This window comes from Lactobacillus selangorensis (assembly GCF_001437205.1).
Lineage (GTDB): Bacteria > Bacillota > Bacilli > Lactobacillales > Lactobacillaceae > Paralactobacillus > Paralactobacillus selangorensis.
Genome location: NZ_JQAZ01000005.1, coordinates 1 through 56,886 on the forward strand (window position 1 = coordinate 1; position 56,886 = coordinate 56,886).

61 protein-coding genes and 1 riboswitch (1 of these 62 only partly in view) are annotated in these 56,886 nt (G+C 46.6%); of the genes, 25 read left to right on the top strand and 36 right to left on the bottom strand.

Going from position 1 to position 56,886, the window contains the following annotated elements; genetic code table 11:
* Positions 1-275: 275 nt before the first annotated feature.
* Together serS and IV40_RS07080 are read right to left on the bottom strand one after the other, a co-directional pair.
* Positions 276-1,562: a serine--tRNA ligase gene (gene serS / locus IV40_RS07075; RefSeq protein ID WP_057769971.1), complete on the bottom strand. Its 1,287-nt coding sequence runs from the start codon at positions 1,560-1,562 to the stop codon at positions 276-278.
* A gap of 273 nt (positions 1,563-1,835) precedes the next feature.
* Positions 1,836-2,504: a Crp/Fnr family transcriptional regulator gene (locus IV40_RS07080; protein WP_057769974.1), complete on the bottom strand. Its 669-nt coding sequence runs from the start codon at positions 2,502-2,504 to the stop codon at positions 1,836-1,838.
* Positions 2,505-2,605: 101 nt separating this feature from the next.
* Between IV40_RS07080 and IV40_RS07085 the strand changes: the two genes are divergently transcribed.
* Positions 2,606-4,093: a helix-turn-helix domain-containing protein gene (locus IV40_RS07085; RefSeq protein ID WP_057769976.1), complete on the top strand. Its 1,488-nt coding sequence runs from the start codon at positions 2,606-2,608 to the stop codon at positions 4,091-4,093.
* Between the two features lie 138 nt (positions 4,094-4,231).
* On the opposite strand, the gene IV40_RS07090 is transcribed toward IV40_RS07085, so the two are convergent.
* The 4 genes from IV40_RS07090 to IV40_RS07105 form a co-directional block, all read right to left on the bottom strand.
* Positions 4,232-5,023 carry a hypothetical protein gene (locus IV40_RS07090; RefSeq protein ID WP_057769979.1) on the bottom strand — a complete coding sequence of 264 codons (792 nt, stop codon included), beginning with the start codon at positions 5,021-5,023 and terminating at the stop codon, positions 4,232-4,234.
* A gap of 86 nt (positions 5,024-5,109) precedes the next feature.
* Positions 5,110-5,637, bottom strand: a complete 528-nt coding sequence (locus tag IV40_RS07095; RefSeq protein WP_057769981.1) for an Rrf2 family transcriptional regulator — start codon at positions 5,635-5,637, stop codon at positions 5,110-5,112.
* 116 nt (positions 5,638-5,753) lie between these two features.
* The gene (locus tag IV40_RS07100) at positions 5,754-6,308 is read right to left on the bottom strand and encodes a hypothetical protein (RefSeq protein ID WP_057769983.1); all 555 of its coding nucleotides are present in this window, start codon (positions 6,306-6,308) and stop codon (positions 5,754-5,756) included.
* Between the two features lie 95 nt (positions 6,309-6,403).
* Positions 6,404-6,907 (bottom strand): GNAT family N-acetyltransferase, encoded by a 504-nt coding sequence (locus IV40_RS07105; RefSeq protein ID WP_057769985.1) that lies wholly within the window; start codon positions 6,905-6,907, stop codon positions 6,404-6,406.
* A 95-nt stretch (positions 6,908-7,002) separates the two neighbouring features.
* On the opposite strand from IV40_RS07105, the gene IV40_RS07110 reads away from it, so the two are divergent.
* Positions 7,003-7,830, top strand: a complete 828-nt coding sequence (locus IV40_RS07110) for a lp_1002 family arylesterase (protein WP_057769987.1) — start codon at positions 7,003-7,005, stop codon at positions 7,828-7,830.
* Positions 7,831-7,873: 43 nt separating this feature from the next.
* Here the strand turns inward: IV40_RS07110 and IV40_RS07115 are convergent, their stop codons facing one another.
* Positions 7,874-8,467 carry a TVP38/TMEM64 family protein gene (locus tag IV40_RS07115; RefSeq protein WP_057769989.1) on the bottom strand — a complete coding sequence of 198 codons (594 nt, stop codon included), beginning with the start codon at positions 8,465-8,467 and terminating at the stop codon, positions 7,874-7,876.
* A 173-nt stretch (positions 8,468-8,640) separates the two neighbouring features.
* Here IV40_RS07115 and IV40_RS07120 point away from each other — a divergent pair, with 173 nt between their 5' ends.
* The 3 genes from IV40_RS07120 to codA all read left to right on the top strand — a co-directional run bounded on the left by IV40_RS07120 (position 8,641) and on the right by codA (position 12,610).
* Positions 8,641-9,822, top strand: coding sequence for an MFS transporter (locus IV40_RS07120; RefSeq protein WP_057769991.1), 1,182 nt, complete (start codon positions 8,641-8,643; stop codon positions 9,820-9,822).
* Positions 9,823-10,008: 186 nt separating this feature from the next.
* A complete protein-coding gene (locus tag IV40_RS07125) occupies positions 10,009-11,373 on the top strand; it encodes a cytosine permease (RefSeq protein ID WP_057769993.1) in 1,365 nt (454 codons plus the stop codon).
* Position 11,374: 1 nt separating this feature from the next.
* Complete coding sequence (gene codA / locus IV40_RS07130; protein WP_057769996.1) at positions 11,375-12,610, top strand: cytosine deaminase; 1,236 nt, start codon at positions 11,375-11,377, stop codon at positions 12,608-12,610.
* Positions 12,611-12,661: 51 nt separating this feature from the next.
* On the opposite strand, the gene trhA is transcribed toward codA, so the two are convergent.
* Complete coding sequence (trhA, locus tag IV40_RS07135; RefSeq protein WP_057769998.1) at positions 12,662-13,318, bottom strand: PAQR family membrane homeostasis protein TrhA; 657 nt, start codon at positions 13,316-13,318, stop codon at positions 12,662-12,664.
* 142 nt (positions 13,319-13,460) lie between these two features.
* Here trhA and IV40_RS07140 point away from each other — a divergent pair, with 142 nt between their 5' ends.
* Both IV40_RS07140 and IV40_RS07145 read left to right on the top strand, forming a co-directional pair.
* Positions 13,461-13,958, top strand: a complete 498-nt coding sequence (locus tag IV40_RS07140) for a DUF1836 domain-containing protein (protein WP_057770000.1) — start codon at positions 13,461-13,463, stop codon at positions 13,956-13,958.
* Between the two features lie 54 nt (positions 13,959-14,012).
* On the top strand, positions 14,013-14,639 hold the full coding sequence (locus tag IV40_RS07145; protein ID WP_057770002.1) for a TetR/AcrR family transcriptional regulator: 627 nt from the start codon (positions 14,013-14,015) through the stop codon (positions 14,637-14,639).
* A gap of 30 nt (positions 14,640-14,669) precedes the next feature.
* On the opposite strand, the gene IV40_RS07150 is transcribed toward IV40_RS07145, so the two are convergent.
* Together IV40_RS07150 and IV40_RS07155 are read right to left on the bottom strand one after the other, a co-directional pair.
* Positions 14,670-15,416, bottom strand: a complete 747-nt coding sequence (locus IV40_RS07150; protein WP_057770003.1) for an SDR family oxidoreductase — start codon at positions 15,414-15,416, stop codon at positions 14,670-14,672.
* Between the two features lie 80 nt (positions 15,417-15,496).
* Positions 15,497-16,039 (bottom strand): PadR family transcriptional regulator, encoded by a 543-nt coding sequence (locus IV40_RS07155; RefSeq protein WP_057770005.1) that lies wholly within the window; start codon positions 16,037-16,039, stop codon positions 15,497-15,499.
* A 127-nt stretch (positions 16,040-16,166) separates the two neighbouring features.
* Here IV40_RS07155 and IV40_RS07160 point away from each other — a divergent pair, with 127 nt between their 5' ends.
* The gene (locus IV40_RS07160) at positions 16,167-16,703 is read left to right on the top strand and encodes a phenolic acid decarboxylase (protein ID WP_057770306.1); all 537 of its coding nucleotides are present in this window, start codon (positions 16,167-16,169) and stop codon (positions 16,701-16,703) included.
* A 225-nt stretch (positions 16,704-16,928) separates the two neighbouring features.
* Here the strand turns inward: IV40_RS07160 and IV40_RS07165 are convergent, their stop codons facing one another.
* Entirely contained in the window at positions 16,929-17,399 is a 471-nt protein-coding gene (locus IV40_RS07165; RefSeq protein WP_156404253.1) for a glutathione peroxidase, read from the bottom strand.
* Positions 17,400-17,471: 72 nt separating this feature from the next.
* Positions 17,472-18,215: a DUF3114 domain-containing protein gene (locus IV40_RS07170; RefSeq protein ID WP_057770013.1), complete on the bottom strand. Its 744-nt coding sequence runs from the start codon at positions 18,213-18,215 to the stop codon at positions 17,472-17,474.
* Between the two features lie 473 nt (positions 18,216-18,688).
* Between IV40_RS07170 and IV40_RS07175 the strand changes: the two genes are divergently transcribed.
* The 6 genes from IV40_RS07175 to IV40_RS07200 all read left to right on the top strand — a co-directional run bounded on the left by IV40_RS07175 (position 18,689) and on the right by IV40_RS07200 (position 22,940).
* Positions 18,689-18,952, top strand: coding sequence for a Mor transcription activator family protein (locus IV40_RS07175; RefSeq protein WP_057770015.1), 264 nt, complete (start codon positions 18,689-18,691; stop codon positions 18,950-18,952).
* Entirely contained in the window at positions 18,942-19,190 is a 249-nt protein-coding gene (locus IV40_RS07180; RefSeq protein WP_057770017.1) for a hypothetical protein, read from the top strand. Before IV40_RS07175 ends, IV40_RS07180 begins: the two co-directional genes overlap by 11 nt.
* Before the next feature lie 137 nt (positions 19,191-19,327).
* On the top strand, positions 19,328-19,897 hold the full coding sequence (locus tag IV40_RS07185) for a hypothetical protein (RefSeq protein ID WP_057770019.1): 570 nt from the start codon (positions 19,328-19,330) through the stop codon (positions 19,895-19,897).
* Between the two features lie 19 nt (positions 19,898-19,916).
* Positions 19,917-20,951, top strand: a complete 1,035-nt coding sequence (locus IV40_RS07190; protein ID WP_057770021.1) for a hypothetical protein — start codon at positions 19,917-19,919, stop codon at positions 20,949-20,951.
* 21 nt (positions 20,952-20,972) lie between these two features.
* Positions 20,973-21,845 (top strand): hypothetical protein, encoded by an 873-nt coding sequence (locus IV40_RS07195; RefSeq protein ID WP_057770023.1) that lies wholly within the window; start codon positions 20,973-20,975, stop codon positions 21,843-21,845.
* A gap of 18 nt (positions 21,846-21,863) precedes the next feature.
* The gene (locus IV40_RS07200) at positions 21,864-22,940 is read left to right on the top strand and encodes a DUF4767 domain-containing protein (RefSeq protein WP_057770025.1); all 1,077 of its coding nucleotides are present in this window, start codon (positions 21,864-21,866) and stop codon (positions 22,938-22,940) included.
* Positions 22,941-22,979: 39 nt separating this feature from the next.
* On the opposite strand, the gene IV40_RS07205 is transcribed toward IV40_RS07200, so the two are convergent.
* Positions 22,980-23,540, bottom strand: coding sequence for a TMEM175 family protein (locus IV40_RS07205; protein WP_057770026.1), 561 nt, complete (start codon positions 23,538-23,540; stop codon positions 22,980-22,982).
* A gap of 16 nt (positions 23,541-23,556) precedes the next feature.
* Positions 23,557-24,147: a histidine phosphatase family protein gene (locus IV40_RS07210; protein ID WP_057770028.1), complete on the bottom strand. Its 591-nt coding sequence runs from the start codon at positions 24,145-24,147 to the stop codon at positions 23,557-23,559.
* Between the two features lie 131 nt (positions 24,148-24,278).
* Between IV40_RS07210 and IV40_RS07215 the strand changes: the two genes are divergently transcribed.
* On the top strand, positions 24,279-24,485 hold the full coding sequence (locus tag IV40_RS07215; RefSeq protein ID WP_057770029.1) for a hypothetical protein: 207 nt from the start codon (positions 24,279-24,281) through the stop codon (positions 24,483-24,485).
* Between the two features lie 60 nt (positions 24,486-24,545).
* On the opposite strand, the gene IV40_RS07220 is transcribed toward IV40_RS07215, so the two are convergent.
* The 4 genes from IV40_RS07220 to IV40_RS07235 all read right to left on the bottom strand — a co-directional run bounded on the left by IV40_RS07220 (position 24,546) and on the right by IV40_RS07235 (position 29,218).
* A complete protein-coding gene (locus IV40_RS07220; protein ID WP_057770031.1) occupies positions 24,546-24,893 on the bottom strand; it encodes a hypothetical protein in 348 nt (115 codons plus the stop codon).
* The gene (locus IV40_RS07225) at positions 24,856-25,677 is read right to left on the bottom strand and encodes a DUF4767 domain-containing protein (protein ID WP_057770033.1); all 822 of its coding nucleotides are present in this window, start codon (positions 25,675-25,677) and stop codon (positions 24,856-24,858) included. The genes IV40_RS07220 and IV40_RS07225 overlap by 38 nt, the downstream gene beginning before the upstream one ends.
* A 99-nt stretch (positions 25,678-25,776) precedes the next feature.
* Positions 25,777-28,311, bottom strand: coding sequence for a M1 family metallopeptidase (locus tag IV40_RS07230; RefSeq protein ID WP_057770035.1), 2,535 nt, complete (start codon positions 28,309-28,311; stop codon positions 25,777-25,779).
* A gap of 103 nt (positions 28,312-28,414) precedes the next feature.
* Positions 28,415-29,218, bottom strand: coding sequence for a TraX family protein (locus IV40_RS07235; protein ID WP_057770037.1), 804 nt, complete (start codon positions 29,216-29,218; stop codon positions 28,415-28,417).
* A gap of 156 nt (positions 29,219-29,374) precedes the next feature.
* Here IV40_RS07235 and IV40_RS07240 point away from each other — a divergent pair, with 156 nt between their 5' ends.
* Entirely contained in the window at positions 29,375-30,064 is a 690-nt protein-coding gene (locus IV40_RS07240) for a TVP38/TMEM64 family protein (protein WP_057770039.1), read from the top strand.
* A gap of 115 nt (positions 30,065-30,179) precedes the next feature.
* Here the strand turns inward: IV40_RS07240 and IV40_RS07245 are convergent, their stop codons facing one another.
* The 3 genes from IV40_RS07245 to IV40_RS07255 form a co-directional block, all read right to left on the bottom strand.
* On the bottom strand, positions 30,180-31,034 hold the full coding sequence (locus IV40_RS07245) for a polysaccharide deacetylase family protein (RefSeq protein ID WP_057770041.1): 855 nt from the start codon (positions 31,032-31,034) through the stop codon (positions 30,180-30,182).
* A gap of 111 nt (positions 31,035-31,145) precedes the next feature.
* A complete protein-coding gene (locus IV40_RS07250; RefSeq protein ID WP_057770043.1) occupies positions 31,146-31,664 on the bottom strand; it encodes a hypothetical protein in 519 nt (172 codons plus the stop codon).
* Positions 31,665-31,771: 107 nt separating this feature from the next.
* Positions 31,772-33,397 (bottom strand): ABC-F family ATP-binding cassette domain-containing protein, encoded by a 1,626-nt coding sequence (locus tag IV40_RS07255; protein ID WP_057770045.1) that lies wholly within the window; start codon positions 33,395-33,397, stop codon positions 31,772-31,774.
* Between the two features lie 377 nt (positions 33,398-33,774).
* Here IV40_RS07255 and IV40_RS07260 point away from each other — a divergent pair, with 377 nt between their 5' ends.
* Entirely contained in the window at positions 33,775-34,680 is a 906-nt protein-coding gene (locus IV40_RS07260; protein ID WP_082617944.1) for an agmatine deiminase family protein, read from the top strand.
* 50 nt (positions 34,681-34,730) lie between these two features.
* Here the strand turns inward: IV40_RS07260 and IV40_RS07265 are convergent, their stop codons facing one another.
* From IV40_RS07265 to IV40_RS10745, 8 genes are all read right to left on the bottom strand, one after another.
* On the bottom strand, positions 34,731-35,120 hold the full coding sequence (locus IV40_RS07265; protein WP_057770047.1) for a hypothetical protein: 390 nt from the start codon (positions 35,118-35,120) through the stop codon (positions 34,731-34,733).
* A gap of 145 nt (positions 35,121-35,265) precedes the next feature.
* Positions 35,266-36,804 (bottom strand): glutamine-hydrolyzing GMP synthase, encoded by a 1,539-nt coding sequence (gene guaA / locus IV40_RS07270; protein WP_057770311.1) that lies wholly within the window; start codon positions 36,802-36,804, stop codon positions 35,266-35,268.
* A gap of 91 nt (positions 36,805-36,895) precedes the next feature.
* Positions 36,896-37,819 (bottom strand): type I pantothenate kinase, encoded by a 924-nt coding sequence (coaA, locus tag IV40_RS07275; RefSeq protein ID WP_057770314.1) that lies wholly within the window; start codon positions 37,817-37,819, stop codon positions 36,896-36,898.
* Between the two features lie 3 nt (positions 37,820-37,822).
* Positions 37,823-40,123: an RNA polymerase recycling motor HelD gene (gene helD, locus IV40_RS07280; RefSeq protein ID WP_057770049.1), complete on the bottom strand. Its 2,301-nt coding sequence runs from the start codon at positions 40,121-40,123 to the stop codon at positions 37,823-37,825.
* A 51-nt stretch (positions 40,124-40,174) separates the two neighbouring features.
* A complete protein-coding gene (gene crcB / locus IV40_RS07285; protein ID WP_057770051.1) occupies positions 40,175-40,531 on the bottom strand; it encodes a fluoride efflux transporter CrcB in 357 nt (118 codons plus the stop codon).
* Positions 40,528-40,911, bottom strand: a complete 384-nt coding sequence (locus IV40_RS07290) for a fluoride efflux transporter FluC (RefSeq protein WP_057770052.1) — start codon at positions 40,909-40,911, stop codon at positions 40,528-40,530. The genes crcB and IV40_RS07290 overlap by 4 nt, the downstream gene beginning before the upstream one ends.
* Positions 40,904-41,572: a DUF190 domain-containing protein gene (locus tag IV40_RS07295; RefSeq protein ID WP_057770053.1), complete on the bottom strand. Its 669-nt coding sequence runs from the start codon at positions 41,570-41,572 to the stop codon at positions 40,904-40,906. The genes IV40_RS07290 and IV40_RS07295 overlap by 8 nt, the downstream gene beginning before the upstream one ends.
* An 18-nt stretch (positions 41,573-41,590) precedes the next feature.
* A riboswitch (Fluoride riboswitch) is annotated at positions 41,591-41,654 on the bottom strand.
* The gene (locus IV40_RS10745) at positions 41,645-41,785 is read right to left on the bottom strand and encodes a hypothetical protein (protein WP_156404254.1); all 141 of its coding nucleotides are present in this window, start codon (positions 41,783-41,785) and stop codon (positions 41,645-41,647) included. (Overlaps the previous riboswitch by 10 nt.)
* A gap of 89 nt (positions 41,786-41,874) precedes the next feature.
* Between IV40_RS10745 and IV40_RS07300 the strand changes: the two genes are divergently transcribed.
* A complete protein-coding gene (locus IV40_RS07300) occupies positions 41,875-43,707 on the top strand; it encodes a monovalent cation:proton antiporter family protein (RefSeq protein WP_057770055.1) in 1,833 nt (610 codons plus the stop codon).
* Positions 43,708-43,786: 79 nt separating this feature from the next.
* Complete coding sequence (locus tag IV40_RS07305) at positions 43,787-44,713, top strand: proline-specific peptidase family protein (protein WP_057770056.1); 927 nt, start codon at positions 43,787-43,789, stop codon at positions 44,711-44,713.
* A gap of 69 nt (positions 44,714-44,782) precedes the next feature.
* Here the strand turns inward: IV40_RS07305 and IV40_RS07310 are convergent, their stop codons facing one another.
* Genes IV40_RS07310 through IV40_RS07320 form a run of 3 tightly spaced genes read right to left on the bottom strand, consistent with a single transcriptional unit; the run spans position 44,783 to position 48,061 of the window.
* Positions 44,783-45,436, bottom strand: a complete 654-nt coding sequence (locus tag IV40_RS07310; RefSeq protein ID WP_057770058.1) for a histidine phosphatase family protein — start codon at positions 45,434-45,436, stop codon at positions 44,783-44,785.
* A gap of 54 nt (positions 45,437-45,490) precedes the next feature.
* Positions 45,491-47,290: an FtsX-like permease family protein gene (locus IV40_RS07315; RefSeq protein WP_057770060.1), complete on the bottom strand. Its 1,800-nt coding sequence runs from the start codon at positions 47,288-47,290 to the stop codon at positions 45,491-45,493.
* A gap of 12 nt (positions 47,291-47,302) precedes the next feature.
* The gene (locus IV40_RS07320) at positions 47,303-48,061 is read right to left on the bottom strand and encodes an ABC transporter ATP-binding protein (RefSeq protein ID WP_057770061.1); all 759 of its coding nucleotides are present in this window, start codon (positions 48,059-48,061) and stop codon (positions 47,303-47,305) included.
* A 376-nt stretch (positions 48,062-48,437) separates the two neighbouring features.
* Here IV40_RS07320 and IV40_RS07325 point away from each other — a divergent pair, with 376 nt between their 5' ends.
* From IV40_RS07325 to hflX, 6 genes are all read left to right on the top strand, one after another.
* A complete protein-coding gene (locus IV40_RS07325) occupies positions 48,438-50,081 on the top strand; it encodes an APC family permease (RefSeq protein ID WP_057770062.1) in 1,644 nt (547 codons plus the stop codon).
* A 111-nt stretch (positions 50,082-50,192) separates the two neighbouring features.
* Positions 50,193-50,471 (top strand): plasmid mobilization protein, encoded by a 279-nt coding sequence (locus IV40_RS07330; RefSeq protein ID WP_057770063.1) that lies wholly within the window; start codon positions 50,193-50,195, stop codon positions 50,469-50,471.
* A 34-nt stretch (positions 50,472-50,505) separates the two neighbouring features.
* Positions 50,506-50,763, top strand: a complete 258-nt coding sequence (locus tag IV40_RS07335) for a type II toxin-antitoxin system mRNA interferase toxin, RelE/StbE family (protein WP_236698036.1) — start codon at positions 50,506-50,508, stop codon at positions 50,761-50,763.
* Positions 50,764-50,861: 98 nt separating this feature from the next.
* A complete protein-coding gene (locus tag IV40_RS07340; protein WP_057770066.1) occupies positions 50,862-51,770 on the top strand; it encodes a diacylglycerol/lipid kinase family protein in 909 nt (302 codons plus the stop codon).
* Positions 51,771-51,836: 66 nt separating this feature from the next.
* Positions 51,837-53,231: an FAD-binding oxidoreductase gene (locus IV40_RS07345; RefSeq protein ID WP_057770068.1), complete on the top strand. Its 1,395-nt coding sequence runs from the start codon at positions 51,837-51,839 to the stop codon at positions 53,229-53,231.
* Positions 53,232-53,341: 110 nt separating this feature from the next.
* Complete coding sequence (gene hflX / locus IV40_RS07350) at positions 53,342-54,616, top strand: GTPase HflX (RefSeq protein ID WP_057770069.1); 1,275 nt, start codon at positions 53,342-53,344, stop codon at positions 54,614-54,616.
* A gap of 44 nt (positions 54,617-54,660) precedes the next feature.
* Here hflX and IV40_RS07355 read toward each other — a convergent pair whose 3' ends face one another.
* The 4 genes in view from IV40_RS07355 to IV40_RS07370 are tightly spaced (at most 18 nt apart) and all read right to left on the bottom strand, a layout consistent with a single transcriptional unit that may run on beyond the window.
* Positions 54,661-55,317 carry an amino acid ABC transporter permease gene (locus IV40_RS07355; protein ID WP_057770071.1) on the bottom strand — a complete coding sequence of 219 codons (657 nt, stop codon included), beginning with the start codon at positions 55,315-55,317 and terminating at the stop codon, positions 54,661-54,663.
* Positions 55,318-55,328: 11 nt separating this feature from the next.
* The gene (locus IV40_RS07360) at positions 55,329-56,006 is read right to left on the bottom strand and encodes an amino acid ABC transporter permease (protein ID WP_057770073.1); all 678 of its coding nucleotides are present in this window, start codon (positions 56,004-56,006) and stop codon (positions 55,329-55,331) included.
* Between the two features lie 2 nt (positions 56,007-56,008).
* Complete coding sequence (locus IV40_RS07365; RefSeq protein WP_057770075.1) at positions 56,009-56,845, bottom strand: transporter substrate-binding domain-containing protein; 837 nt, start codon at positions 56,843-56,845, stop codon at positions 56,009-56,011.
* Positions 56,846-56,863: 18 nt separating this feature from the next.
* Positions 56,864-56,886: the final stretch of an amino acid ABC transporter ATP-binding protein gene (locus IV40_RS07370; protein WP_057770077.1), read on the bottom strand. It continues 712 nt past the right edge of the window; the window shows 23 of its 735 coding nt (coding positions 713-735); its start codon lies off the right edge, out of view; it ends in the stop codon at positions 56,864-56,866.

The window sequence follows — 56,886 nt, forward strand, 5'->3', positions numbered from 1 at the left end:
GATTTAAAAATTGTCAACCACTATTTTGAAATGAATAAATATTCACTTTCTAGCAGGTCGGTTTTAACCGGCGACAACTTTATTAGTTTACTTGCTCATCACATATTTGTCAACTGCTTTTTCAAAAGTTTGTTGATGCCCTGTGCGACAACATTTAATATCATAGCAAGGAACTAAATATTCGTCAAGAACAATTTTAAAATTTTGAGCAAAAAAAGAATGCCTTTGAGAAATGCATAAATACCAACATTTCTCAAAAACATTCATTTTAGTGATTACTTTTCGCCAGTAATCTTGGTAACGCCACCCATGTATGGAACTAATACTTCTGGAATTGTGACAGAACCATCGGCATTTTGATAGTTTTCCAAAATAGCGGCCACGGTCCGACCGACTGCTAAGCCAGAACCATTTAAGGTGTGGACATAATGAAGTTTGCCATCTGCATCACGGTAACGAATCTTCGCACGACGCGCCTGGAAATCAGTGCAGTTTGAACAGCTGGAGATTTCACGATAGGTCTTCTGCTCTGGCATCCAGACTTCAAGGTCATAGGTCTTCGCAGAAGTAAAACTAGCATCGCCACTGGATAAGGTAATGACATGATATGGCAGCTTGAGCTTTTGCAGGATTTCTTCGGCATCGGCCGTCAGTTTTTCTAATTCATCCCATGACGTTTCCGGCTTGACGTACTTCACCATTTCGACTTTATTGAATTGATGCATCCGAATCAAGCCACGTGTATCACGGCCGGCGCTTCCCGCTTCAGAACGGAAACAAGGTGTCAAGGCTGTAAAGTAAACTGGCAATTGTGATTCATCTAAGATGTCATCCCGATAATAGTTGGTTAACGGCACTTCTGCCGTCGGAATCAAAGTCAATGGATTCTCTTCATCCAGAACAGTGTACGTATCATCGGTAAACTTAGGAAATTGGCCGGTCCCAAACATTGAATCATTATTGACTAAATATGGCGGCAGAATTTCTTCGTAGCCTTCCTTTTGATGTTCGTCAAGCATGAAGTTATAGATGGCCCGTTCCAGACGTGCGCCTAACCCCTTGTAATAGACAAACCGGCTGCCGGAAACTTTGGCGGCACGCTTGAAATCGAGAATCCCCAGCTTTTCGCCAATGTCCCAATGTGCTTGAGGTTCGAAATCATCGAACTTACGAGGCGTCATGACTTTGCGTTCCTCACGGCTCGTTGTGTCATCTTTGCCGACTGGCACTGAATCATCTGGATAATTAGGAAGCCGGACTAAAATATACCGGACATTCTCATTCAAAACTTCCAACTGAGCATCGAGATCTTTAATCTGGCTCCCAACGTTCTTCATTTCAGCGATTTGTTCATCGGCGTTGCCCTTGTTGCGTTTAACTTGAGCAATTTCTTTAGACACTTCGTTGCGCTGCTTCTTCAAGGTTTCGGTTTCGATAATCAGCTTGCGGCGTCGTGCGTCTAATTCCAATAAATCGTCGATCTCTTTCGGATCAATCTGTCGTTCTGCTAACTTCTGCTTCGCCCAATCTGGTTTTTGACGAATCAACTTTAAATCTAACATGGCTTTCCACTCCTTTGTGCATTAAAAAAAGCCCTTCTGTCCCCTATAAATTGGGACGAAAAAGGCTTTGGTTTCGCGGTACCACCCAAGTTCGGCTTCGAAAAGCCGCGCTTCATTTCTTATAACGGTAAGTTGCCGTGCAGCATTGGACTGCCCACTCTCACGCTGGAATGAAGGTCACGGACTCGCAGCAAGCATCCGTTCTCTGGAAGACCTCTTAATAGGCGTTTAATGACGTGTTTTCTTATTGCCTTTAAGGTACTTCATTTCGGGTCAATTTGCAAGGTCTGTTTTAAGGAGTTTGATCTGCCGTTTTGGCAAACGCACAATCACGCCCATTTGCTCCAGCTCTTTGAGACGGCGGCTGACTGTTTCCGGCGTCGTACCTAAATAAGTTGCTAAGTCTTTCTGAGTCAGCGGCAGATGAAACGGATTAGCTGCCTGCTGTTTGGCGGCGTCTTTTAAATAGAGGAAGAGCCGATTCGCCACGTCTTCGGTCGTCGTGCGCGTCGTTTGTGTTTCCAGCTGTGTAATTCGTTTGGCGAGCTCTGCCATAATATTCAGTGCCAATTGCGGGGTTCTTAATAGAAGTTCCTGAAAATCGGCTTGGTAGATTCGGCAGACGGACGTGTCGGCGGCTGCTTCAGCATAAGTCGTATGCCGGTCATGGGTAAACAAAGCATATTCGCCGTCAAAATCGCCGGGTGCCAAAATCCGTAGCAGCTGTTCCTTGCCGTTTTCAGCCAGCTGGTAAATTTTAAGTCGGCCCTGACTGACGATCAACAGACTGTCAGCAGCTGCGCCAGCTTCATAGACCAATGTGCCCTTGGGAAAATCACGGTCTTTGACCAAAGCGGCAATCTGCTGCTGATCGTCGACCTCTAAAGACCGAAAAACCGGTACTTTGCGGACACAATCTAATGCATTCAACGTGTGCATCATACTCACCCTTTCCTGAGAAAGTTCTCATTCCAACCTATATTCTCCCGAAAACTTATGTTATTCTTGCACTATCAATTTTAATAGTTTGGAGCGGCTCAAAATTGGTTTTTGAAGAAGTTTTTCTTGATAAAAATGCCCTACAAAAATATCAAATGTTTCAGTCCCTGGTTGTGACCGAACGGCAGCAGCTGACCATCAACGACTTGGCGACCGATCTCAATTTAAATTATCAACAAGCCTATGCCACCTATAAAGAATTGGTTAATGACATGGAGCAGATTACCGCGACGACGATCAAAACCGGCAAGTGGATCGAACCGGCCCAATTTCCGATTACCGTCGATGAATACCGGTTATTTCTGCTTCGCAATGCGATTGCGTTTCAGTTTATCGATTATATTGTCCAAGCCGATCAGCCATCGCTTGCCAAGTTCTGCAGCGAACATTTTACCAGTCAGTCGACACTGACCCGTAAAATGGTGCCCGTTAAGAAATTGCTACAGCACTACCGGCTCAATTTCTCCTATACAACCCTTGAATTTGAAGGCGATGAAAAAGGGATTCGTTTGTTTTTGAATCTTTTTTATTGGATCAGCTTCCATGGAATCGAATGGCCGTTTAAACATGTCCGGCTCGACAGCATTCAGGAAACCTTTGCCCACTCAGCACTGCCGGACCTGCATCCTGATCCGATTGTTCAAATTCAGGATCTGAATCTGATCGCCATCTGCCGACTGCGAATCCTGCAGAATCACATCATCTCAGATATGTCCCGCTACACTGATATTGTCGGCCCTGACCATCGGATTGACCTGTATCATTCCCGTATTTATGATGCCTTGCCGCATCAGCAGCGTGTCGCTGAAAGCCAGTTTTTCAGTTTCGTCGTCAACCGGTCCTTGCGCTACCACGAAAACTGGGGTTCTTTGCAGCAAGAGTTTCTGCAGCAGGATCAGTTCCATGAAGCCTGGATCTGGCAATTTGTTCAGCAGCTGATCGATAATCTGAGTTCTTACTGCAAACCGCGGCAGGCCAACAGTCTGCGGCACGATCGGCAGTTATTCGGCAATCTGCTGCGGGTCGTCATCAGTTTTACGGTCATGGAAGGTGACTACGCCAAAATGATCGATTTCTACTATCCTAGTCGGCTTGCTTATGAACAATCCAATTTGTTTGCGCTGGTCAAAAAGGTTCTGGCTCAATTACAAACACAAGCTGAATTTGCCTCAACGCGCCACTTTGGGGACACCTTTCTCCATGAAGTCTACTACTTGATTCTGCCCTATCTGAAGAGCTTCCGAATCAATCAAGTCGTCTATGTCAAAACAATTTTGGAATCAGCCGACCTAGTCACTCGTGAATTGTATACCTTCTTGGAAGATATGAATACGGTCGAACTACTCGGCAGCGACGACCCCCTTGAATCAGCCGATTTGGTGATTACCTCTCTGAGCACGACCGATCCGTACTTGAAAAAACTGGATTTGGAGGGCATCAAAGTCGTCAATTGGAATATCGACGCACTCGACTCCGATTATATGAATCTGTATATGGTAATCAAAGAAATTTATCTGGATAAGATCTTATAAGACAATGGTGTCTACCAGAAGTTATTGGAGGAGATGTGTCGGCCCTTTATGCTCGTCAAAATAAAAAGTTCCCTCACTGCAAAAAAAATGCATGGAGGGAACTTTTTTTGTAAAAAAAGCGCTTGATAAATTCTGATTTTATTCCGCCGCCCGATCTAAGGTATCATTTCGCGGGCGGAGCAGCCGCTCCCGAATCCGCTGGTACAACTCCTGCAACCCGTCATAATTCTGAACGAGTTCGAATCCGACAAACGACATCATTTCAAAATGCGTCATCGGCGTTTCGATCGACAGTTTCTGCTGATCGAGAAATTGGCCGAACAAAACCATAAAGTCGTCCAGCGTCAGATCCAGCTGCTCCAACAGTTCCTGAACTTTCTGCAGTTCATAGGTCGATAAATAATGGGCCAGACTCGGTTGTTCTTTCTGGAACGTCAGGGCTTCCATTTCGGTGACCATGATCTGCAGCAGAACCCGCAGACTTTTCTTCGGCAAATGCAAGGATTGATATAATCTTAACCGGTGTTTTTTTAGTAATAATAATTGTTCATATTGATGCTGGGCAAGTGCCCGTTCTTCGGCATTTTTCAAGAGCCATTGCACTAGCTGCCAGTCGCACAGCTGAGCATGCTGTTCACGGACACGCCGCAGTGTTTTCAGATCGACCACGCCCGGAACATAGCGGCGATAGGCCCCTGTTAAATAGGCAGCGTCACGTGCCACCCGTGCCCCAGCTTGTGTCCATTCGTAAAATGAAGCGTCCTGAACGGTCCGCACTTCCAGCAGCTGCTGCCGCTGCAGATGGACTAGATACCACTGAACATGGATTCGATAACGCTCACGCCAAAATGAAGCTGTAAAAAATGGATCGTCTGTGCGATGGTTGCCGGCCAGCAACAGGACAAAGCGGCTTTTTTGAGAAAGGTACATCTTCCCCCACCCTTTCTACCAAACAAAAATTCACCTCTTACGGTATCTGAAAGCGCTTTATTTGTCAACCTTACGTCTCACAAAAATCAGTTCAAATCATCCTTGAGATTGTGGACCAATTTTTGAATCAATAACTCCCGATGCTCGTCGGAATCATTCCAATCCACCGTCGGAATATCTTCCTGCCCTAAGGTCTGGGCGATCAGTTCAAAGACCGTCTGCGTTTTCAGATAATCGGCCCAGCGTTCATCGGCCGCATGAAAAACCTGATTGATTACTTGTGCACCTTGATGCGCAACGGGACGGAAATCCTGAAAGACAGTATCGATCAAACCGCTGTCCGGATAGGAATTGATCTGGCCTTCCGTCGCCGTCACAATATCATAGATCGTAATCGATTCTGGGCCTCGTGCCAGTGAAAAGCCGCCGTTATTGCCAGAAATCGATTTAACTAGACCAGCGACAACCAATTTGCGAATAATTTTTCGCAAATACGTCTGCGAGCCACCAAGCCGATGGTGAATTACCTGTGATGAGATCGGCCGCTGCGGATCCTGAGTGGCTAATAACGTAATAATACAAACCGCTTGTTCAAATCCTTTTGTCAGTTGCATGTTTCTACCTCGTTTTTCCAATCATGATGGGCCATTGTTTAAAGCTATTATCGGCCCTACAACCACAATATTCAAAAAAAGACACCCTTTCGGATGCCCGTACGCAGGATTGCTTTTTATGCTTGCCGTTTCTTTTCAAAGGTCGCTGCTTCCGTATTTTCATGTTTTTCAACAGTGACTGTAAAGGCAAATTTCTCGAAAATGTGCCGTGCTTTGGCCAAGTTATCGGCATCGAACGAACTGATATAGCCGTTGATGACTTCTGATTGGCCTTTGCGTGCGAGATTCAATAACGCCTGCAGTGCCAATTGTGCCAAGCCCAAATTCTGAAAATCATAAAAGGCTAACCGACTTTCTGCACCTAAAGTTTCCAAAACCGTAATATGCAGCGTATGATCCCAATGATTGAGTTCAAACAATAATTGACACTGAAAATCCGATTTGGAATGTCCATATTTATCGATATTTTCATAGGGGGTATACACAAAGATCGAATTCGTCTTCTGCTGACGATCGTCATTCTGATAATCCGTGTAGACCACATATTGTGTCATTTTGCCTGATCCATCATATGGCTGATTCATACTTGCCAAAATTGTTAGATTGTCATTTTTCTCTAAGGCCGCCAGTTTTTTTGCAAACGCTTGGTCCTGCTCAGCTTGTGTTGCCATTTATCCAACCCCCACTTAAGGATAATCCTAGTCTACCATCGCAAAAGGCACGGCCTTTTGTCACCCCTAAGAGTAGCATGAAAAGCTTGTGAAAACTAGTTTATTTTTAATTGATAATACGTAATTGGGGCTGAAATTTGACTAAATGGTGTCTCTGAAACCGTATACTGTTCCTGAAACGAAAAGTGCCGCATGATTTTAACCGAAGCCGGGTTATTTCCTGCCACACCAGCCCACAGTGCCTGCAGATAAAATTGTGAAAGCGCCTTTTCAATGGCCTGTGCAACCGCTGCCGTAGCATAGCCCTTTCCCCATTGTGAATGAATGATCAAATAATCTAAATTGCGGCTTGTTTCATCCGGCAATCCATCCGGACCGAGCCACGGCGAAAATTGCAGGAACCCGACAAAAATGTTTGCGCGTGTAATTGCCCACGTTTCAGGACGGGCCTGCAAGTGGGCGAATTCAGCCTGCAGAATCGCTGTATCTGTGCAGGGAGCCAGTCCTGTTGTGCGGCGATAAACGGGGTCCCGTCGCATTTCAGAAAAAGCTGCCCAATCAGAAGTCTGTAACGGTCGTAAACGGATTTTTTCAACCATCGGCACGTCCTCTTTTCCTAACATTCGAATTTTATTCGAGATAAGTTTACAATAAAGACAGTTTAAAAACGAATCTTTTTTAAGGAGTGGTTTGAATGCAAATCGTTACAGAAGCACTACCGCTGCAAACTGAAACGGCTGACAATACCCCTGCTTTTCTGAAGGGGTATCTGCATGAGCCCGATCCGGAGATTGAACGCGACCAATATCCAGCAATCGTGATCTGCCCAGGCGGCTCGTTTACCCATATTCCCGAACACCAAGCCGAAACATTGGCGATGGCGTTTTATAATCAAGGATTCCAAGCTTTCTACTTACGTTACCACTTCATTGATGAACAGACACCGCTATTTCCAGTGCCGTTCATCGATTTAGCTGATGCAATGAAGGCCGTCCGCCGCAATTCGGATGACTGGCATGTCGATGCAGAACATGTTGCTGTTTCCGGTTTTTCCGTCGGCGGTCAGATCGCCGCTGTTTATAACGGCAGCTGGATGCGGGAATGGTTACTGAAAGCTACTCAGGCAACGAAAGAAGAGTTGCAGCCGAATGCCGTCGTTTTAGGCTATCCTGTTATTCGGCTCGACGCTGGTTTCCCAAAGGATGACACATTAACGAAGGCTTTAACGCCTGACGTCGAAGAATTTGCCGCTGACATGCTCGTCAATGCGGACAGTCAGCCGACCTTCGTTTGGGGCACAGCCGACGATACGGTCGTGCCAGCCAAAAACGGACTCGTTTATGTCGAAGCACTGCAAGAAGCCGGCATTCCGTTAGAATACCATCTCTTTGCCCATGGGCCGCACGGCATGGCTTTGGCAACCCGCCAGACAGCTTCCAAACCGAGTGAAAAGTCAGCGCACGTTGCCCATTGGTTCCCATTGTGCATCGAATGGCTGAATCAGCAATTTGATTTGAACTAAACTTTAAAAGGACTTGGAAATTTCCAAGTCCTTTTTACAATGCCTAAAATAATTGCGAAAGCCATTGGCTGCCATACACTAAGGCCAGACTGTACGTCAGAATCGTCGCTGGTTTGGCCAGCAAAATAATCCAAGTAAATTTTTTGAAGCTCATTTTAGTAAGACCGGCGATCAGACAGAGAATATCATCCGGTGCAACCGGCGCCAAAATCGCTAAGCCGAAAAACCAATCGAATTTCTGCTGGTGGTCGAGCCAATGGGTATATTTCTGATACGTCTTGGGACTGACGACGTGGAGGATAAATGCTTGTCCATACCGACGGGCTAATAAAAAGTTGATCAGCGAACCGACCACAATGCCGACATAATTATAGACGAAACCCCAGACGGGTCCGAAAATCAAAACGCCAGCAGCGGTGCTGATTCCGCCTGGAATAATCGGAATGACGACTTGAATAATCTGAATCAGGACAAAAAAGACAGCCCCCATCCAGCCTGACGCCCCCAAGTAGCTTTGCAGTGCCTGCGGATTTTGAAAGACTCCTTGCTGAAGCCAATAGATTGAAACGGCCACACTCGCAATCAATGTTACGATTGAAACTAAATTGATCAGCCGCCGTGAAGTTGCTGCCTGCATTGTCCCATCCCCTTTTCCCTCAAATGTATTTCCAGTATAGCGATATTCTAACGAAAAAGCGGTTTTGATGCCTCCGTCGCAAGACTGAAATCAAGTCGTGCGCACTCTCGAGTCTCATTTCCCCACCCTTAATGTGAAGCATGGTACGGTAAATAAGTAAGGAGTGAGGAACGATGGCTCAAAATGATTCAAATACAGCCCCAAAAGTAAATGTAAATAGTTTTTGGTTCAAGGCGGCGGTCCTTTCGATCTCGCTGCTGTCACAAGCGGCACCGGCCGTAGCCGGCACCATTCCGTTGATGCGCAAAACCTTTGCGGCCCAGCCGTTGTCGGCGGTCGAAACCTTGTCGACGGCGCCGAACTTGGGCATTATGATTTTTGTCATCTTAAGTGGCGTGGTTGCCCGTCAAATTGGGAATAAAGCAACGGTCCTGCTAGGCGCACTAATCGCCTTGATTTCAGGAATTACCCCCGTTTTCACGAGCAATTTTACGATTGTATTGCTCTCACGGTTCGTGCTCGGTGCTGGGATCGGCCTGTTCAATCCGTTGGCGTACAGCTATATTACCTATTTCTATCAAGGCAATGAACAAGCAACGATGCTAGGTTATCAAACCGCCGTTGCTAATTTCGGTTCGGCGGCTCTGACCTTTATCGCCGGCATGCTGATTTCCGATGGCTGGCATGCTGCCTATTGGGTCTACTTATCTGCTTTGATTATTTTACTGCTTGTGGCCTTCTTTATCCCGAATGTCAAAGCCAACAAGCAAAGTGCGACAAAACTGACCACCAACAAATCCGTCGTTGGTTACGCACTTTACATCCTGCTGATTTACGCTTCTTTCTACTGTGTCATCGTCAAATTAGCCTCTCTTTTGACCGAAAAAAGTTATGGGAACGGCAGTACTGCCAGCACGTTAATCAGTATCATGACCATCGTCGGCGTCATCGCCAGCATTTTCTACGGCCGTTTTTACAAGGCCCTCAAGAAATTTGTTCTGCCAATTGCGGTTCTGGGTTTAGACATTTTGATTGGTTTGATTGCCCTTTCCAATAATGTTTGGTTAACGGCCATTGAAGTCGGACTCGTCGGGGTCTGCTTCGTCATGGTCAATCCATATCTCTTCGGCCAAGCCAGCAATCATGGACCACAAGGTGCCGATACGGCGACCAGCTCACTGCTGCTGATGGGCATCAACTTAGGCTGCTTCGTGGCGCCGATGTTCATCGACTTCATTGCGAGTTTCTTCCACAATGAAACGGCCAGTTTTGCGCTGATTATTTCTAGTGTCCTGCTGATCGTGATCGGCGCCATCAATTTCGTGCTCGACCTCAAGCCGGCTAAGAAAGCCTGAAAATGACGGTTGACATTTCGTTCAGATTTTCCTACAATAATTGCAAGTTAAAAATGTCCTTTTAAAGGTAGTCCAGTGAGGCTAACAAGGGAGCGGCTGAAACATGCAAAGACCCGCTCTAGGTTTAGAGTGGGTCTTTTTGTGTCATCAGACTGCTTCCGCAACAAAGTGGAGGTTGGAAAATTTATGGCAAAACAAGCAATTCATGCAACAACGACGGCAGAACGGTCGATGTCGTCCTGGGATCTCTTCGCCACGTGGATCGGCGCCAACGCCAATAACGGCACGTGGTATATCGGCGGCGTCATCGCCGCCGCCGGTTTAGTCACAGCATCCAAATTGCTAATTTTAGTCGGCATCGGTTCATACGTTTTACTGGCACTAGCGTCCTACATGGGTTACAAAACGGGGGTTTCGGCGATGGGACTGACACGAGCCTCATTCGGCGTCAAAGGATCAATCCTGCCGTCACTGATTAACGTCATCCAGTTTATCGGCTGGGCGGCGACCAATACGTATATTGCCGCCACGTCAATCAGCTTCATCCTGAAAGAAGTGCTCGGTTGGGCCAATAATCCCACCACCAATCACCTCAGTTTGATTTTCGGAATTCTGATCATGTCGGTCCTGCATTTAATCAGCATTTCGCTAGGTGAATGCTCGGTGCGCTGGATCGAACGAGTCGGGATCATTTTGGTCATCATTTTTGTAACATGGGAATCGATTGTCGTTTTCACAATGGTTCCCTTTAAAGAATTGCTTGCTTGGCATCCGGCAGCTAAATCCATCTTGCCCAACGGAAAAGTGATCGATATCTTAGCGGCATTCAATTTGGCCTGGGTCACGGCTGCGGCCGACTTCAGCCGCTTTACATCCAGCAAGAAAGCCGCCACCACCTATTCGTTCTTAGGCGCCAACATCGGCTTAATCTGGTTTGCCTTTATCGGTTTGACCGCTACGATTGCAACGGCAGTTACGCTGAATCATTTTGACCCCAACAATGCCGACCCTAGTACCATTGCTGCTAAACTCGGCCTAGGCGTTTTAGCGCTGCTCGTCATCGTCCTGACTAGCACAACTGCCAACGCTGTCAATTTGATGGCGGCCGGCTCCGCCCTGACCAATATTTTCCACAAGTTAAAGCTGACACCAGCCTTGTGGATTGTGACTTTGATTGCAACGGCGATTACCTTTATCCCCGTTTATGTGGCCAGTTTTCTGACGACCTTCGAAGCCTTTCTTGATGGAATCGGGATGCTGCTCGGACCGGAAATTGCAATTTTCCTAATCGACTATTTTGTCCTCAAGCACCGGCATTACCAAGTCGACCAGTTAACCGCCGCCAATGGTGCCTATTGGTATCGTCATGGTTACAATTGGGCCGCTATCATTTCGTGGGGAATCGGCGTGGCCAGCTATCTATTTTTGAATCAATTCAGCCTGATCACCCAAACGACAGGCGCCACTTTCATCGCCATGTTCATCACAGCTGGTGTCTATACGCTCGCCATGCAGTTCCAGCCTGCCGTCACATTTGCAAAGGAGAAATAACATGTTAATCAAACAAGTCCATATTGAAAATGAAACCGAACCCCAAGACGTCCGTATTGAAGACGGCCAGTTTGCCGCCATTGCTTCACATCTGGAACCACATGCGAATGAACAAGTCTTTGATGCGACGGACCAATTGATGCTGCCACCGTATGTCGATCCGCACGTTCATTTGGATTCCACCATGACGGCCGGCCAGCCTGAATGGAACGAATCTGGTACTTTGTTTGACGGCATCTGCATCTGGTCGGAACGTAAAAAATCTTTGACCCATGATGATGTGAAGCAGCGCGCCATTCAGGCACTGAAAATTCAAGCCAGCCATGGCATCCAATTTGTCCGCTCCCATGTCGATGTGACTGACCCCGATTTAGTTGCTTTGAAAGCCTTGATTGAAGTGCGCGCAGAGGTCAAAGACTGGATGGAACTGCAGCTGGTCGCTTTTCCGCAGGAAGGAATTCTCTCCTTCCCGCATGGCAAAGAACTGATGGAAGAAGCCGCTAAAACCGGTGTCGATGTTATTGGTGCGATTCCCCATTACGAATTCAACCGGGAATATTCCGTCGAGTCGCTTCATTTTGCCTTCGATTTGGCTCAGAAATACGATTTGCTGTTCGATGCCCATACCGATGAAATCGACGACCCCAATTCACGCAGCCTCGAAACAGTCGCTACTTTAGCACTGGAAACCGGTATGAAGGATAAGGTAACCGCCTCACACACAACAGCAATGGGCTCTTACAACGATGCCTATACGTATAAATTGATGCGGCTGCTCAAAATGTCGGGCATGAACTTCATTTCCAATCCGCTTGTCAACATGTTTCTTGGCGGCCGGTTCGATACCTATCCAAAACGGCGGGGCCTGACACGTGTCAAAGAACTGACCGAAAACGGCATCAATGTAGCCTTTGGCGAGGATGATATCAAGGACCCTTGGTACCCAATGGGCGATGGCAACATGCTCGATGTGCTCCATGAAGGTTTGCATGCCACTCAAATGATGGGCTATTCGCAAATTATGAATTCTTATCAATTTGTAACGACGCATGGGGCCAAGGCAATGCACGTCATGGATCATTATGGCATTGCAGTCGGCAAACCAGCCAACTTTATGCTGCTGGACAGCACCAATTTCTACGACGCTCTGAATACACGTGCCGCCGTGACACTATCCGTACATCATGGCAATATCATCAGTGAAACCAAACCAGCTGAAAATAAATTATTTATCTGATCAATTTAAAAAAGCAAGCCCATGACAATAACTTGAGGCTTGCTTTTTTATTTACAGATTCAAATAAATCGATAGAAACATGCAGGTCGTCCCTAACATCACAAAGAGGTGCCAGATGAGGTGGCCGGCTAAACCGCCTTTGAAACGACGGGTGATGCTGTAAATAACGGCCCCAAGTGTAAAGACAATCCCGCCAGCGACTAACAGCCAGAAACCGCTGGTCGAAAGATTGGCATATAACGGTTTGACGGCCAGCATGCACAACCACCCCATCGCCACATAAATGGTCGTCTCGACGTTTTGAAAACGACCATCCGTTAAAATATGCAGCAAAATGCCGCCGATGGCTAATAACCAAATTCCAGCTAGCAGCCAGCGCCCCAGCGTATTAGCGATCACGATCAGGCAGTACGGCGTATATGTGCCGGCAATCAGCAGAAAGATGTTGCTGTGGTCGATGATTTGAAAAAAACGGTGGACTTTCGTAAAGACGAAACTGTGATACAACGTCGACGCTAGGTATAAACTGATCAGCGTCACACTATAGATGACCAGACTAGTCATCTCAATCTGATCGAGCTGCAGATAATCGGCTTTGCCAAATAAGAAGGCTAAAGCAATCAGACTGCCAATCAAACCGATGCCGTGCGTCACAGCATTTAAGATTTCTAAAACGATGGTTGTAGTGGTAATCGAGCGCTTCTGCATCTGATCCACATCCTTTCTTTGCACCTAGTATAAAGACATGTAAATGAATAGTCAACCACACATAGAATTTTATTCTACATGATGCCATCAGCCGCAAAATGTGGCATAATAGGAACAACTAATAATGAAACGAGGCACCACCATGACAAGTTTTCAAACTTGGCGCCGCACCTTTCAGCAGCAACGGATGCCCGCCTGGGATGAACTACCCGATTTAGAACTATATATGGACCAAGTAATCAGCAAGGTCAACCAGTATCTCGATCCAATCCTGCAAACACAGATCACCAAAACGATGATTAATAGTTATGTCAAAAAGGAATTGGTCGAACGGCCGGTCAAAAAGCGTTACACACGCAACCAATTAGCCGAACTACTGATGATCAGTTTTTACAAAACCGTCTTTTCGCTCGATGAAATTCAGAAAATGCTGACACGAATGACAGCACATCAGCCGCTCGAAGCCGCCTACTCTCATTGGATCGAACTGGTCAATGCCGAACTGAGCGCCTTGGACAAACCGACCGAACTGCCGTCCGAAACGCCCTCTTTGCAGATGTCGCAGCAGATTGCCATCCGAACAGTCCTCTACAAACTCGTCAGCACCGCATTGATTCAAGTCGACCCGCAATCTAACTAATTTGAACAGATTAGACTGAATATTGTATACTTTGTACATAGGAGGTCGGACAAAATGACAGCTGCAGAAAAATTAACAATCAAATTGAATCACATTGTTCTCGTCAAAGGCTTTGAGCAATTATCGATGACGCAATTAGCTAAATTGGCCGGTGTCAGTCGGGCGACGCTTTATGCTTATTTCAAAAATAAGGATGAGATTGTCCGTTCCGTCGTCGATCGGCATGACCAGTTTATTCAGCAGCATGCAATCCCCACCGAGATTAAGGCGGAAGATGTGCCGACCGTTTTGCTGAATGCCCTGCTGGTTATCGGTTCGACGACCGACCAGTTCGAACAGGAACTGCAGCACAGCATGCCGCAGCTCTATCGGACGTTCTATCAGACTTATCGCCATTATTTAGCTGATTTGGAAGCTTATTATGCGCAGGCTGAACAGCAAGGCATTATGCGCACCGACGCCCATCCCCACTATTTAGTCTTTCAGAATATTCTGAATGTGCGGGGGACCCTGAAACAGGTCGAACAGCATCATCTGACCCTTGAAAAAGGCGCCCATTTCTTACGGGACTATTTCCAAGTCCAGCTAACAGTACTTTTCAAGCTCGACCAGCCGCTGCTGCCCGCTGCACTCGTCCAGCGCATTTTGGCCGAATATGAAGCAACTTATTCGTTATTTTAAAAAGGATGTGACATTCGTCACATCCTTTTTTTAACCTTTTTGATGAATCGATTGCAAAATCAATTCATCAATTTCAACGTTGCCGGGCTGTTCGATGGCATAAGCAACAGCATTCGCAATATCTTTTGTGACCAGTCCAGCATTCAGTTCGGCATTATGCACTGATTTCTGGACTTCTGGGTTGGATGAACCGGTATATAGATTAGTGCTGACGTTGCCTGGTGAAATCATGGCTACCCGAATACATTTCGTCGGTCCTTCTTCAGCCCGCAGTCCATTCATGATGGCTCGCAAGGCATATTTAGTGCCAGCATAGACAGCATTGCCTGGCGACACCCGATGACCAGCAATTGAATCAGTGGCAATAATCTGACCGCCACCCTGTTGCTCCATGATTGGAATCACTTCACCAATCGCATACAGAACACCTTTGAGGTTGACATCAATCGTTTGATCCCATTCATGATACTTGTTTTCACGGAGATACGACAACGGCATCAACCCTGCATTGGCAAATAAGACATCAATCTTGTGAAATTTTTCTAAGGCGAACTGAACTAGGGCCGCCACCTGACCATGGTCGGTGACATCGGTGACGCAGTAAACGGCTGTCCCGCCGGCTTGGTTGATCGTATCGGCAACCTGTTTCAGCTTGGCTTCATTACGGGCCGCTAAAACAATTTTAGCGCCTTTTTGGGCCAGCACACGTGCGGTTTCAGCTCCAATTCCGCTGGATGCCCCTGTAATCACGATCACTTTATCTTTCGTTTCCGTCATTTCAAAGCCCCCCCTTTTAACTTGTCTTCAGTATAAATCGGGGCGGCTGAAAAAGTTTGAAATGACGAACAAACCGCCGTTTAAGCAGTCAAATTGCTGATTGTATTGGTCAGCCACTGGCAATAATCCTGTTCACGGCTGATTGCATGCTGCAGAATCAAAAAATGCCCATAGGCTTCAATGTGTGCGGCGTCCGGAAATTTCTGTGCCATTTGGTCCTGCAAATGATTGCGTTTCTGCTGGTGCAGCTGCAACTGTGTCGTCAGCATCGGCAATAAGCGTCCATCCTGCCGGTCGCGAATAAAATATAATTTTAAAATGAATTCATCTTTGTTGGCATTCAGTTTTGTCACCGGCTCATTGAGCCAATCGGCCAGCTCCTGTTGGCCGTCCGGAGTGATTGCATACCGTTTTCGTTCCAATTTTTCGCCGGTCACTTCTAATTGGTGAGTAATCAGCTGATCGTGTTCCATCCGTTTTAATAAGGGGTAAATCTGGCTGTGCTGTGCCAACCAGAACTCCCCAATATCCGAATCGAAAGCCTTAGTCAGCTCATAACCGGTCACCGGCCGTTCGTTAATCAGCCCTAGAATGATGTATTTTAAAGTATTTCGTTGTGCCATGATATTTCTCCTTGACGAATAATTGGCTTCAGTATATCATAATCAAGTCGACACAATCATGTAATTATTTACATGTTTTTAATTACTTAATTTTAGGAGGAACATTCACATGACAAATAAGAATCACATGGATAAACATTTCACTACTTTAGATGATTTTTTAGGCACCCACTTTATTTACACTTATGACAACGGCTGGGAATACGAATGGTATGCTAAAAACGATCACACCGTTGATTATCGGATTCACGGCGGCATGGTCGGCGGACGCTGGGTCACTGATCAGCCAGCCGATATCGTCATGCTGACAGCCGGTATTTACAAAATCTCATGGACAGAACCAACTGGTACCGATCTGGCCCTTGATTTTCTGCCGAATGAATTGAAACTGCACGGCACGATTTTCTTCCCGAAATGGGTCGAAGAGCATCCTGAAATCACGGTCACTTATCAGAACGAACACATTGATTTAATGCATGAATCCCGTGAAAAATACGCCACCTATCCTAAATTAGTCGTGCCTGAATTTGCCCAAATCACCTACATGGGCGATGCCGGTCAAAATAACAACGCCGTCATCAGCGAAGCACCCTATGCCGGAATGCCGAATGACATTCGCAATGGCAACTACTATGATGACCATTACCAGCGCTTGAATAAATAACATCAAAAAAGGGGGAGCGTGACAGAAGTCGCTTTTTGACTTCGTTGTCACGCCCCCGCGAGGACAGCTAGGCATTTACTAGCTTTGTAAAAGCTAGTAAATGCCAGATGGCTACCGCGTTTAGCAAATTTATACTGTTAAAACAAAAATGACTCTTTAAATGCAATTTTTGCATTTAAAGAGTCATTTTTCGTGAAAGAGACACCTATGTCTCAGCTTTTTTTGTTATGCTTTCAACGCTGCTTCAACATCCGGTAGAATCGTTTCCGGCTTTGTTTTCGGTGAATAACGATGCAGCACATTGCCGTTGCGATCAATCAAAAATTTGGTAAAGTTCCATTTGATGCGGCCCGAATCAGTGGCTTGTTTGAGATAAGCAAACAACGGATCTTCGTCATCGCCGTTGACGCGCACTAGTTTCGTCATTGGAAATGTCACGCCGTAATGGACCTGACAGTAATCACTTGTTTCCGCATCCGTCTTCATTTCCTGATGAAACTGATTGGATGGCAGTCCTAATATAGCGAGCCCCTGATCATGATACTGCTGATACATGGCTTCGAACCCTTTCAATTGCGGGGCAAAGCCGCATTTGCTCGCCGTGTTCATGACCAGTAGCACTTGGCCGCGATATTGGCCGAAGTCAATTGGAGCGCCATTCATTTCTGTTTCTTTGAAATCGTAAATACTTGTCATCTCAGCCACCTCCAGTAGATTTAGGATCAGTATACCAACTTTGCCGCTTTGAAAACCACTTTCTGATAAATTTTAAACAGATTGGGCTAATTTTTTCTTCAAAAATTGACTATTTTGACGGGCTGAATAGCCATTGACGGCATACGGCCCCTTTGAATCCCGATATTGAGCCAGTGTCGGCGCCTTAAATCCTTGTGTGCGAATCATTTGCGTCCGCCACACCGGATCACTAGCACGATATTGAACATCGAGCCGGCGGTGGGTGGCATCATTACGACATGCGTAATTAAAACTAGCCCCATTGACGACGCCATTCAAAGTACCGTCCAAGATGTTTGTAAAACGGCCGGTACTATCCAAAATAAATTCAGCATGGAATCCGACTGTGACTTTGAGATTGCCCGTTCCGCTCGGCAAAGCACCCTGACCATGATTGCTGCGCTTTTGATGATAACGGTCCGACTCGCTGAAAGAGTACAAAAAGTGCGGCAATGTCCGTAAATAATGCGCTAATTTTTCCTGATCTGTCGCACCAGCATAATGCGTCTGTACAAACTCGGCCTGCTGCAGTGAAATCACATACCGCAGCTGATGCACCTGTTTTCCCAATGAACCTTCCAAATACTGCGGGTGGGGAAAGGCTAACTGCACCGTTCGGCTCAAACTGCGCCAGAAAAATGCTTGCGGCGCCAAATCGGTTCCTAAACGAACTACTAACTGATTGACCTGACTGCGATTGTTGGCCAACTCATTCGGAAATTCGAGCTGCGCAAGCAAAAACCGTAATTTATGCTGGGCTCGTCGGGTGTTGCCCATGGGCCGCCAAAGCCACCAAATCAGGCGCCAAAAATGACGCCTGTGTTTCCAATTAACAAAAACGGTGCTTATTTTTTTGAATTGACGCATTGCTTACTCCCCCAAGCGTTTGCTAATTTAAACTTGCCAAACTTGACACGCATGTTAAAGTAAATTTATTAAACAAATTTGGTTACTACGTATAAAAAAATTTATTCACCTCATTTGACAAGACTACAATTTAAAGAATTATCCTTTTACAATGACCTCAGTCAGAACTTCATGGCTGGGGCCTTTTTTTATGGAAAAGTGCCGCCCCTGAACCTGGCAGAAATGAAGGGCCCTTCATTTTAAAACAAACAGTTGAATGCAAATGACGGTCTGCACTGAACTATGCAACGATGAATGTCATCGTCAAGGCGGACCGCATTTCAGCAAATTGTGCCAGTTTGATAAACTGACACGGGGTTTTTAAAAAGGGGGATATCACAAAAATGGATAAAGACCTGCTTCAAGAGTCTTATGCGCAAATTTATGACTTGCTAGGTGAAGAAGCCATGCAAAAAGTCTTCGAACTTTATCGTGGCCGGCAGATTTCGTTTCCGATGCGGCTTTACGACCGTAATAAGGTCATGCACCGCATTTTAAAGGAATACAACGGACACAACATTTCGGAATTGACGCATAAATACAATTACTCGCAACGCTGGATCCGCCAAGTCATCAATAAAGAAAAGGGGAAATCAGATGCAAAATAAACAGGCTTCCAATCAAGATCCATTCGCACGCTACAACATCATGGGCATTTCCGGCTTCGCACTGGCTTTTATCGACCTTGCCTTCCCGTTGAGCGTCGTCACCGGATTCAGTATTTGGGTACTCGGTTTAATCTTGTCAATCATCGGTGTCTTTAGAAAACCACGTGGTTTTGCAATTGCCGGCATTATCCTGTCAATCATTACCATCATCGTCGCAATTATGCGCAGCTTCTTTTAACTTAGATAAGGAAGCTCCCCTGATTGCACGTTAGCAGTTTTTTGCAGTAAATCCGGCCATGAAGATGCATAAATTTATTGTTTCGGTCATTAAATCTTCATGGCCTTTTTTGTCGCAACACATTTGGAGGCAGTTCAATGAAAAAAGCATCACAACTATTTACAACCGTTTTAAAAGATATTTTTGCATCCTTGCCACTTAGTTTCTGGATTCTGAATTATATTGTCGCCGGCGGACTTTCGTTACTCGTCCTCGTTATTTTCGTCGGCAACTTCAATAATGGTCACCCATTCGTGATGAACCTGCTGACCATTTTGCTTTTTTTGATAAGTGCCTTTTTTACCCCCGTTGTGTGGGGCGTGATTCGGATTCATCGTATTTTGAATCATAAATCAACCTTAAGTTTACGAAACGACCTGCATATTTACAATCGGCTTAAACAAGATGCCATTAACAAACGTGAGGTGGCCCGCTTTTACGATGTCATTCGAGCCGGCAACACATACCATGAAGTTGCCTATCAGGATAAAGTAGTCGGTCATGATGTGGCCGCCGAAACACGAGCCGGTATCAAAGGTTTCGGAATCTATCTTAAATATTTCCTCTTTCTTTGTCTTTATTCTGGAATTTGGGTGTTTGGCTACATCGTCGGACCAGTTACGATGCTGCTGTTAATGAGTAAATATCAAAATGCTAGTCGCGATTAACGCATTGGGAGGCGTTCACATGAAAAAAGGACTTTTAATTGGCGGCGCATTATTCAGCATCGGCCTAGCTGGTGTCACTTTTCAGCAGCCGCATCATCCGCAGGTCGTCCAAGCGGCCGCCAAGCAGACATCTTACCTGCCCTACCGGATTTATCAATACAGCAAACCAAAGGGACTCGCCAAAGTCGTCGGTGCCTACACAATTCGCACCAAAACAGAACAATTATGGCTGAACATCAAGCAAAATGGCCAGTACACCCTCTTCACTCAAGTCAGCGGCACACTGCCAAGTGATACTGACCAGGCCAAGACTTACTTTGATGCCCAGAATCAATATCGGACCACGACCACACCGGTTCAATCGTCCTTATCAACCGGCGTAGTTGAAAAGAAATTCGGACGCTTCGTGCTCGCTGATCTGAACCAGCTAGACAACCTTTTGCTGCCGGACCAAACCGGCAAACTCGTCTTGACGACTTCGTACACCACCCAAGCCAACATTCGCAGTTTCGATTCGAACAGTAATGTCAATTACATTGATGCCCACACGATGCATACGCCGAATATCAACTACGAACAAGCTTATAAAAAGATGCCGCAAATCGCCGCTGATGGTACACGGCTGACTTTCATCGGTCTCAACACACCTGATTCAACGACCGCAAAAGGAACCCTGACCAAAGTCAAGACAGTCCCAAGCAAAGTGAAAAAGAGCATCTATCAAGTAGCTCCGCAGCTCAAGAAGAAGCCGCACTTTACCAATTTGAATCAATTTTTCCAATACGTTGTCCCTGGCACCACCAATATCGTTGCTGACCATTATACAGCGATTGATCCAGCTAAATTAAAAGGCGGTTATACGGAAAACGGGAAAGCCGTCAAAGTTAAATATGCTTTTGGCGAGATTGAAGATACGGACGATCCGGCCAATAATACCCAGATTGCTTATGCAACCGATGGCAAAAAGATTTATGTGCCGGTCGATCAGGATCGTTTAGTCAGCGATGACGGTGCGCTCGATTGGCGGGTTGCCACCGCTCAAGATTTTAACTAACACTATGGAGGCGTCAAACAAATGAAACGCAAAAAAATATTTAGTCTGCTGCTGGCTTTAGGGGCACTCCTTTTGATGGTCGCCCTCAGCGGCTGCGGCAAACAGCAAAGCGAACAGCTTTACAGCGGCAAAAAGAAAATCGTCAGTCAGCTTTTGCAAGATAAAGAACCACGTATCTGGTATGTCTTTCAGACCGAGTACGCCGACCATCGTTCGAAGCAATTAGCCATTACCGACATTCCGACTAAGATCATCGTCGTTCAAGATGGCAAGGATCATGTTTATGAAAATGACCAGGAAGGCTATAATGACGATTATTCTTACGATTTCGGCAAATTATCCAAAATGTCGACGGCGGCCGTCATTAAATATGCCAAAAAAGCCGATCGGGCCTATTTCAAAGGTAATCAAGCCGATAATATCAAATACTTAAAGAGCTCTTCGGAAGACGGGCTATCCAATAAAGCCCTCCAGCGCAGTGTGAATTTCATTAAACAGGCCAAGTATCAAAATCCCAGCCACACGATCAATGGGTACGGCCATCTCGATTCAACCGGCAATAAATTAAGCTATGAATACATCAATTTTGTTCAGAGCGACGTGCTGTATGATAACCTCAGCAAAAAAGCCCTCATCAGCAAAGTCGGTAAAAAATCATACGACCGCAACGACGATTTCTTTGTTCAGCAGAGCTCGACTAACATCCTGTGCGGCGAAAGGGTTGCCGATCAAATTTATGATACAACCATGGTGGGTTACTATAACCACGAGGATGATTCATCTGATTCCTATACAACTGTGACCCCTATCCCGACAAAACAGTATCAAAAGAATAAACTGATTATCAAGATGGACGGACCTAAAGATAAAGGTGTCGGATCGGATCCGGCTTAATTCAAAGGAGGCGCACTGATGCGCAAAAGTATCCTTGTGGCGAGTTTGCTGATGGGCTCGCTCGTCTTGGGCGGCTGTCAGAATAATCGCTCGACAGCAAAATCATCAGACAGCTCGTCAAAAACAACGACGGTTTCATCTTCGTCGAAGAAACAGGCTGTTTCAAGTTCAACCACAAAAACAGCATCAACCTACACATTAAACTGGAACGCTGCCAAACAGAAACAAATGAACACGTTCATGCAGCAGTTCGGCCAGAAAATGAATCAAAGTTATCAACCGGTGGATAAGTCGACGACGGTCAAGTGGTTCAATCATACCTTAAGTGTTCTGATGCAGAACAATCAAATTGTCGTGAATGGGACAACGACAAAGGTCGCTTGGTTCCCGACAAAAGGCAGCGCCACTGCGACCAACATTGTCGCCAGCTATGTTGACTCATCCAATCACATTTTATACTTAATGACCGAAACGAAAGACGGCCAAAATCAAGTTCTCGTCACTCAGGAAGACGTCAATGCTGATGGCCTGCTGGTCACCAAACCAACGACTAATCAGAGTCTGACCAGTGACTATCAGGCCGCCATGGCTGGCAAGAATGCGCCAGCTTCGAACAGCACGGCTGATTCCAAAACAACTGCTGCCTTCAGCTTTCCCAGTGAATATATCGGCAGCTGGTATGCTTACAACGATGATGGGAGTGAAAGCACAATCACCTTCACAACCAATACAATCACAACAGCCACACAGGGCGATACCGACCCGGTCGAAACGTTCCATAGCGATAGTGAAATGACTGCCAATGATAAAACCCGGATTAAAGAAGGCGATGGCGGCAGCGCCAACTTAGAAGACGCTGCTCGTCGTAACTGGTATAAAGCCGCTACTACCACCGTCAATGGCAAAGAGATGCTGCAAGTCGGTGTCTGGTATGCTTACCGTGGCAATCAGTTCTCCTACTATCACGTTCAAAATGACACAATCAATGGTCAATCTGTCCCGACTCTCTATCTTTATGATGAACAAGGTGCACAAACCGGCCAGGAACTGGTTAAATACCACAAAATGGGCGGCAATCAGCAATACTTCGGTTAATTAAAAAAAGTTTTCCACAAACACTGTGGAAAACTTTTTTTATTGAGCTTGTTCAATGTGCCGGCTGGGCGTGTACCACAATAAAGAATTCACCAGAAAACCGACGAACACAAATGGCGGCCACAAAAATACCAGCCCGAGAATCACAAAATTATTCAGCATCGACACATACTCGCGATTCTGATGGACAGCCCGCACATCCTCAGGGTCAGCTTTAACGACCACATTACGCAGCCACAAGAACGAAAAGTTAAAGGCGATAATATCGAGTTCATACAGACATGCCGCCGGAACGGCCCGAATATCGGACCCAAACCAAGCCGTAACGGCCGGCAGCAATGACAAGAAGAATAAAAACGTCAAGTTAGCCCACAGCACGCCGTCAGTCACCCGTTTCACATTCAAAAACAAATGATGGTGGTTAATCCAGACAGTCGCGACCGTCGCAAAACTCATCACATAGGCCGAAAAAATCGGCAGGACATTGCGCAGCGCCGCCCAGCTATGATTTGCTTCAGGCAGACGAATATCGAGCACTAAAATGGTAATGATAATGGCAATTACCCCATCCGTAAAAGCTTCCAGCCGTGTTTTCGGCATTCTGAAGACTCCTTTTTTAAACTGATTGATGCAGCGGATCGATTACTTCCAGAAAATGAAACTGCTGGTCGGCGTATGTAAAATGCAGGAGCGAACAGTTGGCAAAGTGAATATGCCCCATGATTTCGCTGTTAGGAATCCAATTTTGCAGAAACATGTAGGATGCCCCAGCATGACTGACGGCCAAAACTCGTTCATGGCCCGGCTGCTCCATCACTTTAGTGAGCGTTGCTTTCATGCGCTTGCTGACCTGCTGATCGGATTCGCCCCCATACTGGACGAAGAAATCCCCATAGAATTCTTTATCAGACTTTGGCTTAGGATTTAATACTTCGCTTTCACCTTCAAAGACACCAAAATTCTGCTCTTTCAAGCCTTTTAAACGTTTGTACGGCTGATTCGTTACTAATTCTAACGTATCACTCGCCCGCTCCTGTGTCGACGAATACGCATGATCAAAGGTGATGTGATGGGCCGTTAAATACTGCCCCACTTTTTTGGCATCGGCAATGCCTTGTGCCGTCAACGGCGAATCACTGGCCCCTTGGATGCGGTGCAAGCGATTAAAAAGCGTTTCGCCATGCCGCATGAGATATAATTCTTTCATCTGAAAATCCCCCTTCGCACTTACCTTCTTTCAGTTTACCGCAATCGCTTTCAAACGACCAAGGCCAATTTCACATCGAATCGAGCCGACGGTGCTATGATGAATTTGTAAACAAAAAGGAGCGGATAATCATGATGACTGATGAAGCTAAAAATCAATTTATCAATGAACTGAAGAAAGAAAATTCTCGTAAAACTGACGATGCCAAAGAAACTGGCGACCGTCTCTTCGAAACACGGGAAGATGCCGACGAAGCCTTGAAGGTTGCTCAAGAAGCCGTCCCAGATCGCAAATTTACGATCGACCACAAGAATGGCAAGTTTATCTTAAAAGGCTAATGAACGGAATTAAAAAAGTTCGCAGCAATGCGAACTTTTTTTAGTTTCTTCAACAAAACCTTATTCACTTAATTCCGGATTTTCGGCCTGACTGCTTTCAAAAGCAGCGTCGCTCTGCTGCTGTTGTTCAGCCACGTCTTTTGACAAATAATATTTGCCGTCGGTCAGAACCGCAGCACCGCACGCACGCACCAATACGGGTGTCGCTGTGCCGTTGATTGTTTGCGTCATCACTGTATAGCTGGTCCCATCGCCATTGCTTTGATACCAGCCTCGAATGTTGATCCAGTCATGACCCCGCACATTATTTTGAGGGCTATAGGCACCCCATTCTTTTTCTTTGGTTCGATTCAGATTAGTAGGATTGCCGTTAGCAGTCGCCGTGTCTGCTGCCGAACGTTTGGTCACTCACATCGTGCAAGGTGATTGTTGTCCCGTCTTCGGTCAGTTTTGCGCCGCTGATTGTCACTGTTTTAAGCACATCGCTCCCTTGTTCATAACCATACCAAGTCCCCTCAAATCGGCTTGGAAAATTGACAGTCGGTGCATCGCCGGCTGCCGCATCTTTGGGCGCTGCTGATGAAGAGATACTGCTGCTAGCGGATGCGGACGTTTCAGCATCTGATGAAACATTCTGCCCAGCTAAGATGCTGTTAAAGGCGCCTTTAATGGCTGTATTGGCGGTTTCCTTCATGACCAGCCGTCCTTTGTCATTGACTGCCTGCTGCGAAACGAGCACACGAGCAGCCTGAGCGTGATTAACGACGAATAAATACAAAATATGCGCATCATCATCGGCATAGGCGGCAACCACATTCGTCCGGGCCTTGCTGCCTAAGTTTTGGGCTGGAAACCACTTTGTCTTTTCAACCTTGCCGCCAACTTCAATAGCACGATTTTCCTGGGCCATCTTTTTCAAACTGGCGTTGAACCAGCTCGCAGTCGTTCCCTGCTTGACCTGTGTGTAGTTCTGATTCATATTCTTCCCAAATTGAACCATGTATGCAGCCAATTGAGCTGCTTTTTTTGTGTTCCACTTCAGCCGGTAATCCTGTTTTGAAACAGAAGGTGTTACTTTAGTTGCTGCCGTTGAAGCTGATTCTGACGAGGCCGATTTGCCGGTATTATTCTGACACCCGCTCAGTACCATTCCCAACACTGCCAGCAGCAGTAATCCACTTGCTTTTTTCATCTGCACCCTCCCCTTATTGCCTTTATTATAAGCTTTCGCCACAAAAGACGACACTAAAAAACGCCGCCCACAAATAATGGGACGGCGTTTCTGTGTTAATTAAGCGACTGTGCCGGCGATTGCTGCGTTAACTGCTTTCTTTTCGGCTTCAATCAGTTTGACGTTGGTTTCAATGACACTGGTATCCATCTTGATTTCACGAGTCAGCCCTGGTGTGTTGATTTTCGGACCGAAGAAGTCCTTAAATTCCTGCAGGCGTTCCGGTGTGTGGAAGATGTTGGCGATAACGGTAATGTAAGTGGCAAATTCCATGTCGCCGCCGACCGTATCTTCGAGCCATTGCCAATCATTCCGAATCCAATCCCATGCGGCTTGCTGGCCGGCGTCATTTTGCAGAACACCTTGGAACCAGCCTCGCAGGTCTTGCGGTTTGATGACATCGGCATTTTCAAAATCGCCAATCAGCTTATCGATCAATGCAGCATCCGTCACACTCGTTAATGCGGCCCGCAAATCATTCTTGTAGCTGGCATCGGCAGACTTTTGATAATCCGTCAATAACTGGTCGAATAATTCGGCATTGCCGAAGTTCTTGATTTCATTGCTGAGTACCAAAGCACGCACATCGGCGGATAAACCAGCCAGGTTTTCACTGTTGTCGGCAAACAATTCATGGGCAGCCGAAATGGCGGCTTGATTGCCGGCATATAAAGCGGCCTTCAAAACGTACGGACGCGTCAGCGTATCATCGTTGGATTCGCCGGCTTTAGCAACCCAGCCTAATCGTTCAGCCGGTGCTGCACTTAAATCACCGAAGAGTTTCTTAACATTCGTCTCTTCATCAGAATCAGGTGTGACAAATTTCTTCAAGGTATTGGCAACTCTGTATAAGCCATCATTGACGATCGTCGATGGACTCTTCGCAAAGCGGCTCAGCAATGGCACGATCGCGGCATAAGAAATCTGGTTGCCTTCTGCCAATAAACGCAAATCCTGCAAAAGCTGAAGCTGGGAAATTGGATCTAAGTTTTCAACATCAGCCAGAATATCCTTCATCAAAGTTTCATCGTACTTGACGATATAATCGGAGTTATTGCCGACATTGAGACGGAAGGCCTGCCCGTTTTCTTGACGTAATTGCTTGTAGTCGCCCAGCGTGACCGTCTGAGTAGTCATCAGTTGCGGGACAACATCGTAATTGCCAGCCAACGGAATCTGCCATTGACGGCCGACATCCTTGCCTGCGCCGATAAAGAACTGCTTCTGCGACAAGACTAATTGGCCATCTTCAACGGAAGCCGAAACGACAGGATAACCTGGTTGTTCAAGCCATGAGTTCATCACGGCACCGACATCCAGTTTAGCAGCGGCCCCTAAAGCGGCCCACAAATCAGCGCCAGTCGCATTGCCGTACTTATGAGCACCCAGATAGTGCTTCAACCCTTTGCGCAACGCATCATCGCCGATTAAGGCCCGAACCATCACCAGCATCCGTGAGCCTTTGGCATACACAATGGCACTATCGAACAAAGCATCGATTTCAGCCGGATTGTTGACCTGAACATGGACAGACTGGACCCCATCCGTTGCATCACGCTGCAAAGCGGCTGGTGCTTCGGAAGTTTGGAAGACTTCCCAAATGTGCCAATCTGGTTCGAGCGCATCGATAGCAACATATTCCATCATGTTGGCAAAACTTTCGTTGAGCCACAAATCATCCCACCACTTCATCGTAACAAGGTCACCGAACCACTGGTGAGCTAATTCATGGGCGACAACTGTTGCAACTCGTTCCTTCATATCGAAGGCCGTATTGTCAGGATCGAGCAATAAGTAAGCTTCGCGATAGGTGACTAAGCCCCAGTTTTCCATGGCGCCTGATGAGAAGTCAGGCAAAGCCAATTGCCATGAATGTGGCAGCGGATATGGCGTTTGATAGAAGTCTTCGTAGAATTCGATTGAACGCTTGGCAATATCCAAGGCAAATTCCAATTCCTTCGGCTGATGGGCCTTAGTTGCGAATACGCCGATTTCAACGCCGCTCTTTGTCTTAGTCTTGATACTCTGCAGATCGCCGAATGCAAAGGCAATCAAATAAGAAGACATCCGCATCGTCTGATCAAAGTAATGCACACCGTCTTCAACATGGTTTTCGTTCATATTGCTGATGACCGTTTCGCCCGGTTTCTCATCGAACTTGATGGCCAAGCTGAACGTTGCCTTTGCTTCTGGTTCATCGACACATGGGAAGGCCTGACGAGCAAAAGTCGTTTCGAACTGGGTCCCGATGATTTGTTTCTTCTCGCCATTGACTTCATAGTAGGAAGGATAGATGCCCATCATTGAATCTGTTAAAGGCGCCGTATACGTAATTGCAATCACCGTTTTACCAGCATCCGGCAGCTCGATGTGCAACGCATCGGCCTTATCATCCGTTGCAAATGAAACATCCTTGCCATCTGCTTGAACGGATTCGATTGTCAGAAATTTCTGATGCAGTGAAATCGTCTTGGTTTCGGCTTCACCAGTGACTGTTGTTTTGCCGCTGATTTTTTTAGTCGCACGGTTAATATCCAGATATACATCGTAATGCTCTGGGTGGAACGTTTCATAAAAGCGTGTCAATTCTGCCATAGTTTTCTCCTTAAAATTTAATTTTTCTTTATTATACGCTTTTCGCAAGGGAGTAGATAGTGAAAAAACAAAAAGAGATTCCGAAAATCGGAATCTCTTTTGCCTAGTGTAAAACGGCCGCCAACAAGTACAAGATGGCAATGTGGCCTGGATAAAAACCGTAGAAGAAATACTTAAGTCCTTTTCCTTTGTCGCCGTTGTAAAGCCAAATCGGAATAATCGCAAAAATCATCAGCCACTGACTGGTTCCTAACACCAGATAGATCAGCGCTGTTAATGCAATCAGCAGACATTGCAGCCAGCGTTTGTTGCGGGCCAGATACAATAACGGAATCAAGAGAACCATCAGCCCGTTTTCGCTCAGCATGATTGCTGGCAAAACAATTAAGCTGACCTGCATACTGATACCGGCAATCGCTGTCGGTGCGAGCATCAGCGCAAATACGAGTCCTGAGAACAGGAACGGCAATAAGAAGATGCTCACTCCTAAAAACATTTTCCCGAACTGGTGCTGACGATGCCCGGCGCTGATCACATCGATTCCGGCCATCATGACTGTTCCGACAAATAAATCCCGGAAAATATTATTGATCAGAACAACTTGTGGCACGACCACGAATTTCTGCAGGACGGTCGTCATGATACCCATCAAGACCATCGAAACATATAAACGTGTCATATACTTCTTTTTGCTGTGCGTGTGCGAAAAACCGATCACGCTGACAAAAAAGAAAATCGTCGCCACCGGACGTCCGAACCAATCGAGCCAATCTGGGGCGCCAAATGGTTCAAACATCTGGTGCACATGATCGGCAAACATTAAAAGAATCCCCAATATTTTTAAATCAAACGTCGTTAAACCTTTTTTAAGCACGTTATTCCCTCCTGTGTTGTCATAGAATAACATAAATCACTTTCAAAAAATAGCGACGTGACAAAACTGTTAGATGGTCAATTAGTATCTTTATAAATGATTGTTTCAAAATGTTTATCGGCCAGTGCCCGCATAAAATAGCAATCCGATAAATGTTAGAATGAACGTAATGAATTCATGGAGAAAAGTATGAAAAAATTAGTGAAATTGATTTTGATTCTGCTGGGAATTGCAGCGCTGATTGGACTGGGTTATCTCGTCTACACACATTACCAATTTGATTTTGTCCTCCGTTTCCAAACGCCGCACCTTAATCGGGCCAAATGGATCGCCCGCATTCGCAATCACGGTTTTGAAGATGCGCTGCTGTTCAGCGCCATGATTGCTATTTTATCCGCCATTCCCGGACTGCCGATTTCGGTCGTCGCCGTTTTCGTCGGGGTCGGCTTCGGCCCATGGTTAGGCTTGCTGATTAATTTAATCGGCATCACCGTTGGCAATCTGTTCGATATTGGCTTATTGAAACGATTCGGATTTTCAAAAAACAACCAGCGTTCGCAGCGGTTTGTAGACGCCCTGTCGAAGCGTAAGCATCCGCTCGTCGGCATCGCACTCGGTTATATGATTCCCGTCATTCCAACCATTCTGGTCGATATTACCGCTGTTAAAATGAAAATATCCTTTCGACAAATTGTGCCGACTGTCATTGCGGGTGCACTGCCGGTTTCTTTTCTGTATGCGTTCGGCGGCGATGCCCTCTTGCGGCAGAATCCGAAGCGACTGACCGGTGCGATTATCGGGTTGCTGATTGTGATTGGGTTAGTGGCCCTCCTGCGAAAAGATTTTCAGAAGCATGAAGCTAAAAAAATGCCTTCCTAACCGACGGAGGGCATTTTTCAGTTTGATTGCTTTGCTTAAAGAGTCCATCATGAACGGCTAGAATCGTACTCAAAGCATAGTAAAAGCGTGAAACACATCCTTCACGCTTTTACTATCAATAACCGGTTTTCACGAGTTCCAGATATTGGTCCTTATCCAGGCCTGGATTGATTCGGACCCGATGCAGCTGCAATAATCCCTGACTAGCCGTTGCCAGCCCTGGTGTCGTCGTCAGAGCCATTTTATAACCAGCCTCTTTCGCAGCGGTTACCGAATCGGCATCGTAATGGCCGGCCGGATAAGCCACCGTCAAAATCGGCTGATGCAATAACTGCCGGAGTTCTGTCCGTGAATCCGCCATTTCTTTTTGCTGTTGTGCGAGCGGCATCGTATTCATGTCTAAATGCGATACCGTATGGCTCTCCATGCTAACCGTTGTTCTCGTTGCCGCCACCATTTTGTCCATTTGAGCCTTATTGATCTGCAGCGGACATTTTTGCGGATCGTTCAGCGTGCTTGTAATTAAATTGATCGTCACATACGCACCGACCGCCTTAAAAATCGGTAGTCCCTTCGTAAACATTGATTTGTAGCCATCATCGAAGGTCACCCAAACCACCTTTTTCTGCGGCAGTTTATTTTGCGTCAAAGCGATGTAAGCTTCCTTCGGCGACAAAAAATAGTAACCGGCGTCCTTGAGCCAGTGCATCTGATTGTTCAGCTGCTGCTCCGGCATCTGCAGCGAATTGCCCGTATTGATATCGTGGTACATCAAAATCGGGATGTGAACATCAGTCTGTGTATGCACCCATTTGGACAGTGGAATGCGTGTCTGGCCGTGATCAACCTGTTGTTTGACCACGGTTGTCTTAGCGCTGCTGGAGGTAGTCTGGTCAGCTTCAGCTGTGGCACGCTGCCCGCATCCTGCCAGCAACAATATCGTCAATAAAAACCCCACTCTCTTTTTCATCGGTCTCGCTCCCCAAATTAGAATTATTCCGATCTAATTCTAGAATACCGGAAAATAATTTGAAAAGCGACCAAAAAGTCCGCTCGTTGGCTTGCGAGCGGACTTTTTTCATCACAAATCGAGCTGCTTGATTGCCGCTGGCCAGTCGGCGGCCTGGCCGGAATCTAAGAGGTGGTAGAGCATAGCTGGACTGCCGTTGCCAAGCTGATCCTGTGGATAACCCTTTTGAGCGGCCAAGGCCGATTCTTCTGCTTGAATCGTCTGCACATGTTTTTCAGTTACGGGATCTTTGCCATCGGCAGCTGGCACTTTCAAAGTCGGCATCAAAAAATAAGCCGACAGCACAAAAGCCACCGCCAAACAGAGTACGCCGATGATAAGCCCCCGAACGATTCCGCCACCCTGTGAAAACAAACCGCACGCTGCCCCGACCAGAAACGTGACTACATAGACTTGGCGCCGTTTTGTTTTGCGTTCCTGATTGAATTTGAGCGTCTGAGTGTGCTTGTATTGTTGTTCGGTCTGCTGGTCCGCAATCATCTGTGTGATTCGAGCATCCTCATCTTTAAAATGCGCCAGTAATTTCAGTTGCTTGTCCACCGGCCACTCCGAAAACTGTGTTTCTGCCATTATCAAAAATCCCCCTGTTTCAAATTCATGCTGTCTGCACAACACTGTACCATTCTTAGTGAACTTCGACAAATGGACACAAAAAAAGTGCGGCAAGCCGCACTTTTTTAAGCATATAACTGGGCCACTTTTGCCTGCATGACATCATGATTCAGGAATTCATCGAGTGTCGTTTCAGCTCGTTCAACAACTCCATTGGCCGAAACTTCGACGATATGGTCGGCAATTGTCTGAATAAACTGATGATCATGCGAAGTGAACAGCAAAGAGCCATCAAATGTGATCAGCCCATCGTTCAGCGATGTAATCGATTCGAGGTCGAGATGGTTGGTCGGGTCATCCATCAAAAGGGTGTTGGCCTTTTGCAGCATCATCTTCGACAGGATGCAGCGCACTTTTTCGCCCCCAGATAAAACGGCAATTTTCTTTTCGATTTCATCACCGGAAAAAAGCATTTTGCCTAAGAAACCACGCAAGAAGGTATTGTCATCGAAACCTGGCTGGGCAAACTGCCGCAGCCAGTCGAGAATATCCAGCGAATCGTCATTGAAAGCTGAATTGGTATCCTTCGGCAGATAAGCACGCTCGCTTGTCACGCCCCAAGTAACTGAACCGGTATCTGGTGCCAAATCGCCCGCCAAAATCTGCATCATTGTGGTCGATGCCAAATCGTTGCGGGACATGATGGCGGCCTTTTCGTTCGGACGGATTACAAAGCTGATGTTATCAAGCACTTTGACTCCTTCAATCGTCTTCGACACGTTTTCGACCCGAACCAAGTCATTGCCCAACTTGCGTTCGTAATCGAACTTGATGAACGGATATTTTCGGGATGATGGCTTGAGGTCATCCAACGAAATCTTGTCGAGCTGCTTCTTACGTGAAGTGGCCTGCTTGGATTTAGAAGCATTGGCTGAAAAACGGGCAATAAAGTCCTGTAATTCTTGGATTTGTTCCTCTTTTTTACGATTCTGCTGAGCGGCCATTTTGGCGGCCAGACGGCTGGATTCCAACCAGAAATCGTAGTTGCCAACATACATTTTAATCTGGCCAAAATCGACGTCGCACATGTTGGTGCAGACCTGATTTAAGAAATGGCGGTCATGGGAAACGACAATGACAAGGTTCGGGAAATCGGCCAGGAAGTTTTCGAGCCATGTTTCCGTCTGCATATCCAGCCCGTTCGTCGGTTCATCTAATAATAAAATATCGGGTTTGCCAAACAAAGCTTGGCCTAACAAGACTTTCACCTTTTGCGGCTCAGATAATTCGCTCATTTTTTGCGCTTGCAGTGTTTCGTCGATGCCTAACGCATTCAAAAGTTGGACAGCTTCAGACTCGGCCGTCCAGCCGCCAAGTTCGCCAAACTGGTTTTCCAGTTCAGCTGCTTTGACCCCATCAGCTTCACTGAAATCCGGCTTGGCATACAATGCATTTTTCTCGCTCATAATCGCATACAATTGTTTGTGACCCTGCAAAACAGTATCAAGTACTTCGTTGTCGTCGAAGGCAAAATGGTCCTGAACCAGGCTCGACATCCGTTTGTTCGGCTCGATCGTAATCGACCCAGAAGTCGGCTGCAATTTGCCTTCCAGCAAGTGCAATAATGTTGATTTGCCGGCTCCATTGGCCCCAATCACGCCATAACAATTTCCGGCGGTGAACTTTAAATTGACGTCCTCATATAATTTGCGGCCATCCAATTGAAGGCCCATGTCGCTAATTGTTATCAAATCATCGTTCCTTTCACAATAAAAGCCAGCAGGTTGTGCTGCTGGCTGTCTGATGTAGTTTATGGTGTTATTTTATCGAGGATTAGACTGGAAGTCAATGCACTTTGTGAAATAAATCATCCGCTGCTCCATCTCACAACTAAAATAACTTTTCTCGTCAGTTCCTGATTGACGTGGATAGCTCTTCTAGTTATTCGTTAAGCTCGTTTTATGGAGCGGTAAATCGTTTCAACCGACTTTGATAAATATTATTTATTATTATAAAAACAGGCTGTCAAGCATAAATTTTCAGCGCAACGGCCGTATTATATTTTTATATAAAAATAATACCGAAACGGCCCTGTATAATAGCTTCGAACCAGAAAGGACGTCTAAAAATGAAACGATTATTCAGCTTGCTATACACCACGCTCTTTGTCTTTACTGCCACCGGCTGTCATGCGCCGCTTCCGACGCTCTTTACGGGGCTGCCGGCCCAAAATGATACTTACTACAAGCCTTTTAAAACAGATATTCACCAGTTTAGAAATGCGATGAATAGCACTCCCGTTGCCTATGGCGATATTTGGATTAGAGATGTCGCGCCGGTTGTGACCGACCGCCTCGTTAAATTCACCTATGCACCCGATTATCTGCCCGCCCGCCAAAGCCGCACCATCGACCGTCATTTTACCCGGTGGCTCAACGAACAGGGATTTCATTACCAACAGTCAGACATCATTCTTGATGGCGGTAATTTTATTTATAATGGTCAGCAGACTGCCATTATCACAACCCGGATTTTAAAGGACAATCCCGATTATTCACGACAAGGCTTAATCAAGCAGCTAAAAAAATTACTGCACCTTGAAACAATCATTTTGATTAACCCCGAACCTGGCGATGTGCTCGGCCATGCTGATGGGCAAGTCCATTTCATCCAGCCGAACGTTTTGTTCGTGGGTGATTTTGAAAACAAAGCAGCCGTTAAAAAACAAATTCGCAAGGCAGCACCGGATTTAAAGCTGGTTGACCTCCCCTCCAATTACCAAGCTGCTGGTCAATACGACCCAACTATCCCCTCCGCACGTGGTTTGTATATCAACATGCTGGAAACAGACACAGATCTTTACCTGCCACAATATGGACTCAAAACAGATCAGCAAGTGGCCAAAAAAGTGGCCCGTTACACACATAAAAAAATTCATTTAGTCGATGTCAAAGAATTATCAACTTTAGGTGGCTCCGTCAATTGCCTGACGTGGTACTGTCCGCAAAAGCTGCTGCCAACTGCCATTCACTGAAAATAAAAACGTTGGGCCAATGACTAACCAGTCCTTGCCCCAACGTTTTTTTAACGTGCCTTCAAATTTTCAAAACACAGAATATAGCCGGCAAAATCGCCCCAACGTTTACGCTGTGTAGTTGGTCCTAATTTTTCAATCCAGCTGATATCCAAATTTAATTGGGCACATTCTCTGGAGAAAATCGTCAGGCAGCTCATAAACTGATTGTGCAGATTGGTCCGAGTGCTATCTGCCGTCATCCGTTCCCCCATGTCCATGAAATTCCACTTGGTGCGCATTTGAACATAGTCCAAAGCAGCGTCAATTGTGTCACCCCACAATTCATGAAGATCCTGGTTATCCGTTTCTAGATCCTGATAAATCGCATTATAAAGATCCAAAGCTTCTTCAAATGATAATGAATCTACTTGTTTTAAATAGGTTTCATAATTGAACATGGGGAGCGCCTCCTAAAATTTCAAATCATTTTTCTGCTCTTATTGTACGCTCGTTTCTCCTAAAAAAGCCAGCAAATCAAAAAGCCGCCCTCTTCACGTTTTGCTGTGATAGAGAACGACTAAATTTGTTAAATCTTAGACTATTTTATTCCCACTCAATCGTTGCCGGCGGCTTGGAGGTAATGTCATAAATTACCCGGTTGACGTGCGGCACTTCATTGACAATGCGCACGGAAATGTTCTGAAGCACATCCCAAGGAATGCGGGCAAAGTCTGCGGTCATGCCGTCAATTGAGTTGACAGCCCGGATGCCGATCGTGTAATCGTAAGTCCGGCCGTCGCCCATGACCCCAACACTCTTGATGCCTGGCAAGACGGTAAAGTACTGCCAGATTTCACGGTCGAGACCGGCTTTTTTGATTTCGTCCCGTAAGATGGCGTCGCTGTCCCGAACGAGCTTGAGCTTGTCGGGGGTGACGGCACCGATGACACGAATGGCAAGGCCAGGACCTGGGAATGGCTGCCGCCAAACGAGGTTGTCGGGCATACCTAACTTAGTCCCCACTTCACGGACTTCATCTTTGAACAAAGTGCGCAGTGGTTCGATTAGCTTAAATGGCATGTCTTCCGGCAACCCGCCGACGTTATGATGCGACTTGATTGTTTGGGCCGTATCGGTTCCGCTTTCGATGACGTCGGTATACAACGTCCCTTGAGCTAAGAATTCGATCCCGTCAAGTTTCTTGGCTTCATCGTTGAAGACTTGGATAAATTCGTTACCGATAATCTTGCGCTTCTTTTCGGGATCGGACACACCGTCCAATTTGCCTAAGAAACGTTTTGAGGCATCAACTTCGACGATATTGAGGCCGAATTTGCCGACCAGACTATCCATGACTTCCTGGGCTTCATTCTTCCGCAATAAACCATGGTCAACAAAGATGCTGGTCAATTGATCGCCGATTGCCTTGTGCAGCAAGACACCAACGACACTGGAATCGACCCCGCCGGATAAACCAAGCAGGACCTTCTTATCACCGACCGTTTCACGGATTTTTTCAATCTGCATGTCGATGAAATCATCCATGGTCCAGTTATCACGAGCATGGCAGACATCGAAAGCAAAGTGCTTCAGGATTTCATGCCCATACTCCGTGTTCTGGACTTCGGCATGGAACTGAATCCCGTAAAACTTGCGTGCGTCATCAGCCATTGATGAGATCGGGCAGTTTTTACTTGTCGCAGTCACTTCAAAGCCGGCTGGAACTCGTTTCACTAAGTCGCCATGACTCATCCAAACAGTTTGTTCTTCAGGTAATCCTTTAAATAACACGGCGTTCGGATCAGTCACTTTGATCTGGGCGCGCCCATATTCCCGGTTATCGGCCGGCTCAACGTCCCCTTTTAAATCCTGCGTCATCAGCTGCATGCCGTAGCAGATACCCAAAATCGGAATTCCCAGATCATAGATCTCAGGATCGACTTTGAAAGCATCTTTGTCGTAAACACTATTGGGACCACCGGAGAAAATAATGCCTTTTGGTGCGATTTTACGCACTTCATCGGCCGTTATTTTATGGGATTTCAATTCGGAATAAACACCGAACTCACGAATCCGCCGGGTGATCAGCTGGTTGTACTGGCTGCCGTAATCGAGGACAATAATTTCGTCAAAAGCATCCATGGACTTTGCCACCAAATTCACTCCATTCTGTCAATTCTTTTAAATACGTTAAACCTAGTTTACTGATATTCACCGCAAACGTCAATCGCACTTAGTACTTCCGTAGATAAATTTGGTCAATCCGATGATGAGCCGTTTTATGCAGCACCACGTCGGCCCGTTTTCGTGTCGGCAGAATATAGTCATTCAGGTTCGGGAGATTGACCGTCTGCCAAACTGAATCGGCCCAATCTAAAAATTTCTGCCGCTTTTCCGGTGTCGGTGCATAAAATTCTTCGGCCGGATCATCACCAGCACGATCGATCAAAGTAGCGACACGTTCCAAAAACCATTGTTCGATTAAATCAGTCGGCGCATCGATATACAATGAAAAGTCGAAAAAGTCGCTGACAAATAGCGGCGCATCAGTCGTTAGCTGCAAGACATTGATCCCTTCGACAATCAGAATATCCGGCCGGTCAATCGTTTCAAAGCGGTCTTTGATAATGTCGTTTTCTTCATGTGAATAATACGGGGCCTGGACCGGACCTTCATTTTTCTTGACGATATTCAGAAAATAAACCAATTTCCGCATATCGTAGCTTTCCGGAAACCCTTTGCGATCGAACAGGCCTTTTTCCTTCAAAATCTGATTGGGATAAAGGAAACCGTCAGTCGTAATCTGCTGGACCTTTTTGTCCGGATAAGCTTGCTGCAGCAGCAGATTCAGCAGACGCGCTGACGTACTCTTCCCAACGGCGACACTGCCAGCGATGCCGATGATAAACGGCGCTGGATTCGGCTGCACATGGAGAAAAGCATTTTTGGCCGCCAGTTTGGTCTGATAATGCTGATAGGCCAATTTGATAAACTGCAATAACGGGGCGTACACTTCCTTGACGTCCGCTACCGAAATTTTATCGTTAACCGATTTGATTCGATTCAAGGTAGCCTGACTGACGCCGCCATCAGCTGGTTTTTCTAGCTTTTGCCATTCAGCTCTGGGAATCACATAAAAATTGAGTTTTTCCTGCATCACTTATTTCTGCTCCAACGTATAAGTTTGGGCGGCCACCTGCTTTAACAGCGGCGACAGCTCTTGGGTAGCAATCAGCGTCAGCCGGTGCATCGCCCGTGAGGCAATCGTATACAGCAGCTGCCGTTCGTCGTCTTCATGGTAATTGGCCTGCGAAGCCTCCCAGACCACAACGGCATCGAATTCGAGCCCTTTAGCCAGATAACTCGGTACGATAATTGTTCCGTCGGCCAAGCGCTGGTTTTCGGACTTGATTAACGTCGTCTTGACCTGCTTTTTCCGCAAATCGGCATAGACTTGTTCAGCTTCTTCCATCGTCTTGGTGATAATGGCCGTTGTGTACTTATCTTGATCGTTAGCTCGCAGCTGTTCGACCAGCCGGGCTAATGATTCTTCTTTTGTTTTTTCGACGGCTACGACCGGCAAATCGCCATCCCGATTGAAGGCTTCGATTTTCTGGCCGCTCTTCAGGATATCCTTGGTGAAATCGGTAATTTGTGCGGTCGAACGATACGATTGCGTCAATTGAACAACGTTAATCGTCTGATCCTTGAACAAACGCTGCACTTCATTCAACAAAGTATTGCTGCTGTCCTTGGTAAAAATAGCCTGATTGAGGTCGCCCAGTAAGGTAAACCGTGCCTTCGGAAAATTAAACTGCAAGAAGGCCAATTGATACGGTGTATAATCCTGAATTTCATCGATGAAGACAAACCGCATCGACCGGTCGCCGTGTTTGCCGACCATCAAATCATACAGATGCAGGTATGGCGTCACATCGGCCATGCTAATCTGCTTCTGCTGCATATTATCAATATAATGCTGGATACTCTTTTTCCACATCGCAGTCGTAATGCCCAACTTTTCCAAATTGGTAATCCGTGGCACCTGCCGCAAGAAATCGAGATACTGATTCTGAATCGTCAGAAAATGATTACGCTGGATGGCTCGTTGAACCTGCCGGAAAGCCAACGTGACGATTTGACAAGCATAGAATTTTTCTTCGTCATCGCCCGACTTGAATTCTCCTTTATGCTGCGACTTCAACTGCCGAATCTGATCGTCACTCAAACTTTGGATGGCCTGTGAGACCCATTCCTTCTTCATTTCATGGCTGACTTTACGGTTTAATGACTGCAGCAGTTTTTCCTTCGTCGCCGATAATCGCTGGCCTAAATGATAGTTTTCATTGAAACTATAGTAGATTTCTGCGATTTTTTCTTTGGAGAAGAAAACTTCACCCTTGAGCTTGATATCCCGAAAACGCATGCCCCGTTCATTCAAACGGGCCGCATACTTCTGGGTTACTTTAAAGAAAGCCAAGTCAGTCTTATACTTATCGACAGTCTTCTGGTCGGCTGAGACCGGCGTTTCAAACTGCTGATAGATGTTCTCGACACTGATTTTCGGCAAACGGTGGGCTGCATATTGGAAATAGGTCATCTGGACCATGTTCTGTTCGCCCAACTCCGGCAGTACGTTTTCAATATAATCATTAAACAGCTGGTTAGGTGAAAACATAATCACCTGACTCGATTTGAGGTTGCCCCGATAGCGATACAAAAGATAAGCGACACGCTGCAAGACAGCCGATGTCTTCCCAGACCCAGCGGCCCCTTGAACAAAGAGGAGATCGGATGTTGTATCCCGAATAATTTTATTCTGTTCCCGCTGAATGGTGGTGACAATACTCTTCATTTGGGTGCTGGATTTTTCATCGAGCACCTCAAGCAACATCTGATCGCCAATTGTTTCGGTCGTATCGAACATCGCTGTAATCTTGTCATGGTCAATTAAAAACTGCCGTTTTAAATTGACACTGACTTCTTGCGGGCCATCGGGTGTCTGATAGGTCACCTTGCCGATACCGCCGTCATAATAGATTGACGAAATCGGTGCCCGCCAGTCATAAATCAAAAAATGGTCATTTTCATCAGCAAATGAGCCTAACCCGATATAAATCGTTTCGGGCCCGTTTTCGCCTTTTTCTTGAAAATCGATACGGGCAAAATACGGATTTTGTTCCAGCTTCTTTAAGACATCGAGCTGCTGGTTCGAATTCTGCCACGCATTATTGCGTTCCATCAATAACTGTTGTTGTTCTTGGATCGAGGATGCAGTTTCTAAGGCTTCTGTATAGTTGCTGTAGTTAAGTTTGACGCCGTCAAAAAAGTCATCTTGGATCCGCTTCTCATCCTTCTTGGCACGAGCAATGTCTTGTGTTTCCCTTTGTTCGGCCGTTTTGATCTGCTGAACGATTGAATCCAAATGCTGCTGTTCTAATTCGCGTTCACTTTTTGCCATGGCTGCGTTTCCCCTTTTCACACAATTTGTAGTGATAATATGTTACCACTTTTAGCGATTTTGTGCGACCCACCAGCCGCAGAAAGCCAGCAGGATTCCTAACAAATAACTGCTCAAATTGTAAGCCAAGGCGACCCATTTGCGGCGGCCGTGAAAAAGGAGGACTGTTTCACGATTAAACGTCGAAAATGTCGTATAGCCACCCATCACCCCAGTGCCCAAAAAGGCATACTGCGCCGGAATCAGCTGGGCGCCCCAAATCAGCCCCAACAGGAAACTGCCGGTTAAATTGATTAGAAACGTCGGCAGCGGAAAAGCATAGTCCCACAGCCGGTTCAGCCAGCTCGACAGGTGGACACGGGCCAAGGCGCCGATGATTGCCCCTAAGCCAACCCACACCGCCGTCATGCGTGCTCACGCTTCAACAGACGATGGGCCAGCTGATACGCCAGCTCGGCACAGAAGAATCCGCCGATGCAGCTCAGGCCGATATAGAGACCCGCCGTTCCGAATAAATGCTGCTGAAACAGTTTCATCGTATCGACACTAAAACTCGAAAAAGTGGTGAAGGCGCCTAAAAAGCCGGAACTGATTCCAGCAATCAACCGGGCCGACAACCAGCCTTGATGGGCTACATACTGCCCGATAAACACTAATAAGAAACTGCCCAATAAATTGACGCTTAAGGTCGCAACTGGAAAAGCATGCCAGGTGGGCAGCCATAACCCGAGTCCGTAACGGCTGACGCCGCCTAAAAAAGCAAACAGTGCGATGCTTAAATCATCCATTCACATTCCCTCCTGTCGTATTTTCACGGACGTCGACTTTGGTCGTAAAGACGACGCCATCCTGCAAAAGCGGTTGGATTGCTTTCAGCAAGTCCGGCAGTGTGGCACCACTGACGATACCTTCGATGACAATCGGCAGACTGTGCGCAAAATGAAATTTTTCCTGCCGATGAATGACATGGTCGGCACCATAGCCGGCTACCCCTTCGGTCACGGTCGCCCAGGTCACTTGATGCTGCTGAAACAAGTCCAAAATATCTTCATAGTGGTCCTTCCGGAACCATTTATTGTCCGCTTTGGTGAAAATCTTGATATCATAATGTTCGGTTGGCACGATCGTTTCCTCCTCAAATGTTAAACTGACTTGGCCATTCGGAATCATCCGCAGAATCAGCGGCATAATTCGATCGAGTACTTCATCATCAATAATTGCTTCAAAGATCAGCGGCAGATTGTTGAACGGTTCATCTTCAGCCACCTGTTCATGCAGTTCGGCATGCCCGTCCAAGCTCATTTTACCCTTGCGAAGCGTGACTCCAGGCACATGATTCCGCCACAAAAACTTCAATAGTAAATGGGCCAGATTTTGGCCATTGTATGCTTCATCTAATTCATCGACGATGATCCGGAGCAGATACTTCATCTGTTTCACTTCTTTCATTAAAAAGACACCTATCCACTCCGGATAGGTGTCATCAGCATTCATGCAGTTTCATCGGGCGAACACCATGCCCTATTTTCTAAATAATAACCACGCAGCTACCGTTCCGACGGCTAAGCCGACTGCAACCCCTAACAAAATCTGGTGCTGCCAGACGCCGGCAAGCAGTCCGACCAGCGTACAAATTCCGATAAAAGTCGAATGTTGTTTCATCGCAATTACTCCTTATTTAACCCTATTTTCAGTTTACCATAGCTGTTAAAATAAAAGGAACATTTATTTCTGGATAAAGAGGTCTTTTCATGAATAGTCTTTCACTCGTCATCGTGCTCCTTGCAGCCCTGATGACACCCATTATTATGGCCCGTTTTCACATTGCCAACGTCCCCACCGCCGTCGCCGAAATCATCGTCGGCATCCTGCTGGGCAAAACGGGTTTCAACCTGATTCACAACAACAGTGTCCTGACGCAGCTGTCGACACTGGGCGTCATCATCCTGATTTTCCTCAGCGGGATGGAAATCAATTTTGATTTGTTCAAACGGCGGCCGAAAGGAGCCAAAGCCGACCCCCGTCCGGCTCCTTTGCCGCTGGCCCTATGGAGTTACGGCAGTATTTTAGTTTTATCCTTATTATTGAGCCTGTTTCTACGGCAGATCGGTCAATTTCAAAACGTTATTTTAGCCACAATTCTGTTTTCCACAATCGCACTAGGAGTCGTCATTGCCGCACTTAAGGAAAAAGAACTGCTTAGCAAGCCATTCGGCCAAACCGTCTTACTAATCGCTGCTTTTGGGGAAATTATTCCGCTGCTGGCCCTCAGTGTTTATTCGGCCATGAACGGTTCGAACGCCAAAAGCTTGTGGCTGATTTCACTCATTTTCGTCGTGGCGATCATCTTGCTGCTGCGTTTCCGACAGATTTACCAATGGTTTACCCAAATCGACAAGTCGACGACTCAGCTCGACATCCGCATGGCCTTTTTCATCATTATCACCTTAGTGGCCGTCGCTGAACAGACTGGTGCTGAAAATATTCTGGGGGCCTTTCTGGCCGGCATGGTCATGAAACTGCTTCATCCTCGTGAAGAAACCCAAGATAAGCTGACCTCATTGGGATACGGCTTTTTCATTCCGATTTTCTTCATCATGACGGGCGCTAAATTAAATCTACGCACCTTGCTGGCTGATCGTGCGACCTGGATTCTCATTCCGTTGTTCTTTGCCTGCTTTATGGTTGCCAAACTTGGTGTTTACTTTATTTTGAAACGCCGCTTCAAAAACAGCAATGCATTAGCCGGTACTTTTCTGACTTCAACGACCATCACCTTGGTCCTGCCGATTCTGACGGTCGGCCGCAATCTTCATGTGCTGACGACGCAGCAATCCGGTGCCTTTACAATTGCCGCCGTCCTGACCTGCCTGCTCGCACCGATTTTATTCAACCAATTTTACCGGCCTGAAAAAGAAGATTTCCAGAAAGTAACCGTCCACTTCATCGGCGCCAATTTGATGACGATTCCGATTGCGCAGCAATTATCGAAGGGATTATACGAAACCGAACTGTTGACCAACTCCGAAAAGAATTACCGGACTTATAACAGCGAAGCCAACGTCAAGCTCGTCAGCGATTGGAGTGATGCAGCACTCGCCGATGCGCAGGCTTTTGATGCCGATATCGTTGTGCTCGCTTATTCGAACAGCAAGACCAACTTCAAATTGGCAAACCAGGCGCTGAAGGCGCACGTCCCCAGAATCATCGCCCGTTTCGAATCGACCGACCTTGAAGACGAACAAGCCGATATTCTCACTGCACAAGGCGTCGAAATTTATAACACCTATACGGCCAATGTGACGATGCTGCGCAGTTTGATTGAAACGCCATCGACACTGAAAATCCTCAACGCGACCGACGCCGGACTCTACGAAGTCGTTGTCCGCAACCGTCGTTTTGCTGGCTACGAGATTCAGCATCTCCCGTTTGTCGATCAAATTACGATTAGCCGGATTTATCGGAACGGCCAGTTTGTTGCACCGCATGGGGACACGCAGCTGCATTTGGGCGACCACCTCATTTTCACCGGCAATCGGCAAATGCTGGCCACCTTGCGGGAACAAGTCGGCAAATTAAATTAGTGATTTCACTAATAAAACTATGAAAGTTTTCTCATTTCTGTTACGATAAGACTAATTCAAAAGAAATCAGGTGAGTGTGATGAGCAATGAATTTCAACGACCTGGGTCACATATCATGACCCTCGACAATGGCTATCATCTATGGGAACACACTGAAGGCGAAGGCGACATCAAACTGTTATGCCTGCATGGCGGCCCTGGCGGCTCCCATGAATACTGGGAAAACTTTGGTGACGAATTAAGCAATCTTGGTGTGCAAGTCTTTATGTACGATCAGCTCGGCTCCTGGTATTCGGATCAACCCGATTATTCCGACCCGGCCATCGCAGCCAAATACTTAACTTATGATTACTTCCTGGATGAAGTCGAAGAAGTCCGGACCAAGCTGGGACTCGATAACTTCTATTTGATCGGCCAGTCATGGGGCGGCGCACTCGTTCAAATGTATGCGGTCAAATACGGCCAGCATCTTAAGGGTGCGATCATCTCCAGTATGGTCGATGAAATCGGCGAATATGTCGATCATGTCAATAAGCTCCGTGAAGAAACTTTGCCACGTGAAGCTGTTGCCTACATGAAACATGCCGAAGACAACCATGAAGATCTCGATAAAGATGCTAAATATCAAAGCTACGTCGATATTTTAAACAAAGACTATGTCGATCGGCGCCAGCCACCGAAAATCTCGCATCTGGTCGATATTACTTCCAAACCCGTTTACAATGCTTTCCAAGGCGATAATGAATTCGTTGTCACTGGGAAGCTGAAGGAATGGAACTTCCGTGACCAGCTGCACAAAATTACTGTGCCAACTCTGTTAACCTTTGGCGAACACGAAACAATGCCATTGGAAACAGCCAAAAAGATGAACAAGCTGATTCCACATTCACGGTTAGTGACTACACCAAACGGCGGCCATCATCATATGATCGATAATCCGCCTGTTTACTTCGACCATCTCGAACAATTTATCAAGGATGTCGAATCTGGCAACTTTAACGATTAAAAGACACTCAAAAAGGGACCCGCAATTTTGCGGATCCCTTTTTGAGTGCGCCCATTTTGTGACACGCTGCTATTTTCGATTAAAATCGACAATCTCAATGCCGCCTTCAATCAGCTGCAAGTGCGTTACACTGCCGTTTTTCGGACTGACGGAAACATCAAACTGTTTGTCATGGTCAAATTTATTCACGATGCTTCTAATCGTCGTCCCATGACTGACAATCAAAACGTTACTGCCAGGCTGATTTTGTTCTCGCAGCATCTTGAACCCTTTGCCGAGCCGTGTCCAATATTCCTGCGCATTTTCGGCATCGTGCCAAGGGTCGGTTTCTTTCATAAAATCCTTCGCTTTATCCAAAGAATACTTCTGAATGATTTCAGAGAAATTTCGGCAGCCGTGCGGTTCGCCGACCATGTACCAAGACTGAAAGGAATCATTGCCCTCAAAGTAGCCGTAAAATTCTTCCCGAAACAACGGCGAAGCAACCCGTTTCGGATGCTGGTTAAGGTTTCGTTTGATGATCATCTCAGCCGTCCGAGCTGCACGCGTCGTATCACTCGAATAAACACTGTCAAACGCAACATGCGACAGCATTTTGCCGGCATGATCGGCATCCGCCAACCCCTTTTCAGTTAATGGCGAATCGCACCAGCCCTGCATGCGGTTGTAACGATTCAAAACAGTTTGCCCATGACGAACAAGATACACATCGATTGGTTTCATGATCGTACTCCTCTTCCCTTAATTTAACTTTCTTTATTTTAACATAAAGCGGCTTTAGTCGTGTTGCTTGGGAAGAACGATTCGTTGATAGAGCACCACCGTCAGGATGTAATAGAGCGCATAGAGGACGATGAATAATGAAAATGGAATCCATAAATCGGCATACGGCGCATCCATAATCAACGTAAACATCTGCAGTCCGAACAAGACATGGATTATTCCGGCAATACCTGGCAAAGCAAACAGCGTCAGGATTTCGACCCGAATCGAATGCTGAAGCCAGCTGCGGCGGGTCCCGATTTTTGCTAACATCTGATAACGCTGCTTATCGTTGGCCGCACCGGAGAGAATCTTAAACATCAGGCAGCTCGCCAGCATTGCCAGGAAGGCAATTCCTAAGAAGAGGCCCATGAATTCCATCCCGCCGAATAAGGCTTTGGCTGTCTGATAACTGCTCAAACGACCGCCCATCTGGAAAGCATTCATTCCGGCCGGTAATTGGGCAACTTGCAGTTTCTGAATTTGTTTCAAAGTCGGCAGACTCTGGTTGAAATTCTGCGAATGGACGGCCCGCACGGTTTCTGTCGGTGCGGTCATTTTTTGAAACTGCGCATGTGAAACAATCTGCGGCATTTTGTTGCTATTGACGGCGCCGGCAAATTCACTCAGCAAACCAGGATTTTTCTGCAACTCAGCCGTCGTTGTCGACTGAACATGAGTCTGATTGTACTGGTTCTTGGCATGATACATCGTTTCGACCGTCTGTGCATCAAGATCGTTCTGGTCAAAATACACATTTTTGGCGTCGGTTTTATAACTCAAGGTCAAATCCTGACTCAGCTTCATTTGGTTGAGCAGTTTCTTTTCCTGCGCCGTTGGATTCTGAACGAGCACATCATAAGCACTGACCGTTTTGGTGACCAGCGGAATTTCCCGCTGGTAGCCGATTCCGACCGTAATTGCCCCTAAGGCCATCGCAAACAAAATAGCCACCATCGACAGCACTTTTGTATAGCTGCGAATCCGGAAGTTCAACTGCGCCAGCGTAAAGTCATTTAAGCGGTGGAAAGCGAAAGTGGGATTGCGTTTTAGCAGCTGCAATAAACTGATGAAGACGGCATCAAACAGGAAATAGGTTCCAAAGACGATTGTCACCAATGCAATCGGAATCGCATTGATCTGCAGCTGTTCAAGGTGAGCCATGGCATAGTAACCAATCGCCACTAAAACCAATCCTAAAATGCTCTTGATGACTTGGCCCCGACCCGCTTTTTGGACTCGAGTCGGCTGCTTATCATCGTGAAGCAGCTGCAATAACGGTGTCTTCAAGAGCTTGCGGCAGTTCAGGAGTGCGGCCAATAAAAAGAGCACAGCGAAAAAGAGCATGGTGACTCCGACTGCCGGCAGATAGAAGGCATGGAAATGTGCCACCGTAATATCCATCTGTTTCAGGAGCAGACCACTCAACCCAGCCGTTAAGCCGGTTCCAATCAGAATCCCGATTACGGTTGACCCAAAACCAATCAAAAAGGTTTCAGCAAAAATCAGCTGGCTGATCTTGTGCCGTTTGGCTCCCAGCATCATAAAGGTACCGTAATCACGCTGACGCATGCTCATCAGGAATGTATTCGCGTAGAGGACATAAACAAAGGCAATGATGCCCAGCAGAACGGAGCCAAACTGGAAGACGATACTGGCCATTGAGATAATCGAATTGGCCTTCACAAACGATTTATTCGTGGCCAACGCTTCAAACATGTAGAAAATGGCGCTGGCCATAATCAAGCCGGAAAATAACACCACATATTCTTTGAAACGGCTTTTGATGCCATTCAATGATAATTTGGTTAACATCACTCCGCCCCCTTACTGTGCAAATGTGCCAAGTTCATCCAAAATTTCTTGGTAGAACTCCTGGTAAGAACGCCCATTGCGTTTCAGTTCACGGCCGATGCGGCCATCCTTGATAAACAAGATGCGCTGGCAATAGCTGGCCGAATACGGATCGTGCGTCACTAGCAAAATCGACACTTGGCTTTCCTGATTCAAACTCGCCATCGTATCCAGTAATTCTGTCGAACTTTCCGAATCCAGTGCCCCCGTCGGTTCATCACCGAACAGGATAGCCGGCTGATTGATGAGGGCGCGTGCCGATGCAACACGCTGTTTCTGGCCGCCAGATAATTCAGTTGGATAATGGTCCAAATATTCAGCAATGCCCAGCCGATCGGCAATTTTTTCAACCTGCGGCTTAATAGCTTTGACCGGCTTGTTCTGCAAGGACATCGGCAAGGCAATATTTTCATAGGCAGTCAGGTTTTCCAAAAGATTGAAATCTTGGAAGATAAACCCGATTTCCTGTGAACGAAAATCGGCCAGCTGATTGCCCTTTAAATGGGAGATTGCCTGCCCATTGATTTTCACTTCACCAGAGGTGGGCCGGTCGAGGGTCGATAAAATATTGAGCAGTGTCGTCTTCCCAGAACCTGATGCTCCCATGATGCCGACAAATTCCCCTTTTTCGACTTCGAACGAAACCCCTTTTAATGCTTCATATTGTTTTTCATGAGCTTTCCCATATGTTTTCGTTACATTTTGAACGGAAACTACCGTTTGCTGATCCATTTTTAAAACATCCCTTCTGTATCGATTCAATAACTATATTTTACGGAATGGCGTCGCTGCCAGCCAGCGATTGAACGAACAATTTGAGGTTCAAAATGACAAATCTGTAAGTTTTCATAAAAAAAGTTTTGTCTGTAAGCGTCGTCATCAAAACACCTGCCCCAACTTTTCGGTATACTAGAAATGAAAGCTACTTAAGGGAGGGGTCCGTTTGGAGAAAATTCAGCATATACATAACAAACCACCATGCCAAAACGTGCTTAAAAGGACCGTTTGAGTGTCAAATAGCGTTGGTGAAAAACGAACGCTCACAAACGGCCTGTAACACCCGTTGAAACATTTGCATCAATGTGCAGAAAGGTGGATTTTATTTTTTATGGATGATTTAAATCAAAAGAAATCCTATATCAGCTGGCCAGTGCTGGCGTTAATGGATTTCGTGACGGTCATTGGCTTTGATGATATTATTTACAACTTCCAAAACCAAGGCTTAGGGGTCGTTACCTCTTGGGTCGTCATGCTGTTTATTTATGTGTTACCGTATTCTTTGATTGTCGGCCATTTAGGCTCTGTCTTCAGTAAAGAAGGCGGCGGCCTGACGTCCTGGGTCCGTGGGACGAGCGGCGACGCTGTCGGTTATTTTGCCGCTTGGTTCTATTGGATTGTCGGCCTGCCCTATATCGTCGATGTCGCTAATTCTGTTGTCGTCTCCTTTGGCTGGATGATTAACGGAAACGGAACAATGGGCGACAAGATGAGCAATATGACGTTCGGCCTGTTGACAACCGTTGTCTTTGTCGGGTTCATCTTCTTCGAACATATTTTCAAGAACAAGTCATTGGAAATTATGAGTGTCATCGGCGGCGGGGCCATGTTCTTCATGACCATTCTGTTTGTCTTCATGACCTTTGTTTCCTTAGCAAAAGGCGGCCACATTGCGACCCAGCCGTTCACATTCAAGGCGTTTCTGCCGAAGATCGATCGACACTTTATGTCAACGTTAGGGCTGCTGATTTTCGCTATGAATGGTTCTGAATTGGTTGCTCCGTATGTAACCGACATGAAGCATCCCCGCAAAGACTTCCCACGTGCGATGCTGATGGTCGCTATTATGACGGCCTTTCTAACCGTATTCGGTTCCTTCTCGCTGGGGGTCTTCTTCAACGCCCATCACCTGCCGAATGATTTAAAGATGAACGGTTCCTACTACGCCTTCTTGGCTTTAGGAAAACAATTCGGCTGGGGCAAATTCCTGATGTACGTTTTCGCCGTTGTTCAGGCCATTTATATGTGTGCTCAGTTAGCCGTTTTGATGGATGCCGGGACACGTGTCTTCTTGGGCGATATTTCCAAGAAATATATGCCGAAGCAATTATCAAAACTCAACAAAGATGGGTTGCCGATCAACGGTTATTGGATGACGACCATTATCTGTGCGGCGATCATGCTGGCCGCTGGGTTCCTGCCCGAAATCAATGATATCTTCAACTGGCTGCTTAATTTGAACGGCATCGTTTCTCCATTCGCAACCTGCTTCATTTTCTGGGCGTTCATGCTGGTCCGTTTGCACAGCGACCGCTACCCAACGCCGGCCTACACTTATGTCAAGAGCGACAAAGGCGGCTTCTTAGTCGGTTTATGGATGTTCGCAATTACCTTTATCGCCGCTTGCTACAGTTTTCTGCCCGTCGATGTCAAACCAGGCACAGAATTGTACACCCGTGAATTCATTATGAATATTGCGGCAACCTTCTTACTGGCTGCCATCGGGTTAGTAATGCCTTGGGTGGCACGCAGACAGCAGCATACACTGGCTGCCTTCAGTAGTCGTGAAAATACCCGCCGAATCATTGCCATTCTGATTGTCGTTGCTTTAGCAACACTGGTCATGTGGCTCTGGATTATCCCGGCCAGCTGGGGCGCTAATCAATGGGTTGCCATCATCATCAGCGACCTTCTGATTTTCTTCGTCGGCTGGATTGGAACGGCTTTAATGAAGAAAGATCCTACCGAAGCTTAATTCGATGGAACGGAAAGACTACGAAAACAATCGTGGTCTTTTTGTTTTGCCTTTGTCATAAAAAGCAAGTATGATATTGTCATACGATCGTAAACAAAAGGAGATGTAGCCATGACAACTTCCCTTAAAAAAGATAAAACGATTTCAACACGAGTAACAGCTGATATTGACCGGCGGGCTAAAGAAAATCTAGCAAAACAAGGATTGACGATTTCAGAATATATCCGTCTTTCTTTAGTAAAGGCGGCCAACGATGAAGTTCAATTGATTAACTTTTTAGACACGCCTGCTGCCCATCAAGCCAAAAAAGAAGCCGAAACCGATCAAACGAAAATGATCGGTAATCAAGCTGATTTTGAAGACTGGTTAAATAAACTCAATGAAAATTGAGCGGACGCCTTCATTTGAACGTCAACTTCGCAAATTGGCAAAGAAACATTATCCGATCACGATTTTAGGCCCATGTGTCAACGCTATTGTTGAACAAGATGCAATTATCCTGAACAAAATCAAAGATCATGCTTTAAAGGGTGAATGGCAGGGCTATCGTGAATTTCATCCGGCTCGTTATGAAGCTGGCCGGCATTCCTATGATGGCTGGATCGTTGTCTATCGGATCGACAAAAATGTACTCGTATTAACGCTAGTGGCGACTGGCAATCACGATTTATTTAATCGTTAAATAACTGAAGACTACGAAAACAATCGTGGTCTTTTTGTTTTGGCCTTAACAATGGCATAATGGAGGTAAAGCTTCTTTAGGAAAGGTCGGAGCAACTCATGAAAACCATCACAGTAATCTACAACCCCCATTCTGGCCACAATCGTGGGGGCGCAATCGCACAGCAATTCAAGGAGGCCGCACACCAATTAGAGCCGCATACAGACGTTCAGCTGGAAGCCATTCGTGGCAAAAACGACGGCCGGCAGTTTGCCCATCAAGCCAGTTTACGGCAGCGGGATTTAATCGTCGTTGTCGGCGGCGATGGGACAATCAATCAAGTGGCATCGGGAATGGTCAGTGTCCCGCATCCGCCCAAATTAGGCATTCTGCCCGGCGGCACCGTCAATAATCTTGCACACGTTCTGCACATTCCGCTTGATATTCCGGGTGCGATTGCCACGATTCTGGGGAAACATTCGCAACCAATCGATATCGGCCAGATCAATCGCAATCACTATATGATTAGCACCATGACCATCGGAATCTTGGCAGACGCCGCCCTTGACGTGTCGCAGACCGAAAAACAAAAATTCGGCCCATTGGCATTCGTCTTCAAAGGCATCAAAGTGTTAGCCGAACACCAGCATTATCAAATTACACTGGCTGGCGACCACCATTTTTGGCAGAAGGACACGCAGCTGGTTTTGATTACTATGACCAATTCCGTCGGCGGATTTACCAATTTTGACCCGACTGCTGAATCTGATGACGGCTATTTTCATGTTTTTCTGGCCCCGAAAATGTCCTACTGGCGGTCCTTGCTCTTCTTCCCTTATTTCATTACCGGCAATTTCAGTAAGATTCCTGGAATGACTTACTTAACGATGTCGCATCTGACGATGACTGTCACTAAAAATCGTCATGCCGTTCGGACTCGCATCGATGGTGATCCTAGTGTCACCTTGCCGCTGAAGATGAAAGTTCTGAAGTCGGCATTGCGGGTCATGACACCCGAACCAGAATAAACCTGCATTCAAGTCCTTTTCGCGGTAGAATAAGAGAAAAGGACGGTTTGCTGAGGAGGAATACAATTGGCTTATCAAAAAGTAACTGCTATGAATGTTCAAGAATTGGTCGCTTTAACTTCCCCATATCGAGTCACCACTCAGATTCCTGAGGCAATGACCCATGATGCCTTGAATGTGGTCGCCCACGAGCCTGATGTGATCATCAAGCCCAATAATACGGGTGAAGTCGCCGCAATTTTACGGTATGCGAATCACCGCAATCTGCCTGTCATCGTACGTGGCGGCGGTTCCGGCTTGAATGGTGCCGATGTTGCCGTTGAAGGCGGCATTCTGCTTGATATGCATCGGATGAATCATATTATTGAATTAGATCAGGATAATTTAACACTCACGGTCCAGCCTGGCGTCACAATTCGTGATATCCAGACTTACCTTGATAACACCACCTTCTTTTATGCACCTGAACCTGGCCAAGGATTAGATTCAGCGACAATCGGCGGCAATATTGCCACCAACGCCAGCGGGATGTGGGGCCTGAAATACGGCGGCACTCGTGAGGCTGTTCGTGGTTTGACCGTTGTTCTGCCCAGCGGCGATACACGTATTCTAGGCGGCAAAATCACTAAAAATAGTTCTGGCTACGATTTAAAGGACTTGATGATTGGCGCTGAAGGGACATTGGGAATTGTAACCGAGGCCATTTTGAGTTTACGGCCGAAATCACCGGTTATTAAAAGTGTGCTGCTACCGTTTGACAGTGCCAACCGTGCTATCAGTGTCATCCCGAAAATTCTGCATGCTGGTGTGACACCGACGAGTACCGAATTCTTCGGACGCCGGATTACCAAGTATTGGGAACAATACGCTGGCAAACAATTTCCAATCCAAATCGGTGCTGCCTATTTGCTGATGGCTTTTGACGGCAATCATGATTCCGCCGTCGCAGCGGATATGGCGACGGCCGTCAGCTTATCACAGAATAATGGCGGTCTGGTACCTTATCCACTGGATACACAGGAAAAGTACCGGCATTTGTGGCGGATTCGGGCCGAATTGCTGCCCGCCATCCAAAACACAACCTCTGAATTGACTGAAGTCGATATTGTGGTGCCCCGTAGCCGGGTTTCCGAACTGCTCGATTACATCCATGTCGTCGAATACGAAGAACAAGTCCGGCTGCCCAGTATCGGCCATGTCGGCGACGGCAATTTGCACACCTACGTTTGCCGTGACGGCTTATCTGATACGGAATGGCCGGAAATGCGTGACCTCGTTTTGAAACGGCTTTATGCCAAAGCAGCCGAACTAGGCGGCCAGGTTTCCGGCGAACACGGCATCGGTTACGATAAGAAAGCTTACTTCACTGATTTTATGGGTACGGATTATCTAAAGTTTTTGAAGAGTGTCAAACAAATCTTCGATCCCAACCAGATTCTCAACCCAGGCAAAATTTTTTAACCATAACTGCTGCTTAACAGTTAAATTAGAACAAAGCACTTGTAAAAGTTTGGGATGAAACGGTTGTTTTATCGCAAACTTTTTTAAACAATAGATAAAGGAGTTTTGAGATGGAAGCTGAAACAAATCCACAAACACGTGTCATTATTACCGGCGTCAGCCAGCGCCGTCCCAATTTTGATTATACGATGACCGAATTGGGCGAATTGGCCACAGCCAATGACATGCAGGTCGTTGGCGATCTGCGGCAAATTGCCGACCGTCCAATTGCGGCGACTTACTTTGGAACGGGTAAAGTAGCTGAAATCAAGGCTTATGCTGAAGAAATGGATGCGGCCGTGATTCTGGTCAATGACGAATTATCCCCTTCCCAAATCCGCAACCTTGAAAAGGAAACTGGCAAGACAATTATCGATCGCACCCAGCTGATCCTCGATATTTTTGCCAACCGGGCCCAAACGAAACAGGCCAAATATCAAGTCGAAATCGCTCAGCTGCAGTACCAGCTGCCACGTCTGCATCCATCCGCTAACCGGCTCGATCAGCAGGGCGGCGGCGGTGGACTTGCCAACCGTGGTGCCGGTGAAACCAAACTGGAAATGAACCGGCGTGTCATCCAAAAACGGATCACCCACTTGCGGCATGCCCTGAAAGAACAAGAAAAAACACAGGAAACGCAAAGCCAGCAACGGGCTAAAAGCCAGCTGCCGGTGGTCGCTCTGGTTGGTTATACCAACGCCGGCAAATCGACGACAATGAACGGCCTGCTTAAGCTGTACAGCGAACATGGTGCTGAGAAACAAGTTTTTACTAAAAATATGCTGTTTGCGACGCTTGATACTAGTGTCCGTGAAATCACGCTGCCGAGCCATCAAAAGTTCCTGCTCAGCGATACCGTTGGTTTTGTCAGCCGTTTGCCGCATAATTTAGTGGAGGCCTTCAAGGCGACCTTATCTGAAGCTGTCAACGCCGATCTTATTATCCAAGTCGTTGACTATGCTGATCCGAACTATCATGACATGATCGCCGTCACCGACAAAACGCTGGCCCAAATCGGCGCCGGCGACATTCCTCGTATCGACGCCTTCAACAAGGCTGATTTACGGACGGATACACCTTATCCTGAAATCAATGGTAACGAAATTGTTTATTCGGCAACTGATAAAAAATCTCTGGCGGAACTCGCCACGCTGATTGAACAAAAAATTGCCGCTCAGTATCCGACATTGACCTACTTGTTCCCCTATACGGATGGGAAGGCCTTATCAGCTCTCAACGAACACGCCGCCATTCTGAAGCAAGATTACCAGGAAAATGGGACGCTGGTCACGGCACGTATCAATCCGAACAGCCGTGATTACTGGTCTAAATATGAAGTTGACTAACGAAGCACCTAAAAAGATCCGCCAAACAATTTGGCGGATCTTTTTTAGGCACCCATTCTGCGGTCGAGAATTCTAGAGACCCATGACAATGCATAGCAGACAATAAAGTACATCAGCGTCAGCATGACGAACATCGGAACCAAATAGTTGACGTTCTGCCCATAAATAACCTGTGCATGGTAGAGCAGCTCCGGCAGCAGGATGATTGTCGCTAACGAAGTATCCTTGATTAGCGAGATGAACTGGCTGACAATGGCCGGAATCATCTTTTTAAACGCCTGTGGTAAAACGATGCGAAACATCGCCTGATGATAGGTCATCCCATTGGCACGTGCGGCTTCCATCTGACCTGAATCGACAGCAAGAATCCCGCTGCGGACGATTTCGGCCAGCATCGCCGATTCGAAAATCGTTAAAGCAACAACAGAGGAGGTGATTACGCCCAAGCGGACCCCCATTTGCGGCAGTCCAAAGTAAGTGAAAAACAGAATCAGCATCAGCGGCAAGTTGCGGATGATATCAATGATAAAGCCGATGATTTTGGAAACATATGGTATCCGTGTGTACCGGATTAGGCCTAAGAAACTCCCAATCACAAAGCTGAAGGCAATTGATAAGAGCGAAGCTTCCAAGGTTACCCCTAATCCTTCAAGGAGGTAGCGCATGTTCAGCCATGAATAAGCTTCAATAAAATTTTGCATGGTCGTCCCTCCTATTCGTTAGCCAGTGCAGAAGCTTCCCGCTCGCCACTGCCAGCGTTCCACTTCTTCTCAAGGTACTGCATGAAATAGCTCAGCGGCAAGGTCAGAATCAAGTAAAAGACACCGACCACAATGTAGGCCCCAAATGTATCGAACGTTTGGGCAGCAATCAAGTTGCCTTCGTACATCAAATCAAAGCCAGCCACGAAAGCCAACACCGATGAATTCTTAACCAAATTGACGAATTGGTTGCCTAACGGCGGAATCACCAATTTAACCGCTTGCGGAAGCACGATATAACGCATCGCCTGAATGTAAGTCATCCCATTGGCACGTGCGGCCTCCATCTGCCCTGGATCGACGGATTGAATACCGGCTCGCACTGTCTCAGCGATAAATGAAGACGTGTAAATGGTCAGTGCGAGTGTTCCAGCCGTAAAGCCGGATAATTTGGCGGCAAATAACGGCACAATCACATAGAAGAATAACGCAATGATCAGCAGCGGAATGTTCCGGAAAAATTCGACATAGATTCGGCCGATCAGATGCAGCACCCGATTGTGGCTAATCTCAAGCAGTGCGAACAGCGTTCCTAAGATTAAACTGCCGACTAAGGCGATCAGGCTCGAACCCAAGGTGATTTTGAGGCCTTCAAGTAATTGCGGCCAAAAATGAATGAACATCGACATCGTTATTCCCCTCCAATCGTAGCGTCACTCGCTTTAAAACCAGGCACATTTCCGAACCATTTTTGCACAATCCGCTGATATTCACCGTTTTTAACGAGTTGTTTCAAGGCCGTGTTGACATGGTCCGTAAATTCAGTCTGACCTTTGTTAGCAGCAACCGCATAGGGTTCATCGAAGAACGAACCGCCAGTGACCACAAACCGATTATCCTGCGTCGACATCCCGTATAAAATGGCATTATCAGATGTCATTGCCACCCCTTGGCCGGCTTTCAAAGCCGTAAAAGCCTGACTAGCATCGGATAACTGGATTACCTTGGCCTGCGGGGCCGCCTTTTTGATATTCTCGACCGAATCGGAGCCTTGGACCCCAATCACCACGTCGCCTTTTTTCAAATCTTTGACACTATGAATCCGACTGCCTTTTTTGACCAATAATGCCTGGCCGGCTTGGAAATAAGTATCTGAAAAAGCGACTTGTTTTTCACGTTCTTTTGTCACCGACATCGTCGCAGCAATCGCATCGATATTGCCGCTTTTCAACATCGGCACACGCGTATTGCTGGTTACTTGCACAAATTTAGCCTGACTATTTTTACCCAGCATCTGTTGCGTTACTGCTTTCGCAATATCGACATCAAAGCCTTTGATTTGGCTGTCTTTGACATCCATCAGCCCGAACAGCCGTGTATCGGCCTTCACACCCCAAGTGATCGTCTTAGTCTGCTGCACGTGCTGCCACGTGTTTTCATCGGCCAGCGATGTACCGCAGCCGGCCAGACTGACAAGCAGCAACAGCAGCAAGCTGAGCAGCCCCAGCTGTTTCCATTTTCTTTTCATCATGACGACCTCCTTTGGCTAGTGAATGATCTTGCTGAGAA

Bases quoted from the DNA above. Each gene is read 5' to 3' on its own strand.
- IV40_RS07100 (WP_057769983.1), bottom strand. From the start codon at position 6,308: ATGGCAACACAAGCTGAGCAGGACCAAGCGTTTGCAAAAAAACTGGCG.
- IV40_RS07240 (WP_057770039.1), top strand. From the start codon at position 29,375: ATGAAAAAATTAGTGAAATTGATTTTGATTCTGCTGGGAATTGCAGCG.
- IV40_RS07160 (WP_057770306.1), top strand. From the start codon at position 16,167: ATGGATAAACATTTCACTACTTTAGATGATTTTTTAGGCACCCACTTT.
- IV40_RS07265 (WP_057770047.1), bottom strand. From the start codon at position 35,120: ATGTTCAATTATGAAACCTATTTAAAACAAGTAGATTCATTATCATTT.
- IV40_RS07180 (WP_057770017.1), top strand. From the start codon at position 18,942: ATGCAAAATAAACAGGCTTCCAATCAAGATCCATTCGCACGCTACAAC.
- helD (WP_057770049.1), bottom strand. From the start codon at position 40,123: ATGGCAAAAAGTGAACGCGAATTAGAACAGCAGCATTTGGATTCAATC.
- IV40_RS07080 (WP_057769974.1), bottom strand. From the start codon at position 2,504: ATGATGCACACGTTGAATGCATTAGATTGTGTCCGCAAAGTACCGGTT.
- IV40_RS07230 (WP_057770035.1), bottom strand. From the start codon at position 28,311: ATGGCAGAATTGACACGCTTTTATGAAACGTTCCACCCAGAGCATTAC.
- IV40_RS07295 (WP_057770053.1), bottom strand. From the start codon at position 41,572: ATGAAAGAAGTGAAACAGATGAAGTATCTGCTCCGGATCATCGTCGAT.
- IV40_RS07175 (WP_057770015.1), top strand. From the start codon at position 18,689: ATGGATAAAGACCTGCTTCAAGAGTCTTATGCGCAAATTTATGACTTG.
- IV40_RS07300 (WP_057770055.1), top strand. From the start codon at position 41,875: ATGAATAGTCTTTCACTCGTCATCGTGCTCCTTGCAGCCCTGATGACA.
- IV40_RS07340 (WP_057770066.1), top strand. From the start codon at position 50,862: ATGAAAACCATCACAGTAATCTACAACCCCCATTCTGGCCACAATCGT.
- IV40_RS07225 (WP_057770033.1), bottom strand. From the start codon at position 25,677: ATGAAAAAAGCAAGTGGATTACTGCTGCTGGCAGTGTTGGGAATGGTA.
- IV40_RS07360 (WP_057770073.1), bottom strand. From the start codon at position 56,006: ATGTCGATGTTCATTCATTTTTGGCCGCAATTACTTGAAGGCCTCAAA.
- IV40_RS07145 (WP_057770002.1), top strand. From the start codon at position 14,013: ATGACAGCTGCAGAAAAATTAACAATCAAATTGAATCACATTGTTCTC.
- IV40_RS07365 (WP_057770075.1), bottom strand. From the start codon at position 56,845: ATGAAAAGAAAATGGAAACAGCTGGGGCTGCTCAGCTTGCTGCTGTTG.
- IV40_RS07245 (WP_057770041.1), bottom strand. From the start codon at position 31,034: ATGAAAAAGAGAGTGGGGTTTTTATTGACGATATTGTTGCTGGCAGGA.
- IV40_RS07320 (WP_057770061.1), bottom strand. From the start codon at position 48,061: ATGGATCAGCAAACGGTAGTTTCCGTTCAAAATGTAACGAAAACATAT.
- codA (WP_057769996.1), top strand. From the start codon at position 11,375: ATGTTAATCAAACAAGTCCATATTGAAAATGAAACCGAACCCCAAGAC.
- IV40_RS07190 (WP_057770021.1), top strand. From the start codon at position 19,917: ATGAAAAAAGGACTTTTAATTGGCGGCGCATTATTCAGCATCGGCCTA.
- IV40_RS07165 (WP_156404253.1), bottom strand. From the start codon at position 17,399: ATGACAAGTATTTACGATTTCAAAGAAACAGAAATGAATGGCGCTCCA.
- IV40_RS07305 (WP_057770056.1), top strand. From the start codon at position 43,787: ATGAGCAATGAATTTCAACGACCTGGGTCACATATCATGACCCTCGAC.
- serS (WP_057769971.1), bottom strand. From the start codon at position 1,562: ATGTTAGATTTAAAGTTGATTCGTCAAAAACCAGATTGGGCGAAGCAG.
- IV40_RS07110 (WP_057769987.1), top strand. From the start codon at position 7,003: ATGCAAATCGTTACAGAAGCACTACCGCTGCAAACTGAAACGGCTGAC.
- IV40_RS07170 (WP_057770013.1), bottom strand. From the start codon at position 18,215: ATGGGCAACACCCGACGAGCCCAGCATAAATTACGGTTTTTGCTTGCG.
- IV40_RS07205 (WP_057770026.1), bottom strand. From the start codon at position 23,540: ATGCCGAAAACACGGCTGGAAGCTTTTACGGATGGGGTAATTGCCATT.
- IV40_RS07290 (WP_057770052.1), bottom strand. From the start codon at position 40,911: ATGGATGATTTAAGCATCGCACTGTTTGCTTTTTTAGGCGGCGTCAGC.
- coaA (WP_057770314.1), bottom strand. From the start codon at position 37,819: ATGCAGGAAAAACTCAATTTTTATGTGATTCCCAGAGCTGAATGGCAA.
- IV40_RS07195 (WP_057770023.1), top strand. From the start codon at position 20,973: ATGAAACGCAAAAAAATATTTAGTCTGCTGCTGGCTTTAGGGGCACTC.
- IV40_RS07125 (WP_057769993.1), top strand. From the start codon at position 10,009: ATGGCAAAACAAGCAATTCATGCAACAACGACGGCAGAACGGTCGATG.
- IV40_RS07355 (WP_057770071.1), bottom strand. From the start codon at position 55,317: ATGCAAAATTTTATTGAAGCTTATTCATGGCTGAACATGCGCTACCTC.
- IV40_RS07185 (WP_057770019.1), top strand. From the start codon at position 19,328: ATGAAAAAAGCATCACAACTATTTACAACCGTTTTAAAAGATATTTTT.
- IV40_RS07315 (WP_057770060.1), bottom strand. From the start codon at position 47,290: ATGTTAACCAAATTATCATTGAATGGCATCAAAAGCCGTTTCAAAGAA.
- IV40_RS07210 (WP_057770028.1), bottom strand. From the start codon at position 24,147: ATGAAAGAATTATATCTCATGCGGCATGGCGAAACGCTTTTTAATCGC.
- trhA (WP_057769998.1), bottom strand. From the start codon at position 13,318: ATGCAGAAGCGCTCGATTACCACTACAACCATCGTTTTAGAAATCTTA.
- IV40_RS07325 (WP_057770062.1), top strand. From the start codon at position 48,438: ATGGATGATTTAAATCAAAAGAAATCCTATATCAGCTGGCCAGTGCTG.
- IV40_RS07310 (WP_057770058.1), bottom strand. From the start codon at position 45,436: ATGAAACCAATCGATGTGTATCTTGTTCGTCATGGGCAAACTGTTTTG.
- IV40_RS07150 (WP_057770003.1), bottom strand. From the start codon at position 15,416: ATGACGGAAACGAAAGATAAAGTGATCGTGATTACAGGGGCATCCAGC.
- IV40_RS10745 (WP_156404254.1), bottom strand. From the start codon at position 41,785: ATGAAACAACATTCGACTTTTATCGGAATTTGTACGCTGGTCGGACTG.
- hflX (WP_057770069.1), top strand. From the start codon at position 53,342: ATGGAAGCTGAAACAAATCCACAAACACGTGTCATTATTACCGGCGTC.
- IV40_RS07155 (WP_057770005.1), bottom strand. From the start codon at position 16,039: ATGGCACAACGAAATACTTTAAAATACATCATTCTAGGGCTGATTAAC.
- IV40_RS07250 (WP_057770043.1), bottom strand. From the start codon at position 31,664: ATGGCAGAAACACAGTTTTCGGAGTGGCCGGTGGACAAGCAACTGAAA.
- crcB (WP_057770051.1), bottom strand. From the start codon at position 40,531: ATGACGGCGGTGTGGGTTGGCTTAGGGGCAATCATCGGCGCCTTGGCC.
- IV40_RS07105 (WP_057769985.1), bottom strand. From the start codon at position 6,907: ATGGTTGAAAAAATCCGTTTACGACCGTTACAGACTTCTGATTGGGCA.
- IV40_RS07215 (WP_057770029.1), top strand. From the start codon at position 24,279: ATGATGACTGATGAAGCTAAAAATCAATTTATCAATGAACTGAAGAAA.
- IV40_RS07200 (WP_057770025.1), top strand. From the start codon at position 21,864: ATGCGCAAAAGTATCCTTGTGGCGAGTTTGCTGATGGGCTCGCTCGTC.
- IV40_RS07090 (WP_057769979.1), bottom strand. From the start codon at position 5,023: ATGTACCTTTCTCAAAAAAGCCGCTTTGTCCTGTTGCTGGCCGGCAAC.
- IV40_RS07330 (WP_057770063.1), top strand. From the start codon at position 50,193: ATGACAACTTCCCTTAAAAAAGATAAAACGATTTCAACACGAGTAACA.
- IV40_RS07260 (WP_082617944.1), top strand. From the start codon at position 33,775: ATGAAACGATTATTCAGCTTGCTATACACCACGCTCTTTGTCTTTACT.
- IV40_RS07120 (WP_057769991.1), top strand. From the start codon at position 8,641: ATGGCTCAAAATGATTCAAATACAGCCCCAAAAGTAAATGTAAATAGT.
- IV40_RS07115 (WP_057769989.1), bottom strand. From the start codon at position 8,467: ATGCAGGCAGCAACTTCACGGCGGCTGATCAATTTAGTTTCAATCGTA.
- IV40_RS07235 (WP_057770037.1), bottom strand. From the start codon at position 29,218: ATGTTATTCTATGACAACACAGGAGGGAATAACGTGCTTAAAAAAGGT.
- guaA (WP_057770311.1), bottom strand. From the start codon at position 36,804: ATGGATGCTTTTGACGAAATTATTGTCCTCGATTACGGCAGCCAGTAC.
- IV40_RS07095 (WP_057769981.1), bottom strand. From the start codon at position 5,637: ATGCAACTGACAAAAGGATTTGAACAAGCGGTTTGTATTATTACGTTA.
- IV40_RS07140 (WP_057770000.1), top strand. From the start codon at position 13,461: ATGACAAGTTTTCAAACTTGGCGCCGCACCTTTCAGCAGCAACGGATG.